Source organism: Corynebacterium sp. Marseille-Q4381 (assembly GCF_036881695.1).
In the GTDB taxonomy this organism is placed as follows: Bacteria; Actinomycetota; Actinomycetes; order Mycobacteriales; family Mycobacteriaceae; genus Corynebacterium.
This window is the reverse complement of sequence record NZ_JBAJNR010000002.1, coordinates 1-54,810: the sequence shown is the minus strand read 5'-3', so window position 1 is coordinate 54,810 and position 54,810 is coordinate 1. Positions and strand designations below refer to the sequence as shown.

The 54,810-nt window shown below is 63.9% G+C and carries 60 protein-coding genes, 1 tRNA gene, 1 other RNA gene and 1 pseudogene (1 of these 63 only partly in view); 36 read left to right on the top strand and 27 right to left on the bottom strand.

Going from position 1 to position 54,810, the window contains the following annotated elements; genetic code table 11:
* The 5 genes from V6D40_RS02055 to V6D40_RS02035 all read left to right on the top strand — a co-directional run.
* On the top strand, positions 1-1,020 hold the end of the coding sequence (locus V6D40_RS02055) for a UPF0182 family protein (RefSeq protein ID WP_442891876.1). It extends 1,971 nt beyond the left edge of the window; 1,020 of the gene's 2,991 nt are visible here — the last part of the coding sequence; its start codon lies beyond the left edge, outside the window; the stop codon is at positions 1,018-1,020.
* Positions 1,021-1,165: 145 nt separating this feature from the next.
* Positions 1,166-1,239: transfer RNA gene (locus V6D40_RS02050), tRNA-Met, on the top strand.
* A 465-nt stretch (positions 1,240-1,704) separates the two neighbouring features.
* A complete protein-coding gene (locus tag V6D40_RS02045) occupies positions 1,705-2,727 on the top strand; it encodes a DUF4192 domain-containing protein (protein WP_334288701.1) in 1,023 nt (340 codons plus the stop codon).
* Between the two features lie 159 nt (positions 2,728-2,886).
* Entirely contained in the window at positions 2,887-3,030 is a 144-nt protein-coding gene (locus V6D40_RS02040) for a hypothetical protein (RefSeq protein WP_016456431.1), read from the top strand.
* Between the two features lie 91 nt (positions 3,031-3,121).
* Positions 3,122-3,553: a single-stranded DNA-binding protein gene (locus tag V6D40_RS02035; protein ID WP_255996198.1), complete on the top strand. Its 432-nt coding sequence runs from the start codon at positions 3,122-3,124 to the stop codon at positions 3,551-3,553.
* On the opposite strand, the gene V6D40_RS02030 is transcribed toward V6D40_RS02035, so the two are convergent.
* The 7 genes and pseudogenes from V6D40_RS02030 to merA all read right to left on the bottom strand — a co-directional run bounded on the left by V6D40_RS02030 (position 3,550) and on the right by merA (position 8,841).
* On the bottom strand, positions 3,550-3,978 hold the full coding sequence (locus V6D40_RS02030; RefSeq protein WP_334288700.1) for a recombinase family protein: 429 nt from the start codon (positions 3,976-3,978) through the stop codon (positions 3,550-3,552). The two genes, V6D40_RS02035 and V6D40_RS02030, sit on opposite strands and share 4 nt — an antisense overlap.
* A gap of 327 nt (positions 3,979-4,305) precedes the next feature.
* Positions 4,306-4,456 (bottom strand): annotated as a pseudogene (locus V6D40_RS02025) (IS481 family transposase); the annotation flags it as partial.
* 375 nt (positions 4,457-4,831) lie between these two features.
* Positions 4,832-5,788, bottom strand: a complete 957-nt coding sequence (locus V6D40_RS02020) for a cytochrome c biogenesis CcdA family protein (protein WP_055122236.1) — start codon at positions 5,786-5,788, stop codon at positions 4,832-4,834.
* Entirely contained in the window at positions 5,785-6,267 is a 483-nt protein-coding gene (locus V6D40_RS02015; RefSeq protein WP_334288699.1) for a TlpA family protein disulfide reductase, read from the bottom strand. Before V6D40_RS02015 ends, V6D40_RS02020 begins: the two co-directional genes overlap by 4 nt.
* Positions 6,268-6,386: 119 nt before the next feature.
* Entirely contained in the window at positions 6,387-6,602 is a 216-nt protein-coding gene (locus tag V6D40_RS02010; protein ID WP_004601218.1) for a hypothetical protein, read from the bottom strand.
* Positions 6,603-6,728: 126 nt separating this feature from the next.
* Positions 6,729-7,382: an organomercurial lyase MerB gene (merB, locus tag V6D40_RS02005; protein WP_334288698.1), complete on the bottom strand. Its 654-nt coding sequence runs from the start codon at positions 7,380-7,382 to the stop codon at positions 6,729-6,731.
* Positions 7,383-7,416: 34 nt separating this feature from the next.
* Complete coding sequence (gene merA / locus V6D40_RS02000; protein ID WP_334288697.1) at positions 7,417-8,841, bottom strand: mercury(II) reductase; 1,425 nt, start codon at positions 8,839-8,841, stop codon at positions 7,417-7,419.
* Between the two features lie 108 nt (positions 8,842-8,949).
* Between merA and V6D40_RS01995 the strand changes: the two genes are divergently transcribed.
* From V6D40_RS01995 to V6D40_RS01980, 4 genes are all read left to right on the top strand, one after another.
* Positions 8,950-9,339, top strand: coding sequence for a heavy metal-responsive transcriptional regulator (locus V6D40_RS01995; protein WP_004601215.1), 390 nt, complete (start codon positions 8,950-8,952; stop codon positions 9,337-9,339).
* A gap of 87 nt (positions 9,340-9,426) precedes the next feature.
* On the top strand, positions 9,427-10,137 hold the full coding sequence (locus V6D40_RS01990; RefSeq protein WP_334288696.1) for an IS6 family transposase: 711 nt from the start codon (positions 9,427-9,429) through the stop codon (positions 10,135-10,137).
* Between the two features lie 97 nt (positions 10,138-10,234).
* Positions 10,235-10,651, top strand: a complete 417-nt coding sequence (locus tag V6D40_RS01985) for a hypothetical protein (RefSeq protein ID WP_334288695.1) — start codon at positions 10,235-10,237, stop codon at positions 10,649-10,651.
* 84 nt (positions 10,652-10,735) lie between these two features.
* Positions 10,736-12,172: a purine-cytosine permease family protein gene (locus V6D40_RS01980; protein WP_334288694.1), complete on the top strand. Its 1,437-nt coding sequence runs from the start codon at positions 10,736-10,738 to the stop codon at positions 12,170-12,172.
* Between the two features lie 55 nt (positions 12,173-12,227).
* Here the strand turns inward: V6D40_RS01980 and V6D40_RS01975 are convergent, their stop codons facing one another.
* The gene (locus tag V6D40_RS01975) at positions 12,228-13,361 is read right to left on the bottom strand and encodes a ThiF family adenylyltransferase (protein WP_334288693.1); all 1,134 of its coding nucleotides are present in this window, start codon (positions 13,359-13,361) and stop codon (positions 12,228-12,230) included.
* Between the two features lie 294 nt (positions 13,362-13,655).
* Here V6D40_RS01975 and V6D40_RS01970 point away from each other — a divergent pair, with 294 nt between their 5' ends.
* The 8 genes from V6D40_RS01970 to V6D40_RS01935 all read left to right on the top strand — a co-directional run bounded on the left by V6D40_RS01970 (position 13,656) and on the right by V6D40_RS01935 (position 20,027).
* Complete coding sequence (locus V6D40_RS01970) at positions 13,656-14,819, top strand: DMT family transporter (RefSeq protein WP_334288692.1); 1,164 nt, start codon at positions 13,656-13,658, stop codon at positions 14,817-14,819.
* 61 nt (positions 14,820-14,880) lie between these two features.
* Positions 14,881-15,183: an urease subunit gamma gene (locus V6D40_RS01965; RefSeq protein ID WP_334288691.1), complete on the top strand. Its 303-nt coding sequence runs from the start codon at positions 14,881-14,883 to the stop codon at positions 15,181-15,183.
* Between the two features lie 16 nt (positions 15,184-15,199).
* Positions 15,200-15,511: an urease subunit beta gene (locus V6D40_RS01960; protein ID WP_334288690.1), complete on the top strand. Its 312-nt coding sequence runs from the start codon at positions 15,200-15,202 to the stop codon at positions 15,509-15,511.
* A 32-nt stretch (positions 15,512-15,543) separates the two neighbouring features.
* Positions 15,544-17,256, top strand: coding sequence for an urease subunit alpha (ureC, locus tag V6D40_RS01955; RefSeq protein ID WP_334288689.1), 1,713 nt, complete (start codon positions 15,544-15,546; stop codon positions 17,254-17,256).
* Between the two features lie 99 nt (positions 17,257-17,355).
* Positions 17,356-17,823: an urease accessory protein UreE gene (locus tag V6D40_RS01950; RefSeq protein WP_334288688.1), complete on the top strand. Its 468-nt coding sequence runs from the start codon at positions 17,356-17,358 to the stop codon at positions 17,821-17,823.
* A complete protein-coding gene (locus tag V6D40_RS01945; protein WP_334288687.1) occupies positions 17,804-18,523 on the top strand; it encodes an urease accessory protein UreF in 720 nt (239 codons plus the stop codon). The genes V6D40_RS01950 and V6D40_RS01945 overlap by 20 nt, the downstream gene beginning before the upstream one ends.
* Before the next feature lie 21 nt (positions 18,524-18,544).
* Positions 18,545-19,159: an urease accessory protein UreG gene (gene ureG / locus V6D40_RS01940; protein WP_334288686.1), complete on the top strand. Its 615-nt coding sequence runs from the start codon at positions 18,545-18,547 to the stop codon at positions 19,157-19,159.
* 1 nt (position 19,160) lies between these two features.
* Entirely contained in the window at positions 19,161-20,027 is an 867-nt protein-coding gene (locus V6D40_RS01935) for an urease accessory protein UreD (protein ID WP_334288906.1), read from the top strand.
* A gap of 67 nt (positions 20,028-20,094) precedes the next feature.
* On the opposite strand, the gene V6D40_RS01930 is transcribed toward V6D40_RS01935, so the two are convergent.
* The 11 genes from V6D40_RS01930 to V6D40_RS01880 form a co-directional block, all read right to left on the bottom strand.
* A complete protein-coding gene (locus tag V6D40_RS01930) occupies positions 20,095-20,376 on the bottom strand; it encodes an ArsR/SmtB family transcription factor (protein ID WP_334288685.1) in 282 nt (93 codons plus the stop codon).
* Positions 20,377-20,387: 11 nt separating this feature from the next.
* Positions 20,388-21,155 (bottom strand): ABC transporter ATP-binding protein, encoded by a 768-nt coding sequence (locus V6D40_RS01925; protein WP_334288684.1) that lies wholly within the window; start codon positions 21,153-21,155, stop codon positions 20,388-20,390.
* Positions 21,152-22,114 (bottom strand): FecCD family ABC transporter permease, encoded by a 963-nt coding sequence (locus V6D40_RS01920; protein ID WP_334288683.1) that lies wholly within the window; start codon positions 22,112-22,114, stop codon positions 21,152-21,154. The genes V6D40_RS01925 and V6D40_RS01920 overlap by 4 nt, the downstream gene beginning before the upstream one ends.
* A gap of 3 nt (positions 22,115-22,117) precedes the next feature.
* Complete coding sequence (locus V6D40_RS01915) at positions 22,118-23,095, bottom strand: ABC transporter substrate-binding protein (RefSeq protein WP_334288682.1); 978 nt, start codon at positions 23,093-23,095, stop codon at positions 22,118-22,120.
* 72 nt (positions 23,096-23,167) lie between these two features.
* Complete coding sequence (locus V6D40_RS01910; RefSeq protein ID WP_334288681.1) at positions 23,168-23,731, bottom strand: hypothetical protein; 564 nt, start codon at positions 23,729-23,731, stop codon at positions 23,168-23,170.
* Between the two features lie 8 nt (positions 23,732-23,739).
* On the bottom strand, positions 23,740-24,522 hold the full coding sequence (locus tag V6D40_RS01905) for a thiazole synthase (RefSeq protein ID WP_334288680.1): 783 nt from the start codon (positions 24,520-24,522) through the stop codon (positions 23,740-23,742).
* A gap of 4 nt (positions 24,523-24,526) precedes the next feature.
* The gene (gene thiS, locus V6D40_RS01900; RefSeq protein WP_334288679.1) at positions 24,527-24,730 is read right to left on the bottom strand and encodes a sulfur carrier protein ThiS; all 204 of its coding nucleotides are present in this window, start codon (positions 24,728-24,730) and stop codon (positions 24,527-24,529) included.
* A 4-nt stretch (positions 24,731-24,734) separates the two neighbouring features.
* Entirely contained in the window at positions 24,735-25,820 is a 1,086-nt protein-coding gene (gene thiO / locus V6D40_RS01895; protein ID WP_334288678.1) for a glycine oxidase ThiO, read from the bottom strand.
* Positions 25,821-25,825: 5 nt separating this feature from the next.
* The gene (locus V6D40_RS01890; RefSeq protein ID WP_334288677.1) at positions 25,826-26,488 is read right to left on the bottom strand and encodes a thiamine phosphate synthase; all 663 of its coding nucleotides are present in this window, start codon (positions 26,486-26,488) and stop codon (positions 25,826-25,828) included.
* The gene (locus V6D40_RS01885) at positions 26,478-26,762 is read right to left on the bottom strand and encodes a DUF7218 family protein (RefSeq protein WP_334288676.1); all 285 of its coding nucleotides are present in this window, start codon (positions 26,760-26,762) and stop codon (positions 26,478-26,480) included. Before V6D40_RS01885 ends, V6D40_RS01890 begins: the two co-directional genes overlap by 11 nt.
* 35 nt (positions 26,763-26,797) lie before the next feature.
* Positions 26,798-27,667, bottom strand: a complete 870-nt coding sequence (locus V6D40_RS01880) for a cation diffusion facilitator family transporter (protein ID WP_334288905.1) — start codon at positions 27,665-27,667, stop codon at positions 26,798-26,800.
* 249 nt (positions 27,668-27,916) lie between these two features.
* Here V6D40_RS01880 and V6D40_RS01875 point away from each other — a divergent pair, with 249 nt between their 5' ends.
* Positions 27,917-28,081: a glycerol dehydrogenase gene (locus V6D40_RS01875; protein WP_334288675.1), complete on the top strand. Its 165-nt coding sequence runs from the start codon at positions 27,917-27,919 to the stop codon at positions 28,079-28,081.
* Here the strand turns inward: V6D40_RS01875 and V6D40_RS01870 are convergent.
* Complete coding sequence (locus V6D40_RS01870; RefSeq protein WP_334288674.1) at positions 28,078-28,545, bottom strand: GNAT family N-acetyltransferase; 468 nt, start codon at positions 28,543-28,545, stop codon at positions 28,078-28,080. The two genes, V6D40_RS01875 and V6D40_RS01870, sit on opposite strands and share 4 nt — an antisense overlap.
* Before the next feature lie 67 nt (positions 28,546-28,612).
* Between V6D40_RS01870 and V6D40_RS01865 the strand changes: the two genes are divergently transcribed.
* The gene (locus V6D40_RS01865) at positions 28,613-29,464 is read left to right on the top strand and encodes a S1 family peptidase (RefSeq protein WP_334288673.1); all 852 of its coding nucleotides are present in this window, start codon (positions 28,613-28,615) and stop codon (positions 29,462-29,464) included.
* Between the two features lie 28 nt (positions 29,465-29,492).
* Here V6D40_RS01865 and hisN read toward each other — a convergent pair whose 3' ends face one another.
* Genes hisN through thiC form a run of 3 tightly spaced genes read right to left on the bottom strand, consistent with a single transcriptional unit; the run spans position 29,493 to position 32,855 of the window.
* The gene (hisN, locus tag V6D40_RS01860; protein ID WP_334288672.1) at positions 29,493-30,275 is read right to left on the bottom strand and encodes a histidinol-phosphatase; all 783 of its coding nucleotides are present in this window, start codon (positions 30,273-30,275) and stop codon (positions 29,493-29,495) included.
* The gene (locus V6D40_RS01855; RefSeq protein WP_334288671.1) at positions 30,268-31,086 is read right to left on the bottom strand and encodes an inositol monophosphatase family protein; all 819 of its coding nucleotides are present in this window, start codon (positions 31,084-31,086) and stop codon (positions 30,268-30,270) included. The genes hisN and V6D40_RS01855 overlap by 8 nt, the downstream gene beginning before the upstream one ends.
* Before the next feature lie 8 nt (positions 31,087-31,094).
* A complete protein-coding gene (thiC, locus tag V6D40_RS01850; RefSeq protein WP_334288670.1) occupies positions 31,095-32,855 on the bottom strand; it encodes a phosphomethylpyrimidine synthase ThiC in 1,761 nt (586 codons plus the stop codon).
* Positions 32,856-33,067: 212 nt separating this feature from the next.
* Here thiC and prfB point away from each other — a divergent pair, with 212 nt between their 5' ends.
* A complete protein-coding gene (gene prfB / locus V6D40_RS01845; RefSeq protein WP_334288669.1) occupies positions 33,068-34,165 on the top strand; it encodes a peptide chain release factor 2 in 1,098 nt (365 codons plus the stop codon).
* A gap of 114 nt (positions 34,166-34,279) precedes the next feature.
* Here the strand turns inward: prfB and V6D40_RS01840 are convergent, their stop codons facing one another.
* Positions 34,280-35,584 carry an MFS transporter gene (locus V6D40_RS01840; RefSeq protein ID WP_334288904.1) on the bottom strand — a complete coding sequence of 435 codons (1,305 nt, stop codon included), beginning with the start codon at positions 35,582-35,584 and terminating at the stop codon, positions 34,280-34,282.
* Between the two features lie 401 nt (positions 35,585-35,985).
* Between V6D40_RS01840 and V6D40_RS01835 the strand changes: the two genes are divergently transcribed.
* The 4 genes from V6D40_RS01835 to V6D40_RS01820 are packed head-to-tail and all read left to right on the top strand — an operon-like array spanning position 35,986 to position 40,442.
* Positions 35,986-37,539, top strand: coding sequence for a pyruvate carboxylase subunit B (locus tag V6D40_RS01835; RefSeq protein WP_334288668.1), 1,554 nt, complete (start codon positions 35,986-35,988; stop codon positions 37,537-37,539).
* A 2-nt stretch (positions 37,540-37,541) separates the two neighbouring features.
* The gene (gene accB, locus V6D40_RS01830) at positions 37,542-38,108 is read left to right on the top strand and encodes an acetyl-CoA carboxylase biotin carboxyl carrier protein (protein ID WP_334288667.1); all 567 of its coding nucleotides are present in this window, start codon (positions 37,542-37,544) and stop codon (positions 38,106-38,108) included.
* 33 nt (positions 38,109-38,141) lie between these two features.
* Entirely contained in the window at positions 38,142-39,524 is a 1,383-nt protein-coding gene (gene accC / locus V6D40_RS01825; protein WP_334288666.1) for an acetyl-CoA carboxylase biotin carboxylase subunit, read from the top strand.
* Positions 39,525-39,527: 3 nt separating this feature from the next.
* On the top strand, positions 39,528-40,442 hold the full coding sequence (locus V6D40_RS01820; protein WP_334288665.1) for a DMT family transporter: 915 nt from the start codon (positions 39,528-39,530) through the stop codon (positions 40,440-40,442).
* Positions 40,443-40,450: 8 nt separating this feature from the next.
* Here V6D40_RS01820 and V6D40_RS01815 read toward each other — a convergent pair whose 3' ends face one another.
* Positions 40,451-41,458 carry a PDR/VanB family oxidoreductase gene (locus V6D40_RS01815; RefSeq protein ID WP_334288664.1) on the bottom strand — a complete coding sequence of 336 codons (1,008 nt, stop codon included), beginning with the start codon at positions 41,456-41,458 and terminating at the stop codon, positions 40,451-40,453.
* A 165-nt stretch (positions 41,459-41,623) separates the two neighbouring features.
* On the opposite strand from V6D40_RS01815, the gene V6D40_RS01810 reads away from it, so the two are divergent.
* The 8 genes from V6D40_RS01810 to ssrA all read left to right on the top strand — a co-directional run bounded on the left by V6D40_RS01810 (position 41,624) and on the right by ssrA (position 49,111).
* Positions 41,624-42,997 (top strand): oxygenase MpaB family protein, encoded by a 1,374-nt coding sequence (locus tag V6D40_RS01810; RefSeq protein WP_334288663.1) that lies wholly within the window; start codon positions 41,624-41,626, stop codon positions 42,995-42,997.
* 29 nt (positions 42,998-43,026) lie between these two features.
* A complete protein-coding gene (locus V6D40_RS01805; RefSeq protein ID WP_334288662.1) occupies positions 43,027-44,253 on the top strand; it encodes an oxygenase MpaB family protein in 1,227 nt (408 codons plus the stop codon).
* A gap of 50 nt (positions 44,254-44,303) precedes the next feature.
* Complete coding sequence (locus V6D40_RS01800) at positions 44,304-45,677, top strand: NAD-dependent succinate-semialdehyde dehydrogenase (RefSeq protein ID WP_334288661.1); 1,374 nt, start codon at positions 44,304-44,306, stop codon at positions 45,675-45,677.
* 126 nt (positions 45,678-45,803) lie between these two features.
* Entirely contained in the window at positions 45,804-46,490 is a 687-nt protein-coding gene (ftsE, locus tag V6D40_RS01795; RefSeq protein WP_334288660.1) for a cell division ATP-binding protein FtsE, read from the top strand.
* Entirely contained in the window at positions 46,491-47,393 is a 903-nt protein-coding gene (ftsX, locus tag V6D40_RS01790) for a permease-like cell division protein FtsX (RefSeq protein ID WP_334288659.1), read from the top strand.
* A gap of 72 nt (positions 47,394-47,465) precedes the next feature.
* A complete protein-coding gene (gene smpB, locus V6D40_RS01785; protein WP_334288658.1) occupies positions 47,466-47,957 on the top strand; it encodes an SsrA-binding protein SmpB in 492 nt (163 codons plus the stop codon).
* 36 nt (positions 47,958-47,993) lie between these two features.
* Positions 47,994-48,653, top strand: coding sequence for an SDR family oxidoreductase (locus tag V6D40_RS01780; RefSeq protein ID WP_334288657.1), 660 nt, complete (start codon positions 47,994-47,996; stop codon positions 48,651-48,653).
* 68 nt (positions 48,654-48,721) lie between these two features.
* Positions 48,722-49,111: a transfer-messenger RNA gene (gene ssrA / locus V6D40_RS01775) on the top strand.
* A 56-nt stretch (positions 49,112-49,167) separates the two neighbouring features.
* On the opposite strand, the gene V6D40_RS01770 is transcribed toward ssrA, so the two are convergent.
* Positions 49,168-50,235 (bottom strand): LLM class flavin-dependent oxidoreductase, encoded by a 1,068-nt coding sequence (locus V6D40_RS01770; RefSeq protein ID WP_334288656.1) that lies wholly within the window; start codon positions 50,233-50,235, stop codon positions 49,168-49,170.
* Positions 50,236-50,415: 180 nt separating this feature from the next.
* Between V6D40_RS01770 and V6D40_RS01765 the strand changes: the two genes are divergently transcribed.
* From V6D40_RS01765 to V6D40_RS01750, 4 genes are read left to right on the top strand one after another with little or no spacing between them, the layout of a single operon-like run.
* Positions 50,416-51,468: a siderophore ABC transporter substrate-binding protein gene (locus V6D40_RS01765; protein ID WP_334288655.1), complete on the top strand. Its 1,053-nt coding sequence runs from the start codon at positions 50,416-50,418 to the stop codon at positions 51,466-51,468.
* A 45-nt stretch (positions 51,469-51,513) separates the two neighbouring features.
* Positions 51,514-52,476, top strand: coding sequence for an ABC transporter permease (locus tag V6D40_RS01760; RefSeq protein ID WP_334288654.1), 963 nt, complete (start codon positions 51,514-51,516; stop codon positions 52,474-52,476).
* 49 nt (positions 52,477-52,525) lie between these two features.
* On the top strand, positions 52,526-53,476 hold the full coding sequence (locus V6D40_RS01755; protein ID WP_334288903.1) for an iron chelate uptake ABC transporter family permease subunit: 951 nt from the start codon (positions 52,526-52,528) through the stop codon (positions 53,474-53,476).
* Positions 53,473-54,228, top strand: a complete 756-nt coding sequence (locus V6D40_RS01750) for an iron ABC transporter ATP-binding protein (RefSeq protein ID WP_334288653.1) — start codon at positions 53,473-53,475, stop codon at positions 54,226-54,228. Before V6D40_RS01755 ends, V6D40_RS01750 begins: the two co-directional genes overlap by 4 nt.
* A gap of 378 nt (positions 54,229-54,606) precedes the next feature.
* On the opposite strand, the gene V6D40_RS01745 is transcribed toward V6D40_RS01750, so the two are convergent.
* The coding region (locus V6D40_RS01745; protein ID WP_334288652.1) for a hypothetical protein at positions 54,607-54,810 on the bottom strand (204 nt) is incomplete at its 5' end.

Sequence of the window (54,810 nt, the reverse complement as noted above, 5' to 3'; positions counted from 1 at the left end):
GTGGACGCGTACGACGGCACCGTGGAGCTCTACGCCTTCGACGAGTCGGACCCGGTGCTCAAGGCATGGATGGACATCTTCCCGGGCACGGTGAATCCTGAGAGCGAGATCTCCGACGCGCTGCGCGACCACCTGCGCTACCCGGAGGACCTGTTCAAGGTGCAGCGTGAGCTGCTCGCCCGCTACCACGTGGATGACCCGGGCGTCTTCTTCAACAACGACGCATTCTGGTCCGTGCCGAACGACCCAACTGCGCCGGAAGACCGCCGCGAGCTGTACCAGCCTCCGTACTACATCGTCGCCTCCGATCCGGAGACCGGCGAGGCCTCGTTCCAGCTCATTACGCCGTACCGCGGTCTGAACCGCGAGTTCCTGTCGGCGCACATGTCGGTCTCGTCTGACCCTGAGACCTACGGCCGCATCACGGTTCGCGTGCTGCCCACCACGACGCAGACCCAGGGCCCGAAGCAGGCGCAGGACGCGCTGATGTCCTCGGACCAGGTCGCCCGCGACCGGACGCTGTGGGAGGGCACCAATGACCTGAAGAACGGTAACCTTTTGACGCTGCCGGTTGGTGGCGGCGAGATCCTCTACGTCGAGCCGATTTACTCGCAGCGCAAGGACCAGGAATCCGCGTTCCCGAAGCTTTTGCGCGTGCTGGTGTTCTACCGCGGCCAGGTGGGTTACGCGCCGACGATCTCGCAGGCGTTGTCCCAGGTGGGTATCAACCCGTCTGCAGCCCAGGACATTGACGTGGTGGACGAGGAGTCCGCTGGCACCCGTACCGAGGCGGACATGGCGTCCCCGACGTCGCCGGACGTCAACGACGAGACGGGCGGTGCGGCCGACGAGGCACCTGCTCGTGTCCCGGGCGCGGCGAACGCCGAGGAAGCATTGAGCAACATTAACGACGCCCTCCGCCAGCTCGAGAGCGCCCGCGACGGCTCGTTTGAGGACTATGGCCGAGCACTCGACGCACTGGACAAGGCGGTGGCCGACTACCAGGGCCTGCAGAACTAACGCCTCGCGTCAAAACCTTGGTGGCCACCCACCATCCCCTGCGCCAGTAATCCATCTGGCCAGGGGATTTGGCGTCTTCTGCGTTGGTACGTATAGTGATCACCGTTGCCGATCAAGGCAGCAGGTGAAATTGAATATCACCCGGCGCGGGGTGGAGCAGCTCGGTAGCTCGCTGGGCTCATAACCCAGAGGTCGTTGGTTCGAATCCAGCCCCCGCTACTAAGATAAGGCCCCTACCAGTGGAAACGCTGGTATGGGCCTTCTTCATTTTGTGATCGGATCGCCATTTGGTGCACTAGCTGGTGCACTAGGGTCAAAATCCTGCACCAAACGGAACTGCGACGCTCCAACGACGCGGCGCAGGTTTTCGGTGCATTGCTTAGTGATTGCTAGGACGGCAGCAACGAAGGAACGCCACGGGAGCCGGCAGTTCGAGGAAAGCAACTGCGAACTGCTGTGCAAGTCTCACAACCGCGCCAAAGGTAACGCTTAACCAGCGGCGACGCGGGGATCTAACAATGCTGCGTCGCTAGCGCTCGCACCCAGCGAGCGAGCATCAGGCTGCGCTAGCGACGCTCAGCACGCTTCAGGTGCGGTGGTGCCGTGGCAGGGCGCGACCGGCAGAGCCGGACTGAATACGGGATTGCCCACGTACACCCCGTATTCGTGCAAAGGAGCACTGCCATGTCCACTCATTCCCACACGCTTGCATCCCACGGCGAGATCCTCGCGAACCTCCCCGGCATCCTCGGGTTCTACCCGAACAACTCGCTGATCCTCGCGTTCTTCGTCGACGACGAGGGCGTCGACACCGTCCGCCTCGGCCCGGTCGCGCGGTTCGACCTGGACGAAGCTGTTGCAAAGCTCACCGAAAGCCGCGAGCGGTTCGCAGCGTGGGTCCACCACCTCGAACTCGACGCTGTTATCGCGTACATGATCAGCGACGACATTGCACAGCCGATCTTCGACGAGACGGCCACGTACCTCACCAGCGGGGCAGTGCACCTACCGCCGCTGCTCGGGGTGGTGCAGGTGCCTGAGATCGTCACCGGGGCTGCGTGGTGGTCTGTGTACCAGCATCCGCTCATCGACGAGCCGCGCCACGGCGTTGTCGGCGAGGTCGCCGCATCGGCGGCGCTGCGGCAGATGCTAGAGCACACCGGAGAGCTGCCGGAGCCGAGCAAAGACGACATCGAAGCACGGTTGAACAGCACCGATCACGGCATCGACGCTGCCGAGCACGCCGACATCATCGAAGACGCGCTGGCGTATATCCCGCCCATGTTCTCCGACGTGCTGCAGCGTGAATACGAGCAGGCGGCGGCAGGAATAACCCAGCCGAGCACGCGCGCTGTTCGATCGGCGCTGAAATGCTTCACTACAAAGCGCTTGCGAGACACGCTGCTCGCAGCGCTGCTCGATGACCCGCAGGCGGGCCTTGCGTTCATAGAGCAGGTTATGCGCGCTGTCCCGACCAGCTGGCCGGGGATGCGGGCGCAGCTCACCGCCACTGTCGCAGTGCTCGCGCACGCCACCGGCCAGCCGGGACTAGCTGGCGTGGCTGCGCAGCGAGCCACCGAGATCGGGCCAGACGAGAACTTCCCGTCGCTGGTGGCGAAGCTGACCGATAACGGCCAGGGCGAGCGGATGGTCGAGCTTGTCCGCGAAGGCGCCGAGAAGACCCGCACGATCTTGTTTGCCGAGTAGCACCACACACCCCGTTGCAGCAATGCAATGGGGTTTCTTTTTCTCGTCGGCCGTGGCTTGCGACGACAGACACCTCAACGAGGTAGGGGAGCGACCCCTAGACAGCAGAGCTGTCTCCAACAGACGGATTGACCATCAATCCGAACAAGGAGGCACGTGATGCGCGACATCACCCACACCGACCTGGAACTGCTCTACCAGCTCGCCGACGGCATCGACGGCGAGGACGCCGATCCGGGCGCAGCGCAAGAACTGCGCGACCTAGAGGCGGCAGGCACACCGCTGCCCTGGGCAGTGCTGTAACGACAGCGCAACCACCCCGCAGCAGCAAAGCAGCTGCTTAAGTACCCAAATTGCACGGCAATTCACACCCACTCAGGTAAGGAGAACCAACATGTCCAACCCCTTCAACAACGGCACCATCGTCGGCAACGCAGCTCGCGCACCGAAGCTGTTCGAGCACGCAAACGGTGGCGCGACGGTGAAACTCAGCGTCTATGCGCGCAACACCTTCAAGAACAAGGCCACCGGCAAGGTGGAAAGCGAGATCGTGGAGCTGACCGGCTACGTCCAGGACGCTAAGAACCCCGGCGTGTTCGGCTGCGTCGGCTCCGGCGATCGCGTTGCGGTGAGCTACTCGCTGAAAACCGACGTCTACACCGACAAGGACGGTGTGAAGCACTACCCGCTGGTCGCCCGTATCGACACCGTGCAGCTGATCGACTCCAAGAAAGAGTCCGCTGCGCGCGCAGCCCGTCGCGGAGGCGAGGCGGCGAACGCCGCCCTGGCTGGCGCTGACGCCGACAACGACGAAGCACCGTTCTAACAACGACACCCCGCAGGGAAACCTGCGGGGTTATTTTTTTCAACTATTTCACGGTGTTGATCCAGCTCTTTCACGGCCATACCCAACTGAACAAAACCCAACAGCCCTAGCATCAGCTTGGCGATCGGGGTGGAGTCTTTTGAGTAGGTCTGTCCCTCCTTGAGGAACTTCACCGACACTCCTTTGCTGACTAGCTCGTCAACAATGGCGTACAGATCCGTCAGTGAACGCGCGCACCGATCCATCGACGTGACGACAAGCTGATCTCCTGCACGGACATATCGCATTGCTTCATCAAGTCCAGGGCGCTCACGCGATCCACCACTGGCCTTATCCGTGTAATAGGTGAAGACCTTCTCTGCCTTGAGTTGTTCAATCTGACGATCAAGGTTCTGATCTTTCGAACTCACCCGGGCATAGCCCACCTTTTGTCCTGAGATCGCCCCCAACTGTTCAGTGATCTCCAGAGGCAGTGACGGTTCTGTTCCGTTAGTCTTGGAACTAACCCTAGCGAACAGGAAGTTTTGTCATTCACAAATTGTTCGCTTGGGGTGTACCCCAAAAGCCTCATGTCTCGATTATGCCTCACAAACCCCTACCGAGCACCACCCTGCGACAACTTAGGGCGAGACGCTTTAGTGAGACGGGGAGGAGGCCAATTGCCCCATGAAACGGTCTCACATTCCAGTTCCTGCCGGGTGTCTCATAAAACTTTAGGTTTTCAGGACGCTCCGCGACCGCTAGTGGGCCATATAAGCGAGTCGGGTGTGGTCATCGACAGCGGCATGGACGTGGTCGAACCCGATCGGGTCTTCCGGTCGCGGATCGGTCGTGGACTCGCCAACCGCCGCTGTCGGGGATGCGGCTGAGTTTCTTCACATCGATATGGATGAGCTTGCCTGGCCACCAGCAACGCTCTCGCATGCGTGGTCAAGCGGGCGTTACCGTTGGGCGTAGAGGCCTCCTGGCAGTGAAGAACTAGACAGCTCCACTAAGCCAGGAGGCCTAGCTATTTCACAAGACCGAAAGTGCCACCAACGTCACGGTCGAGTACAACTAGTGGGTGTCACTGTGGCTTTCCGAAGTCCACCACACTGACGTTCCCGTCATTGCGGGGGCGGTACAGAGGGCTCCTGACGGATTGCCCGAAGCCCTCTGCACGAATTGACTTCCGGCCTGATGCCGCTGTACCAACCTGTCCTGATAGGCGGGCGCCTCGTTTGCCAGAAGATGGGCAAGGTTCCCTCTCCCCCTTGCTTTTTGGGAGTCCTCGGCCAGCTACGGGATCGTGCCTGGCCGGTCCTCGGTCGAGTTGTTGTCCGGAGTTGGTGTGCAGCAGTCGGGTTCCCCGCTTTGCCCGGGGCCCTCGCCTGTGGGCGGCGTTCCCTGTCTGATGCGCAGTCTCCTGCGCCGGTTGAGGACGGCCAATGCCGATGCGAGCACCACGGCTGCGGCGAGGGCTGCGATCAGGGTGCTGTTGTCGCTGATCCAGGCGCTGGCGGCGGCTGACCATACGGCGAGGCTGTTGGCCTGTGCGGTTCCGCCGGTGGCGGCGGGATACCAATACCAGCTGAGGTAGGCGCCGGTTATGGTGAGGATGAAGGCGGTGATGCGGTTGCTGTGCTTGGCCAGGCCGGTGATTCTTCGCCCGAGGGCGGCCCCGGCGATGGCCGTGCCTGCCGAAACGAGCATCAGGACAGTGGCCGAGCCTGCGGCGTAGGCGGCGAAGACCGCGAGCAGCCCGGCGTAGCTGGCGACGGCCTGGGCTTGGGCGATCACGGCCAGGAGCACCCCGAGGGTGCAGCCGAGGGATGCTGCGGCGTATCCGATCCCGAAGGCCACCATGCGCCCGGTTTTGTGACCTGCCCCTGCGGCTTCTTGTGTGCGGGGTTTCGTGGCCCAGGCCGGCAGACGGAGCCGTGGTGTGAGTCCGGTGAGCATGGCCAGGCCTAGCAGGAGAAGGATCACCCCGGTGGCCATTCCCAGCCAGGGCGCTGCGCTGATCAGGGTCCTGGCGCCCGCGCTGACGATCAGCCCGAAGGCTGCCAGGGTCCCGGCGAAGCCGAGGCTGAGCGCGAGCCCGGCCCGGAGCCCGTGGGCCAGACGCAGCGCGAGCGGGCGCGTCCGGGCGTCCCCGATGGTCTGGGCTATCCAGGCGGGCAGGAGGGCGAAACCGCAGGGATTGACCGGGGCAATCATTCCAGCGGCGAAGGCCAGGGCAAGCAGGGCTGTCATTGGGCACCGGCCTTGGTGAGTTCTTCTTGGATCTTTTCCGCAGACGGGTCGGTGGCCCGGAAGGTAACGTCGCCCTTCGCGTCGACCACCACCAGGGTGCTTATAGAGGTGACCTTGTACCGGGTGGTCAGTGTGGCCTCGGTGTCGATGACGGCAGGGAGCTCAGGGGCCTTGATGTAATCGCGGAATCCGTTGATGGTCTCCTTCGGTTCTCGGGGGTCCACGTCCACCAGGAGGTAGTCGGCCGAGCTTCCCAGGGCCGTGGAGGCCTTGTTCAGGGAATCGGCCCCTTCCACACACTCACCGCATCCGGCAGAGAAGAAGAACAGTGCTGCGGGCTTACCGTCCGGGATGGTCCGGGTAGTGCCGTCAATGTCGGAGACCGTAACAGCAACGGCACCGGCCGCGTCGGGCGACGAACCGCTTGGCGCGGCCGACGGGCCGCTCGGTGAGCTGGCGCAGGCGGTTGTCAGTGCCATGACCGCTGTCAGAAACAGGGCGGAGGCGAGGTGCCTGGGCCGGGGAACGGACAGAGAACGGCGGGATCTCGGGTATGTCATGGTGTCTGGTGGTTCCTTCCAGGAATGGGGATGGGGACTCAGGCGGTGCCGTGGTCGGTGCGGTGGTGCTCGGGGGATGCGGGAGGGCAGCAGTCGTCGGTCCTGCGGCGTTTTCGCTGCCTGGTGACGGCGATGATCCCGGCCAGGAGCACCGTGGCGGCCGCGAGTAACACGAGGGGATTTGAGAAGAATCCGGCGATCGCGCCGAGGGCTCCGGCGGCGATGAGGATGGGTCCTGCGCAGCACAGGATCATGGCCGCTGCTATGCCGATTCCTGCGGCCAGTGTGTGGTATCGCCCGGGGCGACCGGTCTGCCGGACGGGTTGATGGCCGGTGTCTGGCTGTTCTGGGTGCTGGGTCATGTCATGGCCTTTTAAAGCTCAGCAGCAGGAGTCCTGCGCCGCGGGGGCCCGCGTGGCGGCCGCGGCGAGGAGGGCGGCGGCCATGGCGGCACCGGCCCGGTGTGCCGCCTCGATGTCCAGGACTTCGCCGTCGGGATGGGAATCCAACCACGGCTGGGCGTCCTCGCGGGAGGCGAAGTAGTGGACCTGGTTGCAGAACGATGACCGCACCGGCCCCGTGCCCGGGTGGCTGATGATGGCCACGACGGCGGTGGCCGGCTGCACGGAGGTCACCGTGCCGTCCGCGTCCGTCATCACCCGGATGAGGGTCCCGCTACCCGGGGAGGTCGACTCAATGGTTGCGGCCTTCCCGATCAGGGCCGGGAAGAAGAGGGTGTCCAGGGCGCACCAGGTGTAGAGCTGTTCCCCGGCCAGGGTGAAGCGATGCGGGGTGGGCCGCATCGTCAGGGCCAGGCCGATGATGCGGCCCTCGTCGTCGTACTCGGTGTCCGGGACGGCGGCCAGTCCCTGCCGGACCGTGTCTTCGCTCCGGCCACTGGCGGTGGCCAGTTCGGCGACCGTGACGGGCTCGCCCTCGGCCAGGAGCCGCAGCAGCGGCACGAACAATTCCGGGTCTATTCCGGAGCGCGCGGGGGACAACAGATAGGTGAGGGCCTGGTCAGTGGCGGTCATGGCATTCCTTTGCTTCGGCAGTGGGGGCTGCAGCTCAGGCGCAGCAGGAGAGCTTGGAGACGTCGGTGTTGAAGGCCTTGGCGGCGATCCTGATGCCCTCGGACATCGTCAGGTAGGGGCTCCAGGCGGCGGCGACCTGCGCGGTGGTCATGCCCGCTTCGAGGATGTAGACGCCGGCGGCGGCGATTTCCCCGGCGTCCTTGGCCACCGCGGAGAGGCCCAGGATCCGTCCGGTGTCGCGGTCCGCGACAACCTTGATGAAGCCGCGGGTGTCGCGGTTGACCACGGCTCGCGGCACGTACTCCAGGGGGAGGACCCGGCACTTGCAGCTGATCCCGGCGGCGACAGCTTCCTTTTCCGTCATCCCGACCGCCCCGATGGCGGGACTGGTGAAGGTGACACGGGGCAGGTGCCGGTAGTCGACCTCGGCCAGGGCATCGGTGAACGCATTGTCCACGGCCAGGGCGCCGTGGGCCGCTGCGACGTAAACGAACTCCCGATGGCCGGTCGCGTCCCCGGCGGCCCAAACCCGCGGGTTGGACGTGGCCAGGCGGGAATCGACCACGATCTCGCCGGATGCGCCGGTCTTCACCCCGACGGCGTCAAGGTCCAGTCCCTCGGTCACCGGGCGGCGGCCCAGTGCCACGAGGATGTGGGAAGCGCGGAACACCTCCTCGTCCCCGGCCACGTTTGCCGTCACCGAGACCCCGTCCGGGCCGGAGGCCACGGAGTCGGCCATGGCCCGCCGGACCACCCGGATCCCCTCGTCGGCGAACACCCCCGCCAACGCCTTGGATGCCTCCGGTTCCTCCTGCGAGGCCAACCGGGAACGGACCAGCATGGTCACCCGGGAGCCCAGCCGGGAGAAAAGCTGTGCCATCTCCAGGGCAACATAGCCTCCGCCCAGGATCAGCATTGATTCGGGCACCTCGTCCAGTTCCATCGCCGTCGTCGAGGTCAGGTACCCGGCCTCGGCCAGTCCGGGAACGGGGGGCACGTAGGGTGCGGAGCCAGTGGCCACGAGGTAGTGCCCGGCCTCGATCGTTCTCACTGCACCATCCGGGGAGATCACCCGGAGCAGCGGTGCGTCCTGGGTTCCGGTGAACGACGCGTCCCCCGAGATCATCGTCCACCCGTAGTCCGCGGCCAGATCGACGTACTTCTCCGTGCGCATGCTTTCAACCAGCGCGGCCTTGCCCTGAATCAGGGCCGGCATGTCCACCGGGCCCGCCGAGGCCGCCACCCCAGGGAAGCGGGCCGAATCCAACGCCACGTGGCGGGCCTCCGCGGCAGCCAGGAGCGCCTTCGACGGGACGCAGCCCGTGTTCACGCATGTCCCGCCCACGGTGCCGCGCTCCACCATCACGACGCGCTTGCCCAGCCCGGTGGCCCGGATCGCGGCCGCAAACGCTCCGCCGCCGGAACCAATAATCGCCAGATCGAACTTTTCGTTTGTCATTCCAGATGTCTCTTCCCTGTGGTTCAAAAGTTCCTATGGAACCATTGTGAACCTTCCAGTACAATGGAAGGTCAAGTGTGGTGGCCATTGGAAGGGGAATCGGCGAACATGAGGATTGGACAGCTTGCGGAAGCAACCGGAACCACGACCAAGACCCTGCGGTTCTACGAGGAGTCGGGGCTGCTCCCTCCGGCCGAGCGATTGGCCTCCGGCTATCGGGACTACGCCGAGGATGCCGTGGGTCGGGTCGGGTTCATCCACCGGGGCCAGGCCGCCGGGCTGACCCTCGCCCAGATCCGCCAGATCCTCGACATCCGCGACGGCGGCCAGGCGCCCTGCGAGCACGTGCGCGACCTGCTTGACGTGCGCCTCGCTGAGATCGAGCAGCAGATCGCGCAGCTCTCCGTGCTGCGCGACACTATCGCGGACCTCAGACAGGACGCCGCACACCCGGACCCTGAAACGTGCAGCACCGATCAAGTGTGTAGGTACTTGTAATCCAATTGGGCACACCTCCTGGACCGCCAAAAGGGTGCTGTTGCAAAGTTCGGGCGACAGGAAGACCTGCGTGAAATAATCACAGCCATGGGCATCTTCTCCGGTCGTCATTTCCCCCGTGAAAACATCCTGTGGGCGGTCCGGTGGTACTGCCGCTACGGGCTCAGCTACCGCGATCTGGAAGAAATGACGACCGGACGCGGCGTACCGGTCGATCACAGCACCATCTACCGCTGGGTCCAGAAATATGCTCCTGAGCTGGACAAGCAGACCCGGTGGTACCGACAAGTCCCGGATTGGCAGGCCCGGTCCTGGCGGGTGGACGAGACCTATATCCGGGTCGGGGGAAAGTGGTGCTACCTCTATCGGGCCATCACCGCGGGTGGGCATACCCTGGATTTTTACCTGTCCCCAAAGCGTAATGTCGCCGCAGCGAAGCGTTTCCTGGCCAAGACCCTGAGGTCGAACACGATAACCGGGTTCCCGCGGGTGATCAACACCGATAAAGCACCCTCCCTGGCCAGGGCAATCGCCGAGTTGAAGTCAGAGGGAATCTGCCCGCAGACCGTGGAACACCGGCAGGTGAAATACCTCAATAACGTCATTGAAGGAGATCATGGGCGGCTGAAACGGATCCTCGGACCGAAGGGGGCGTTCAAAAACCGGACCTCGGCGTACCGGACGTTGAAAGGGATGGAAGCGATGCACTCATTACGGAAAGGCCAGGGCGCGATGTTTGCCTACGAGCAACCGAACCCGGATGCGGTGATCGTCAGCCGGGTGTTCGAGGCTGCCTGAGAACGCCGACCCGCAGCGAGCATCAGAGGATGAAGACTGGGTCGTCACGGCTCTCCGCCTGAAGTTTGCAACAGCACCCTACGTGTTGAACAAGCAGATGCGAAACGCAGAAACGGGCGAATGGTTCCCCTTTGAGGAGTACGAGGCAGGTGCGCTGCGGGAGGGCAACGGCGATCCTGAGGCAGATAACTACAATTCGTTGACGGGCTACGCTTGGTCCTCCGGCAAATTTAAGCTGGAGGTGCGCGTCCCGTGGTTGCTAATGAATTTTCGCGACCCGAGCCGGCGCGAGGTGACCGCGGACCTGTGGGATGACAAGTCCGTAAACGAAAGCAAGTTCGTCGACAACACTGGGCTAAGCTTCGTGTTCGCCGGCGGTGACGGCGACGACGTGGCGCAGCAGGCGACCACGCCGGTGCGCAACACCTGGGACATGTGGGACCGTTTCGAGACGGCCCATCGGCTGAAGGAGTCGTACTTCATCATGAAGTCGTTCTTCGCCTCGGTTCAATAACGACGCTGGGGGTGTTGGTGGGGCCGAAGGTGCCGGGCAAATATTATTTTCAGCAAGTCCCCAGCATCCAGTACGGTTAGCCCTGTGAAAGGCACGAACTCGCCGGTTGTGGAAACCCTCGGCATTGACATCGTCCCAGAGGCAGAGCGTACTGCGAAGCCCGCAGACCTCTTCTGGCCATGGTTCGCGGCAAACGTGTCCGTGTTCGGTATCTCCTACGGCTCATTCATCCTCTGGTTCGGCATCTCGTTCTGGCAGGCGGCGCTGGTCACCGCGTTCGGCGTGACGTTTTCGTTCTTCCTGTGCGGTCTGATCGCAGTGGCGGGCAAGCGTGGTTCTGCTCCCACCATGGTCCTTTCCCGAGCCGCGTTCGGCGTCAACGGGCAGAAAGTGCCCGGGATCGTCTCTTGGCTCACCTCAATCGGGTGGGAGACTTTTCTGTCCATCATGGCGGTGCTGGCCACTACCACAGTAATTCGCCAGCTCGGGGCTGAGCCGGGGACAGTGACGCAGGTTATTGCCACCCTCGTCGTGGCGGTGCTAATCGTCGGCGCGTCCGTGCTGGGCTATCACACCATCATGCGCCTTCAGTCGATCCTCACCTGGATTACCGGCGCCATCACCGCGCTCTATGCCATGCTCACCATCCCCCACATCGACTTTAACGCGGTGCGTTCCATCCCCGCCGGCTCTGCCGGTTCGGTCATCGGCGCGCTAGTGATGGTAATGACGGGCTTCGGCTTGGGCTGGATCAATATTGCCGCGGACTGGTCGCGCTACCAGCGCCGGGACACGCCTGACCGTTCAATCGTCTTCTGGAACACCTTCGGCGGCGCGATCGCCCCGGTGGTGCTGATCATCTTCGGCCTACTACTTGCCGGCTCTGACGCGGCGCTCGCGGACGCGATCGCAGCAGACCCCATTGGCGCGCTGGCTACCATACTGCCCACCTGGGTGCTCGTGCCTTTCCTCATCGCCGCGGTGCTGGCGCTTGTCTCCGGGGCGGTGCTGGGCATTTACTCTTCGGGGCTGACGCTCATCACCCTCGGCATCAATATCCCTCGGCCGGTCGCCGCGGCTGTCGACGGCGTGATCCTCACCGCCGGCACGATCTGGGTGGTGTTTTACGCCCAAGACTTCCTCGGGCCCTTCCAGTCTTTCCTCATCACCCTTGGCGTACCGCTCGCCAGCTGGGCCGGCATCCTCATCGCGGACATCTTTACGCGCACGCAGGACTACGACGAGGCCGCGCTCTTTTCCCCGTCGGGCCGCTACGGCTCGGTGGATTGGGCCTCCATTACCATCATGGCGGTCGCCTCCGTGCTTGGCTGGGGCCTCGTGGTCAACGCGTTTGCGGATGAGGCCGCCTGGAACAACTGGCAGGGCTACCTGCTACCGCTAGTGGGCGAGCAGTGGGCGGACGCAAATCTGGGCGTGTTGGTGTCGCTCGCGTTCTCGTTCGTGGCCGCGTGGTTCGTGCGGCGCGCTACGGTGCGCCGCCAAGAGGAGCTTGTTGCATAGCAACGCAACCCCACACGTGGGTCGTAGCCCCATAGCGTCGTAGCACCACGAGCTGTTAGAGCAGGTCAGTACCCCAGCGGTTCGCACCGCCGGGGAGGGTGTAAAGGGTAAGTCCGCGTGCCTCGGCGGCGTCGGCGAACTCCTCGACGAACCGGGCTGAACGCCTCCCTGAGGCGCAGTAGACCACGACGTCGCCAGCGGGGAGAGTATCGAGCACTTCGGCGGTGCGTTCAAGCTCGCTCATGGGGAGGTTTGCTCCGGGGTGCGCGATGTCCTTGAGCAGCTTCTCGTGGGGTTCCCGCACGTCCAAGGAGACGGCGTCGCCGCCCGCAAGAAGGTCGATGAGGTGCTGCCCTTCACTATCAGCCGCTTCGGTGCTAGCGCCTGGCACCGCGCAGACTCCTGCGTAGGTCCCTAGTTCCCGCACCAGCTCGCGACTTGGATCACGAGTGACGTTGAAGTGTCGAACGGTGGCGGTGAGCGCGTCGTACATGTGGAGGCGGCCAATGTGTGAGTCGCCGACTCCGGTGAGGAACTTCACTACCTCGGTGGCCATCAGGCCGCCGACGACGCTCGTGGTGACGCCGAGGACGCCGGCTGTGGCGCAGTCGGGAACAGAATCCGGGTCCGGCTGGGTGGGGTAGAGGTCGCGCATACCCACTCCGTCGCTGGGGGCGCCGGGGCCGGACCACCACAGGGCAACGTCGCCGCGGTAGCGCAAGACGGAGCCCCACACGAGGGGAGTACCGGTGATTTCGGCGGCGTCGGCGGCGAGGAATTTGGTTTGGAAGGTGTCGGAGCCGTCGATAAGCATGTCAATGCCCCGCAGCGACTCGACAATGTTGTCTTCCGTAAGCCTGCCGTCTACCGCATGCGCGGTGATGTCGGGCTGCAGCTCGCGTAACCGCTGCCCCGCAACCTCGACCTTCTTTCGGCCCACGTCGGAGGCGCCGAAGAGAATCTGGCGGTGGATGTTGGAGAGCGAGACGACGTCATCGTCGACCACGGTGATGGTGCCGACACCGGTAGCAGCGAGCGTTTGCATCACGGGGCATCCGAGGCCGCCTGCGCCGATGACAAGGACGTGGGCGCCTCGGAGTCGTTCCTGCTGTTCGATGCCGAATCCGGGCAAGTTGAGCTGTCGGGCTGTGCGCGCGAGCTCGGAGGTGGGTAGCGTCGATACATTCACGGCCCACAGTCTACTTCCCCTGCATAAAATCAACTGAGTGCTTGATTAAAATATACATGGTTGGAGTTTCAATTAAAGGGCACACCAAAATGCGATGAAAAATAACATCTGTACTGTTTCTGCACCATAAACGCCATTGCTACCCCCGTTATAGGGAAGTGTGACTTGTATACGGTGGGCTCGCATGCGGGATCAGCTCGGGAAACGCGGTGCATAAATTATGACCTAGTGTAAAAAATGCAGAAAATGCGTTTCGTATTGGTGTCACTACACAAGTTATCTACTGTGAACCCCATGACAACATCATCAGTAAACAGTGTGGCGGGTGTCCGGACGCCACCGCCGGTCAAACCGGTGTCTCACGGCAAAGCTCTGGCGGTGCTTGCTCTTGGTACCGCATTCCTCGCCTCAACTCCTCTGTTGGTGAAGGCTGCCAACATGGACCCGGCCAGCCAGGCCTTCCTCCGTGTGTCTCTTGGCTTCCTTATTCTCCTCCCGTTCGGTATTTGGGAGATGAAGAAGAAGGAAGGCCTGACTAAGAGGAGCATCATGTACTCCGTGATCTCCGGTCTCTTCCTGGGTGTCGACTTTACGTGTTGGAACTACTCCATCTTCTACATCGGCGCGGGTGTCGCAGCTATTCTGCTGAACCTCCAGGTGATCATCGTGCCGATGCTGACCGCGATCTTTGACAAGTACAAGATCCCGCCGGTCTTCCTCGTGCTTGTTCCGATCATGGCGGTCGGCGTGATGCTGACCGGTGGCGTGTTCGAGCAGACCGCAGAGGCAACCGGTCCTGAGACCATCTACGGCATCAAGACCGCAACCCTGGGTACTGCCTTCGGTCTGACCTCCGGTATCTGCTACTCGTTCTACCTCTACTTCTCGCGCAAGGCCGGTACCTCGGCTCGTAAGGATCTCTACATCCAGCCGATGATGTACACCGCTGCTGCGCAGATGGTTGCACCGACGATCATCGCTCACACCTTCTCCGCCCGCGGCGGCTTCGACTTCAAGAACGGTGTGCTTATCGACGGCGTGCTGCCGTCCGTCAACCCGGAGACCACGCTCGGCGACCCGCTGACCGCTGGTAACTGGATCGCCCTGATCTCGCTGGCAATCTTCGGCCAGGCACTGGCATGGACCTTCGTCCAGTACGGCACCGTCTGGCTCGACCCGACGTTGTCCGCCGGCATCCTGCTGCTGTCGCCTGTGACCTCCGTGATCATCGCGGCGCCGCTGTTCGGTGAGATCCCGTCGCTGCTGCAGATCATCGGTGTGCTGATGATTCTTGCAACGGTGGCATACCAGAACGGTTTGTTCGCAATCCTGTTTGGCAAGAAGAAGAAGTCAGGCGAGGAGAACCCCGACGCCAATCTGTCGGATCAGCTACAAAGGGAAGGACTGGCTCCTGGCCACTCGCCGGAGGAAGTTCCGAACAACCCGAACAAGCTGTAACTAGTTACCGATCCCCGGCGAGCAGTAGCTTGCTGGGGCCGTCGAAATATAAGGAGCAAAAATGAAACTGACCAAGCGTGAGCAGGAAAAGCTTCTCATCGTGGTTGCCGCAGACGTCGCACGTCGCCGTCAAGAGCGTGGCCTCAAGCTCAACCATCCAGAAGCCGTGGCTCTGATCTCCGACTTCATCCTCGAGGGTGCGCGCGACGGCAAGACCGTTGCGCAGCTGATGAGCGAGGGTGTCGAGGTGCTCAGCCGCGACGACGTCATGGAGGGTGTCCCGGAGATGATCTCCGACGTACAGGTAGAGGCAACCTTCCCCGACGGCACCAAACTGGTCACCGTTCACAACCCGATCCGCTAAGAAAAGAGAGTTTTCCATGATCCCTGGTGAGTACTTCATTTCTGATAACGGGCCACTGACCATGAACGAGGGCCGCGAGGCAACCACCCTCGAGGTGACGAACCGCGGCGACCGCCCCGTCCAGGTTGGCTCCCACTTCCACTTCGCTGAGGCAAACTCCGAGCTCGAGTTCGACCGCGAGGCAGCTCACGGCAAGCGTCTCGACATCCCGGCAGGCACCGCTGTGCGCCTGGAGCCGGGCGACAGCCGCACCGTCCAGCTCGTCGACTTCGGTGGTCGCCGTGAGGTTCACGGCTTCAACTCCAAGGTCAACGGCCCGGTCGACTAAACACAAGGCACCAAAGAGAAAGGTATTTAATCATGGCATTTGAGATGGAGCGTAAACAGTACGCCGAGCTCTACGGCCCGACTACCGGTGACGGCGTCCGCTTGGCGGATACCAACCTTGTGGCGCGCGTTGAGAAGTCCCTGACCCACTACGGTGAGGAAGTCACCTTCGGTGGCGGCAAGGTCATCCGCGACGGCATGGGCCAGAACAGCCGCTGGGTAGGCGACGAGCAGGTTCCCGATGTTGTCATCACCGGCCCGCTGATCATCGACTACACCGGCATCTACGTCGCTGACATCGCTATCAAGGACGGCAAGATCATCAAGATCGGTGCCGCCGGTAACCCGGACATCCAGGACGACATCGACATCGTCATCGGTGTCAGCACCGAGGTTATCTCTGGTGAGGGCAAGATCGTCACCGCTGGTGCGCTCGATACCCACATCCACTTCATTTCCCCGGAACAGGCCCGCGTCGCGCTCGACAACGGCACCACCACCATGATCGGTGGCGGCGTTGGCCCGGCCGAGTCCACCAACGCGACCACCGTTACCGCTGGTGCAGCAAACATCACGCGCATGATCCAGGCCACCCGCGACTTCCCGGTCAACGTTGGCTTCCTGGGCAAGGGCCACGCGTCCGACGCCAACCCGCTGCGTGAGCAGATCCGTGCTGGTGCGATTGGCCTGAAGATCCACGAGGACTGGGGCGCAACCGCCAACTCCATCGACACCGCGCTCTCCGTGGCGGACGAGATGGACATCCAGGTCGCGATCCACACCGATACCCTGAACGAGGGCGGCTTCGTGGACAACACCATCGAGGCAATCGGCGACCGCGTTATCCACACCTTCCACACCGAGGGCGCCGGCGGTGGCCACGCTCCGGACATTGTGAAGGCTGCAAGTCTGAGCAACGTGTTGCCGGCGTCGACCAACCCGACCCTGCCGTACACGGTGAATACGCTGGATGAGCACCTTGACATGATCATGGTGTGCCACCACCTCAACCCGGACCTGCCGGAGGACGTCGCATTCGCTGACTCCCGCATCCGCCGCGAGACCATCGCTGCTGAGGACGTGCTGCACGACATGGGTGCCATGTCGATTACCTCCTCTGACTCCCAGGCCATGGGCCGTGTCGGTGAGGTCGTCCTGCGCACCTGGCAGGTTGCTCACCGCATGAAGGAGCAGTTCGGTCCGCTCGAGGGCGACTCCGAGGGCAACGACAACAACCGCATCAAGCGCTACGTGGCGAAGTACACCATCAACCCGGCAATCGCCGCTGGTGTCTCCCACGCAGTTGGTTCCGTCGAGGAAGGCAAGATTGCCGACCTGGTTATCTGGGAGCCGGCGTACTTTGGTGTCAAGCCGAACACCGTGCTCAAGGGCGGCTTCATTGTTCGCTCCGTGATGGGTGACTCCAACGCTTCGATCCCGACCCCGCAGCCGCGCACCATGCGCGACATGTTTGGTGCCTACGGCCACGCTGCTGCCCGCACCTCGGTGACCTTCCTGTCCACAGCCGCATTCGAGGCGGGCGTTCCGGAGTCGCTGAACATCGGCCGCAAGTACGTCGAGGCGAAGAACATGCGCAACATCTCCAAGAAGGACATGAAGCACAACGACGCTACGCCGAACATCGAGGTCGATCCGGAGACCTACGAGCTGACCGTCGACGGCAAGAAGGTGACGTCTGAGCCGGCAGAGGTGCTGCCGATGGCACAGCGCTACTTCCTGTTCTAGTTAGACCTTGTGGCGAAAACCAGCTAGTCTGAACTAGAAACCCAGCGTGAGCGGAGAGGCTTCGGCCACTCCGCTTTCGTTTTTTCAAAGGAGTTGAACATGATTGTTACTGAACTTCGCGGTAACGTCCGCGACCTTGGCGCTAACGCGCACGTCGCCGACCGCGTGGTATTCGACAACGAGAGCCGGCTGAAGCGGATCCAGCGCGTCACCACCGAGGGCGGCACCGAGCTTGGGCTGAAGCTGGACAAGTCCGTGCGCGAACTCGAGGACGGCGACATCCTCGCCGAGACCGACCAGGGTGTCATCGTGGCATCGATGGCCCCGCTCGACGTGCTGGTGATTCAGCCGGCCTCGATCGAAGAGGCACTGAAGGTGGCTCACTCGCTGGGTAACCGCCACCTGCAGGCGCAGTTCTTCGGCGCCGACAGCGATTTTGGCGCCGAGGTCATGGTCGTGCGCTACGACCACACGGTGGAGCACCACCTGGACCACGTCGGCGTGAACTACCACCGTGGGGACTACGTAATGCCGAGGGCTTTCCGTCATGCAGAACATACCCACTGATGTGCGCGCCAGCCTGGTTGTCTGGCACATCACCGACTCGGCCCTGCCGACCGGTGCGTTTGCCCACTCCGCAGGCATGGAGACATTCATCCAGCGCGACGAAGTCAGCGATCCGGACAGCTACCTGAAGTGGCTGATCGGCTATTTGCACCAGGCCACGTACGGCGAGGCGCTGTCCGTGCTACTTGCAATTCGTCTGCAGGCGGCGAACTTGCCGCTCGAACAAGCGAAGGAAGAGCTTACGCTTCTCGACGAGCTGTGCCACGCTACCCAGACCCCGGTTGAGCTGCGAGCCTCGATGCAGGCGATGGGCAAGCGCATGGCGAAGGTTGCACGGATTATCGACGCCGCGGATTCACTCGTCGAAGAGTACGAACAGGGCCTGCGTGAACGCCGCTACTACGGCAACCCCGGCATTGCCGCGGGTCTCGTGCTCGGAGCGGCCGGCGTCGACGAGCTCACCGCAGTGCGCGCCTACCTGATGCAGATGGCCAACTCGATGACTCAGAACGCGATCCGCGCGATCCCACTCGGCCAGGACGCCGGTCAGAGGATTCTTGTGAGCGTCTACGAGTACCTCCCGGGCTTCGCCGAGGAGACGCTGACCCACGACGTGGCAGACCTCGGTGTCTCCTTCCCGCGCCTGGAAATCGCGCAGATGCAGCACCAATACATGCGTTCGCGCATGTTCATGTCTTAAAAGAAAGGAAGTAATTTCACTATGGCAACGATCAAGGTTGGAATTGGCGGCCCCGTCGGCTCGGGCAAGACTGCGCTGATCGAGCGCATTACCCGCGCGCTGGACGGCGAGGTGTCGATGGCCGCAATCACCAACGACATTTACACCACCGAGGACGCGAAGATCCTCGCCCGCGAAGGCATCCTGCCGAAGGACCGCATCGTCGGCGTCGAGACCGGCGGCTGCCCGCACACCGCGATCCGCGAGGACACCTCGATGAACGAGGCCGCCTACGAGGACCTGGTGGCTCGCCACCCGGATCTGGAGCTTGTCTTCGTCGAGTCCGGCGGCGACAACCTGTCCGCGACCTTCTCCCCGGAGTTGGTGGACTTCTCCATCTACATCATCGACGTCGCCCAGGGTGAGAAGATCCCGCGCAAGGCCGGTCAGGGCATGATCAAGTCCGACCTGTTCGTGATCAACAAGACCGACCTCGCTCCGCACGTTGGTGCCGATCTGCAGGTGATGGCCGACGATTCCAAGCAGTTCCGCGGCGACAAGCCGTTTGTGCTGACCAACCTGAAGACCGACGAGGGTCTTGACGAGGTCCTGAACTGGATCCGCCACGATGTGCTCATGCAGGACATCGATGGCTAGTATGTGGTCGATTCCCCCAGAGCGGTTTGGGCACGCTGCCGATCAACCTGCCACTGGCACTCTCGAGCTGGGGATTGCCATCAGTGGTGGGAAGTCGGTCGCGACGCGCCAGTACCACGCTGGAGCACTAAAGATCATCCGTCCGCACTACCTGGATGACAGCGGTCAGGTCTACTACATCACTGCGAACCCGGGCGGCGGCTACGTCGGTGGCGACTCGTACCGTATCGCGGTGGACGTCGCCGACGGTGCGTCGATCCTGTTCACGGACCAGTCCGCGACCAAGGTGTATCGCACGCCTGAGTCGTTCGTCTCTCAGAACATCGCCTTCAAGGTGGGCGCGGGTTCCGTCCTCGAGTACGTTCCCGATCAGCTCATCCTGTACCGGGACGCCGACTTCCGCCAGCACATGACGGTGGATCTTCACCCGGAGGCGAGCGCGTTCCTGTCGGACATTGTGACCCCGGGGTGGTCGCCGGACGGTAGTCAGTTCCGCTATCATCAGGCGCACCTGCGCTCAGAGGTTCGCGTTGGCGGAAAGCTCGCGTTGGTGGACAACATGCGCATCATGCCGACCCGCGACACCGAGACCTTGCACTCGCCGACGTTTTTGGGGTCGAACACGCACTTCGCTACCGCGTTGTGCTTCGACCCGAAGATTGACGAGGACCTGATTGAGAACGTTCGCGCGGCGCTGGCTGAGATCGACCAGATCGAGGCCTCCGTCACCGCCTGCGACGTTCCGGGCTTTGTCCTGCGCGCAGTGGGTACCCGCACCGAGCACCTGATGGAAGCGGTGCAAACCGCGGCGAACATCGCGCGCTCCACGTTGCGTGGCCAGGGCAAGCTGCACCTGCGCCAGTACTAGGAGCTCACAAGCCAAAGACCGCAGCCTCGGGTACCGAGGTTGCGGTCTTCGTCGTCCTTATGCCGGCCTACTCGTTGTAGGCGGCTACCCAGTGCAACAGTCCGTGGATCCGCTCGTCCGCGATGCCGTAAAAGATAGTGCGGCCTTCTCGCACGGACGTGACGGTGCCCATCTTCTCCATCGCTCGAAGCGCGGCCGATGCGGTTGCGACGCGCGTGCCGGTGGTCTCCGCCAGGTCTGTCACGGTGAGCTGGTTATCACCCGCGTCGTGGATTGCGTCGAGGAGCGAAAGCCGGGTGGTATCGCCCAACGTCTTGAACACTGCCGCCCAGCTCTCGTGATCACCCATAGCCGACTACCTTAGCGTGCCGTGACTGGGCCATGCACCACCAAGGAAGGCTCACCAGAGACGGCTGACAGCGTTGCGTCCACGCCGAAGGTGGCGCGCAGCAGCGCTGGCGTAAGCTCCTCTGAGGGGGCGCCGAGTGCTGCTACGTGGCCGTCGTCAAGCACAAGCACCGTCGTGCAGTACCGTGCGGCTAGCGCTAAATCGTGCAGCGCGACAATGACGGTGGTGCCGTGGTCGGTCACCACATGCTCGAGCATGTCCATCAGGCGGTACTGGTGGTGTAGGTCGAGGTGGTTCGTCGGCTCGTCCAGTAGCAGATACTCGGAGTCCTGCGCGAGTGCACGCGCCGTCATCGCCCGCTGCACTTGGCCGCCGGAAAGGGTCCGCAACGGCCGGTCAGCAAGCTCGACGAGGTCGGAGTGGATGAGGGCTTCCTCGATCACATCGGCATCAGCGTGAGACTCGTTCCAGAAGATCCCGTGGCCCGCGGTCTGTCCCAGCTCCACCAGTTCGCGCACCGTGAGGTCCGGGAGCGTGCCGTGGCTCTGCGCGACGTAAGCGAGCGTGCGCACGCGTTGTTTGCGGGGGAGGGAGGTAAGCGACGTGCCGTCGAAAAGAATGCTCCCGGTGAAATCGTGGACCCCCGCCATGGAACGAAGCAGCGTCGATTTACCGGAGCCGTTGGGGCCGACGATGCCGACGATGCCGGAAGAGGGGAGTGTGGTGTCGACATGGAGTTCGAACCCGCGGACCTTGGTAGACACGTCGATTTCGATCATCGCGCGATCCTTTTCAAGATGACGAAGAAGACTGGCACACCGATCAGCGCCGTGATGACACCGACGGGCAGTTCCTGCGGTGCGAAGGCGACGCGAGCAATGGCGTCCGCGATGACGAGGAAGAGTGCGCCGACAATGGCCGAGATCGGGATCAGTCGCTTGTGCAGCGGACCGATGACCATACGAACGGCGTGTGGCACGATCAGGCCGACGAAGCCGATGGCGCCGACCGATGCCACCGTCGCTGCGGTGAGAAGTGAGACCACGACCAGGACGGTGTAGCGGACGGCGACCACTGGTACGCCCATGGTGTGGGCGGTGGCGTCGCCAAGCGTCAGCGCATCGAGGTGGCGCGAAAGCGCCCACAAGATGGCGATACCGATTGCTCCGGCGATTGCGACCACGACGAGCGTTCCCCACCGCGCGGCGGAGAGCACCCCCAGCAGCCAGAACATGATGCCGCGGGTTGATTCCGCGTTGCCCGACGCGGTGACCACGAGCGAGGTGATTGATTGAAAGAGGTAGCCGACAAGCACACCTGTGAGCACGACGCGGGTCGCGTCCGCTCTGGTGTGGCGCAACAGCGTCATCAGGAGCAGGAACGAAACCAGGCCGCCGATTGCGGCGCCGACGATGATGCCGAACTGCCACGTGGAGAACATAATCGCGATGACTGCGCCCGTGGACGCGCCGGAGGAGATACCGAGCAGGTAGGGCTCGGCGAGATCGTTGTGGGTGATCGCCTGCATGGCAACACCGCACACGGCCAAGATGGCGCCCACGCACGCGGCCATCAGCACGCGGGGCAGGCGCAGCTCGGTGATGATGGAGCGCTGCAGGGGCGAGAGATTATCCAGATCCCGGAGCGAAATGCCGCTGGAGCCCAGGGGCAGCGAGATGACAATGGCGAGCGCTAGGGCCACAAGCGAGAGCAGCCCGAACACTAAGGAACGCTTCAACTTCTAGCCTGCGATTCCGTTGCCGATGGCGTCCGAAATTTGCTGCAGGCCCTGGTAGGAGCGCGCAGACGGGGACGTGGTGACGCCGTTGATGATGATGTAGCGCTCGTCTTGGACCGCCTTGAGGTTCTTGGTGCCCGGCGTAGTCTTCAGCGTCTCGGCCTTTTCCTGCCAGGTGTCGCCCGGCTCGCCGCGGATCGGGAGATCGGCCAGGATGATCACATCCGGGTCGGCCTCAGCCACGGCCTCCCACGACACCTGCGGCCACTCTTCCTTGACCTCCCCAAACGCGTTGGTCATGTTCACCGCGCTGCCCATCTCGGTCACGATCGACGGGCCGCCAGCGACGTAGGGGGCACCGCCGATAGCGGAGTAGATGAGGACAAAGGTGGTGCCGTCCGGCGCCTGGTTGGCGCTTGTGACCGTGTCGCGCAGCTTCGCCTTCAGGTCGGTCGCCTCGGACTCGCGGCCGAAGATCTCGCCCAGTTCGGTGATGTCCTTTTCGATCAGGTCGAACGATGACTTGCCCGTGTTGTCGCCGTAATCGTGGCACTCGGTGTTGGACTGGTAGGTGCGGACACCGAGGCGGTCCCACTCCTCGCGGGTGCCGGCGGAATCCGCCGTCCAGACCAGCGCGAACGGCGAATAGACGAAGTCGGCGTCCACCGCGCGGATCTGCTCGGCGGTGGGAATCGCCGGCGCGATGATCTCCGGGGTGTCGTAGCCGTCCGGCGGGTTGTCCTTCTGATGGCCCACGCCCGCAATCTGGTCGCCAGCGCCGAGCATCAGCAACGTGTCTGACGAGCCCTGCTCGAGAGCGACAGCGCGCTCCACCGGCGGCTCGACCGAGATTTCGATGCCACAGTTGTCGATGGTTGCCCCCGACGCCGCGGTGTTGGAGGTGTTGGCGGTGTCAGCGGTATCGGCGCAGCCTGCCAAGAGGAGTGCGGCAGCGAGGGGTAGGGGAAGTATGCGGCGCATGGGGACCTTCTTTCAAACAATCAATATATTGTTTGAATATAGCGCACGCGCACGAGTGCGGGACGAAAGGGGTTAGAACGAAGAGCCAGCCGGGATCGAGGACCCACGAAGCGGCGAGTTGAACGCCTGGATGTGGCCGCGATCGAGATAGATGTCGTTGATCTCGCCGACGCGCACCGCACGGGTGAGGTTGGCGTAGCCGACGATGAAGTTATTGCGAGCGTCGCTGTAGACCACGATGTCGCCGAAGCGGCGAACCTGCAGCGGGCCAATCGGCGGCGCGCCCGCGAAATCGCTCGGGTTCGCGCAGTCCCACGCGTCGCCAGTGCCCAGCAGCATGGCGTTCACCTGGCCTCGCTGGGAGCACATGTGCCCCGGCATCGAATCAACGGTGGATAGGCACTTCACAAACGACTGGCCGTCCACGTTGTACACGCCGCAGCGCGCGGTGCCCGCGCCGTTCGAGAACGTTGCCACGGGCGCCTGCGCCGGCAGCTTGGCGTAGTCGGCCGGCCAGTCAACACCGCGCGGGTTGAACGGGGAGGACGAGACCTGTGTGACGGCCTGTGCTGCGGGCGCGGCGAGGCAGGACAGTGCGGTGGTGGCGGCCGCAGCGAGGAAGGCTGTGCGTTTCATGCACCCGTTTATAGTACGGAATCCGCCCAGCTCGCAAGGCCCTCAAACGAGGAAGACGCAACGGCGTGCTCGCGCTTCGGGATGCGCCCAGCCTGCCGGGAGAGGCGACCCGCCTCGACAGCGTGCTTCATCGACTGCGCCATGGCCACCGGGTCCTGGCAGCGGTTCACGGCGCTGGCCAGCAGGACGCCGGAGCAGCCGAGTTCCATCGCGAGCGCCGCGTCGGATGCGGTGCCGACGCCGGCATCGATCAGCACGGGTACCTCGGCGCGGGAGCAGATGAGCTCGATGTTGTGCGGGTTCAAGATGCCCAGCCCGGTGCCGATTGGGGAGCCCAGCGGCATGACCGCCGCGGCACCGAGATCCTCGAGGCGTTTGGCGGCCACCGGGTCGTCGGAGGTGTAGGCCAGCACCGTGAAGCCTTCGGCGATCAGCAGTTCGCACGCGTCGATGGTTTCGACGATGTCGGGCAACAGCGTGCGGTCGTCCGCGATGACCTCCAGTTTCACCCAGTTCGTGCCGAGCGCCTCGCGCGCGAGCTTCGCGGTGATCACGGCGTCGCGCGCCGTGCGGCACCCCGCGGTGTTGGGCAACGGGTCGATGCCGAGGCGGTTGAGCAAGTCGAACACGCTCTCGCCGGTTGCGGGGGCTTGTGCGTGACGACGCATCGCCACCGTCGTCAGCTCCGTCCCCGAGGCAACCAGCGCTTTTTCCAGCATGTCCTGGGAGCTGGAACCGCCGGTGCCCATGATCAGGTGGGAGTTAAAGGTCTTTCCGCCGATCTCGAGCATGGCGTTAACCTCCCTGGACTGCGGTGAGGATGTCGACCACGGCGCCGTCGGCAAGCTGCTGCTCACCCCACGCCGAGCGGGGCACGACGTCTCCACCGAGTGCGACCGCAACCCCGGCCTCCGGCACTTCGCCGAGGGTCTCGAGGACGAGGGCCTCGACCGTCGCGGCGTCGGTGACGCGTGGCTCATCGTTAACTGTGATGTTCATCTTGTTACCTCCTATGGCGCCAAGGGTCGCAGGCTTCCAACGATATCGGCGGGGTGGTTTGTTCCACCAGATCCGCGCCGCAGCGCGCTGCCATGCCCGCGAGCAGGATGCCGTGGCGGAAATACCCCGTGGACACAGTCACGCGCTCGGAGACTCGGCCCAGATACGGCAGGTCGTCGGGGGAGCCGGGGCGCGCACCTGCGTCGGCCTCGAGGAAGTCGCACTCCTCGATTGCCGGGCAAACCTCGATGGCGTCGCGCAGTAGCTGGTAAACACCTTGAGCCTGCGGTTCGGCGCGCCCGTCCTCCCGGGTGGTAGCGCCGATGGTCAGTGTGCGGTCCTCGCGGGGGATGAGGTAGACGGGGCGGTCCTCCACGAACCCGCGCACCACCCTGTTAAGCAGGGGGTACTGGTGGTCCGGGACGCGCAGGTGGATGATGTCGCCGTAGACGGGCCGAAGATCCAGCGGGTTAACGCCCTCGAACCAGCCTGCGATACCTGCTGCGCCAAGGCCTGCGGCGACGACCACTTGGTCTGCGTCAATGTCGTTGGTGTTGGTGACGCGGGTCTGGTCGAATGCCACACCGGCAGCTTCGCACGCCTTGATCAGCGCGCGGGTGAACAGGCGCGGCTGCACTTGGTGGTCACCGGTGATCTCTACCGCTCCCGCCAGCGCGGGAGACAGCGCCGGCTCGAGTGCTCGGGCTTGGCGGGTGGGCAGCCGGTCGACCTCCATGCCGTGGAGATGCTGGTAGGCGGCGAGCTCCTCCAAGTGGGTGTTGTCGGCGCGGTCGCGCGCAACCACTAAGGTGCCGTCGGTGCGGTAGCCGGTGGGGGAGTCGGTGTACTTGGCCACCAGCTCGATCAGCTCCGGGTACCAGGCAGCGGCCGCGTTCATCAGGGGAAACAGCGGATCCTGCTTGTACACCACCTCTGCTGTCGGCGCGAGCATGCCCCCGGCATGCCAGGAGGCGCCGCTGGCGGGTGCCGGGTCGTAGACCGTGACTGAACGGCCGCGGTCCGCCAAGGTGAGGGCGGTGGTCAGGCCGATGATGCCGCCGCCGATAACGCCGACGCGTAAGTGACTCATGCGTTTCACCGTACGCCCCGGTTGGCGCGGCCCCGATCCACCTCAGCGACGACTTGCTCACAGTAGGAACGCGGGTTGTCGGCGTGCATGATGCCGCGCACGATGGCTACGCCGTCCACGCCGGCGCGGGCGAGGTCGCATGCGTCGTCGGCGGTGACGTCCCCGATCGCCACCATCGGCAGATCGGACGCTGCGACAAGCGCGGGGTAGCCGTCCAGCCCGATGGGCATGCGCCCGGAGTTCTTTGTCGGGGTGTCGCGGAACGGCCCGCAGCCGATGTAGTCCAGCACGTCCGCGTAGGCGTTGGCGGCCTGCACGAGTTCCGCGGTGCCGGTGGTTAGCCCGATCACGGCATCAGGTCCCAGGAGCTCGCGGGCGATCCGCGGGTCGAGGTCGTCTTGGCCGAGGTGGACACCGCTGATACCGGCGGGTTGGAGGGCGAGGGCGATGTCGACGCGGTCGTCGATAAGCACATGCGTCGTCGGGCTTACCTCACGCACCGCGGAAACCACTGCGAGCCCGAGTGAGTACAGCTCGCGCGCGGAGATCGGCTTGGAGCGCACCTGGATAACCCCGGCGCCGCCGAGTGCCGCCTGGCGGGCGCGCTCGACCACGTCAGGGCCTTGCCCGGTAACGAAGTAGCAGCGCAGGTCCAGGTTAGTGCTCACGCAGCGCCTCAATCAGCTCGTCCTTGCTCATGGTTGAGCGGCCCTCGATCTCGAGCTCCTGGGCGCGCTCGTACAGCTCGCCTTTGGTCCAGTCCTCGTAGGAGCCGGATTCGCCGCCGCGCTTGCCCACCTTCGACCGGCCCTCACTGGCCGCGGCGTTGGCGATCGCCGCAGCCTTCGACTTCGAGTTGCCTTCCTCGCGCAGCTTTTCGTAGAGCTCGCCGTCTTTCACGCTCGGGCCGCCGGGGGTGTTCTCTGGATGCTTATCAGCCATGCACCCGAGCCTACTGAGTGGCAGGACTTCCGTTGCTAGACCTCGATGGGACCGGTGAGGGTGACCACCCCGAGCGGCTCGATGTGGACGATGGTTTCCGCCCCGCCAAGCGTGGCGGCGAGCCCCTCCTCGATGCGGTCGGCGTGCGTGTGGGCGTGGTCGACGCTCCACTCGCCGGGCACTTGCATGACCACGTTGATCAGGCGTTGGCGGCCGAACGCGGTGGTGCGAAGGGAGGTGAACGCCACGCCGTTGTCGTTTGCGTAGCGGTCGAGGAAGGCCTCCGTTTCGGCGACCTCTTGCGCCGGCAGCGTCTCCGACAACAGCCCCTCGATGGCCTCGCGCAGCAGCTTGTAGCCGGTGTAGAGGATGTTCAGGCCCACCAGGATGGCCACGATCGGGTCCAGAATCTGCCAGCCGGTGACCCAGACCAGCGCCATGCCGACGATGACGCCGACGGTGGTCCACACGTCGGTAAGCAAGTGCTTGCCGTCGGCTTCCAGCGTGCTCGAGCGGTGGGCGCGGCCGGCGCGTACCAGCATCACGCCCACGCCGAGGTTGATAACGGTGGCGAAGATCGAAAACAGCAGGCCGATGCCGAGCTGCTCGACCGGTTCCGGGGTGATGATGCGCTGCACGGAGGTGACGATGATGGCCACCGAGGCGACCAAGATGAGCGAGCCTTCGACCTGGGCAGCGAAGTACTCGGCCTTGGCGTGGCCGAAGTTGTGGTTGTCGTCTGCGGGCTTAGCGGAGAGTTTCAACGCCCACAGGCCGACGCCCGCCGCCGCGACGTTGGCCAGCGATTCCAGCGCGTCGGAGAAAAAACCCACGGAGCCGGTAACGAACGCGGCGTAGATCTTCAGGGCGATGACGAAGATGGAGGCCGCGAGCGAGATCTTCATGAATCGCTCGAGGAGCTGCTGCTCTTCGCGCGGGTTGCCGGGGGCGGTTGTGTTTAACGCAGTTGTGTTCGGCACGGGGTTTCCTTTCGGTGCGTCGATAATACGAACCGAAGGTCTCGCTCGCCCGAAGTGCGGTGCTGGGCCGGCGCTCCGGGCGCGGGGTCGCGCCAGTGTGTCGAAGTCGCCGTTGGTGAGCTACTCCCCTTCAACGCCAGCTGACTTTAGCAGCGTGCTGGTAGCGTGGCGAGCATGCGTTGGGTTGTTGCGATTGCAGGCGCCGTCATCGGCGCGCTGTTCTTCGGCTGGCTGCTGCAGATGGTCGGCGTGACTGGGATGCTCTACACCGTGCTGGTGCTGGTCGGCTCCGCCGTGACGTCGTCTGCCGCTAGCGCGCTGTTCCGCCCCCGCCGCTAGCTCCGCCGCTTCCGCATCAGCACGTGGGGGATCGACCCGTCGAGGAACTCTTCTCCCTCCTCGACCAAACCGAAGCGGTTGTAGTAGCCGACGAGCCCGGTCTGCGCTTCGATGACCAGGTCGCCCGGCCACCGGCGGGTGAACTCAAGGCCCGCACGGACGATTTCGGGCCCAACGCCGGTGCCGCGGGCATACGGTGCGACCACAAAGCGGCCGAAGCGGGCGTGGGGAACACCGTCGCGTACTTCGGGAAAAACGCGGGCGCAGCCGGCCAGCCTGCCCGACGCGTCGCGGGCGAGGATGTGGAACGTGTCGCTTGCCGCGTCCACCTCGTCAAGTTCGTTGAACGGGCAGTCCTGCTCGGCCACGAACACGTCGACTCGGAGCTTGAACAACTCGTAGGCCTCGCGCGCGGTCATGTCGTCGAGGGTCTTGAACTCAGTGTTGAACTCGGGGTGTGTCACGGGGTTTAGCCTAGCCCGCGTGTGACGTATGGTGTCTATGTTGCTCGAGATACCAAAAGGGGTTGTGATGGGCCGTCGTTTCCTTCGCCAGGTAGCTGCCGCGGTTGCGGCGTGCGCGATCGCTGTGGCGGGTGCCGCGGGTTCCCCAACGGCTGCGGCGCAGGAGCTCACCGCCAAGGACCTGAACTACGTTTGGCGCACGGACGCCGTGGCGAAGACGCTGGCCGGCAAGCCGTTTGCGGACAAGGTGCTGCGCCGCGTTCCGGGCTCGCTTCACGACGCCCCCCGCATCCCCGCCGAAGCCCAGCAGGCCGTAGAACGCGGCAACGCACTCTACGGCCCCGGCACCCCGGTCTACGTCGGGGCGGGCCAGGACCAGCTCATTTGCACTATCGCGGTGGCGGGCTACGACAACACCGGCCGCAAGATCGCCATTACCGCTGGGCACTGCGCCAAGGTGGGCGACCCGGTGGTAAACGCGGACGCGCAGTCTTTGGGCCAGACCGGCCGCGTCACCCACGTCGACCGCAACTTGGACTACGCGGTAATCGCGCTCGCGCCGAACACCGAGGTCACGCGCACCTATGACGGCGTGACCATCAACAACCTGGGATCGGCGCCGCTGGCCCCCGGCGCCACCGTGTGCAAGAAGGGTGTCGCCTCCGGGGTGACCTGCGGCATCACCTGGTACGACTACCAGGCGATGAACGTCAACCAGGTGTGCGCGATGCAGGGCGACTCCGGCGCGCCGCTCTTTGTGGGCGACCGGCTTGTGGGGCTGGTCAACGGCGGCATGTTCCCGCCGCCGTTCGCGCTTGCCTGCCACACGCCGCTGCAGGGCCCGGTGCACGCCCCGACCGGCTCGGCGCGCGCCGACGCGGTGCTGGCGCAGGTGCCGGGCGACTTCCGCCTGCCATGACGCCGAAAGGCACGAACGCCGGCGGGCGTTAACGCAGCCGGTCCAGCACCGCGTCGTGCAGCAGCCCGTTCGTCGCCACTGCGTCCCCGCCGTGCGGGCCGTCCTCGCCGGCAAGTGAGGTAAACCGCCCGCCGGCCTCGGTGACCAGGACTGATAAGGGGGCGAGATCCCACAGCGACACCTCCGGCTCAGCTGCGATGTCGACCGCTCCCTCGGCGACGAGACAGTAGGAGAAGAAGTCGCCGAAACCGCGCAGGCGCCAGGTCTCATCTGTCATCCCGATGAAGTTCTCCCGCAAATCCCGGGCGTGCCAGCCCTCAAGCGAGGACATCGACACCGACGCGTCTGCGATGTCGGACACTCGCGAGACCTGCAGCCGCTTCACGTCCTTGCCGCCGAACGTGCGCCACGCGCCCGCGCCTTCAGACGCCCACCAGCGGCGGGCGAGCGCTGGGGCGGAGACGGCACCGACGGTGGGGTGGCCGTCGACAAGCAGCGCGATCAGCGTCGCCCACACCGGCACACCCCGGACGAAGTTCTTCGTGCCGTCGATCGGGTCGATGACCCACTGGCGGCCGGAGAAGGTGACGTCGCCGCCGAACTCCTCGCCGAGCACCGCGTCTGCGGGGCGAGATTGCGCCAGCCGCTCGCGCAGCGCCCGCTCCACAGCCAGGTCCGCGTCGGAGACAGGCGTCATGTCTGGCTTCGATTCGATGGCCAAGTCCGCGGCCTCAAAGCGGGAGAGGGTAATCGTGTCGGCCAGGTCGCTCAGCTCGAGCGCGAGCGCGAGGTCGTCCGCGTAGTTAGTCATGGCCTAGCAGTCTAGCTTCGAGCTCCGAGGCGATTTGCGGGTTTCCGGCAACGCACCAAGTCACTCCGCCCGCGTCGACTTTCACAGCGCGGCCGCCCGCGGCCTCGATCAACGCCTTGCCGGGCAGCCAATCCCAATCTGCCACGGAGTGCTGCAGCCAGCCGCCCATCTGCCCGCTGGCGATGTTGGCCAAGTCCACGCTGCCGGCGCCCATCATGCGCACCGTCGCCGCGCCGCTCACCGCGCGCAGCCAGGTATTCAGGATGTCCGGGTCCGACATGTGCGCAGGGTGCAGGTAGGTGACCAGGGCTTGGTTGCTTATCGACGCCCCCTCCAACACCCCCAGCGCCACCCCGTCACGCCGCGCCACCCCGCCGTCCGCCACCCACGTTGTGCCCGTCGCCGGGCGGTGCACCGCGCCGATAAGCGCGTTGCCGTCTGCCGGGTCGCCCTCCGCCAGCGCGATCGCGGAGCAGAAGTAGTCGGAGCCCTGGGAGAAGTTGTAGGTGCCGTCCACGGGGTCAATGACCCACGTGCGGCCCGTGGCGGAGGCGTGGGCGGCGCCCTCTTCGCCCAGGAGCCCGTCGTCGGGGCGAAGCGCGGCGAGGGCCTCGGCGACGAAGGTCTCGGCGGCGCGGTCCGCCTCCGTCACCACGTCGGAGACCGAGGTCTTTGTGTCGGTGGTGAGGCCGGCCGCGCGCATCGTCAGCGCGAGCTGGCCGGCGTGCTCAACCAGCGAGGCGGCCAACTGCGCGTCGGCCGCCTCGCGGTGGGTGTCAATGAATTCGGCGGTAGTTACGTGAGCGTTCACTCACGCCATTATTCCGGAAGATAAACGTTTGATCCGTGCTCGCGGAATTCCTGCGCCATGGCGGCCTCGCCAACCTTCGCCTCCGGGGCCGGAGTTTCGGCGCCGACGGTGGGCATACCCAGATCCGCCAGCTTGTCGCCGAACTCGTCGCGGATGTCCTGGCTGATTCGCATGGAGCAGAACTTCGGCCCGCACATGGAGCAGAAGTGCGCCGTCTTCGCGGGCTCCGCCGGCAGCGTCTCGTCGTGGTAGGCCTGCGCGGTGTCCGGGTCGAGCGACAGCGCGAACTGGTCGTGCCAGCGGAACTCGAAGCGGGCCTTGCTCATCGCGTCGTCCCACTCGCGCGCGCCCGGGTGGCCCTTGGCCACGTCGGCTGCGTGCGCCGCGATCTTGTAGGTGATCACGCCGGTCTTCACGTCGTCCTTATTGGGCAGGCCGAGGTGTTCCTTCGGCGTGACGTAGCACAGCATCGCGGTGCCGCCGGCGGCGATGTTGGTGGCGCCGATGGCGGAGGTGATGTGGTCGTAGCCGGGGGCGATGTCGGTGACCAGCGGGCCGAGTGTGTAGAAGGGTGCGCCGCCGCACCACTCTTCCTCGTGCTCGTTGTTGATCTGGATCATGTTCAGCGGCACGTGGCCCGGACCCTCGATCATCACCTGCACGTCGTGGTCCCAGGCGACCTTGCGCAGCTCACCGATAGTCTTCAGCTCGGCGAACTGGGCAGCGTCGTTCGCGTCGGCGACAGAGCCGGGACGTAGGCCGTCGCCAAGCGAAAAAGCGATGTCGTACTGCGCGAAGATCTCGCACAGCTCCTCGAAGTTCTCGTAGAGGAAGCTCTCCTTGTGGTGCGCGAGGCACCAGCCGGCCATGATCGATCCGCCGCGGGAGACGATGCCGGTGACGCGGTTGGCGGTCATCGGCACGAACGGCAGGCGCACGCCGGCGTGGACGGTCATGTAGTCCACGCCCTGCTCCGCCTGCTCGATGACTGTGTCGCGGAAGATCTCCCAGGTCAGCTCCTCGGCCACGCCGTTGACCTTCTCCAGCGCTTGGTAGATCGGCACAGTGCCGATCGGCACCGGCGAGTTGCGCAGGATCCACTCGCGGGTGGTGTGGATGTCGTTGCCGGTGGACAGGTCCATCACGGTGTCCGCGCCCCAGCGGGTCGCCCAGCGCAGCTTGTCCACCTCCTCGCGAATGGTGGAGGTGACCGCGGAGTTGCCAATGTTGGCGTTGATCTTGGTCAAAAACGCGTTGCCGATGATCATCGGCTCGCTCTCCGGGTGGTTGATGTTGTTCGGGATGATCGCGCGCCCGCTGGCCACGGCCTCGCGGACCTTCTCGGCCTCGCAGTGCTCGCGCAGCGCCACGAAGCGCATCTCCTCGGTGATCACGCCCTGGCGGGCGTAGTGCATCTGGGTGACGCGTTTGCCTTCCTTCGCGCGCAGCACTGGGCGCGTTGCACCGCGCCACTCCTCGGACGCGGCGCCGCGCTTGGCAGCCCGGGTGCCGTCGTCAAGCAAATTGCGCTTGCGCCCCTGGATCTCCTCCACGTCGCCGCGGCCGCGGATCCACTCGCCGCGCAGATCGGGCAAGCCCTCCTCCGGCTCGGCGTAGGGGCCGCGCGTGCGGTAAATGTGCACCGGCTCGTTCGGGCCGGTGGGGGAGTCGTCCAGCTGGATCGCGGTCTCCGGGACCTCGAGCCCGTCTTGGCGAATCGGGGCGTAGCTGTGCTTGGGGTGGATTTCTTGCGCGTAAATGTCGGCCATAGCCGCTCCTTTGACTTCCTTCGCTGGTTCTAACCAAACAGGTTCCGACGGTGCTCGCGCGGCTGTTCAAGGTAAACCTCAGCGCGATCTCAGCCCGCTGCCGCGGGCGCCCGTGTAGGTGCAAGTTTCAAGTGTAGCGGTTGGCCCCACACGGCGAGGCCGGGAGGGGAGCCGCGCCGGCGCTGTTTGACGGCCAACTAGACTTAGGGGCTATGCAATCGGACACTCAAGCGCGCATCGCGGATTTGGACGCCACCCTCGGCACCATCGAGCAGGTGATGGACTTAGGCCAGCTGCGCGAACGCGTCCGCGAACTGGAGCAGCAGGCGGGCGACCCGAGTCTGTGGGACGACCCGGCGCACGCGCAGCAGGTCACCTCCGACCTGTCCAACGTGCAAGCGAAGCTGAAAAAGGTGACTTCCCTGCGCGAAAGGCTGACGGATCTGCCGGTGATGTACGAGCTCGCCGAGGAGGAGGGTGACACCTCCATCGCCGAGGACGAGCTTGCTGATATCGCGGCGCAGATCGATTCCCTCGAGGTGCAGACCATGCTCTCCGGCGAGTACGACGAGCGGGAAGCGGTGGTCAACATCCGCTCAGGTGCGGGCGGCGTCGACGCGGCCGACTGGGCCGAGATGCTGATGCGCATGTACGTGCGCTGGGCGGAGAAGAATGGCCACAAGGTCGACGTTTACGACATCTCCTACGCCGAGGAGGCGGGGATTAAGTCCGCAACCTTCGTCGTCCACGGCGATTACATGTACGGCCAGCTGTCGGTGGAGCAGGGCGCGCACCGCCTCGTGCGCATTTCGCCCTTCGACAACCAGGCGCGCCGCCAGACCTCGTTTGCCGAGGTGGAGGTGCTGCCGGTGGTGGAGCAGACCGACCACATCGACATCCCGGATGCGGACATCCGCGTCGATGTCTACCGTTCTTCCGGGCCCGGCGGTCAGAGCGTCAACACGACGGACTCGGCGGTGCGGATTACCCACCTGCCCACAGGGATCGTGGTGACCTGCCAGAACGAGAAGTCTCAGATTCAAAACCGAGCGAGCGCGCTGAACGTGCTGCAGTCCCGCCTGCTGGAGCGCAAACGCCAGGAGGAGAAGGCCGAGATGGACGCGCTCGGCGCAGGCGGCAACGCGAGCTGGGGCAACCAGATGCGCTCGTATGTGCTGCACCCGTACCAGATGGTCAAGGACCTGCGCACCGAGTTCGAGGTGGGGGATCCCCAGAAGGTGCTCGACGGCGATATCGACGGATTCTTGGAGGCCGGCATCCGCTGGCGCATGGCCCAGGCGGAGGCGTAAGGAGCCCCTGCTTATCCGCGTTCCCGTCACACACAATAAAGCCCGCCCACACCATTCGGTGCGAGCGGGCTGATGTCTAGGTTCTCGGCGTTGCCGGTTCTCTAGGCGTCTACTCTAGGCGTCGCGCAGGTCGATGCCCTTCGTCTCCGGGAGGAACTTCATGGAGATGAGGGTCAGGATGCACAGTACCACCACGTAGATGCCCGAGATGTGGGTCATGTCGTGGGCCGTGAACCACTGGAAGATGTACGGTGCGGTACCGCCGAAGACAGCGACCGACAGCGAGTAGGCGAAGCCGATGCTCGAGGTGCGCTGGGAGGTGGGGAAGACCTCGGCCATAACCGGCGCCAGCAGCGCGCCGCCGGCCGCGACCGCGATCACGGCGATGGTGGACGAGACCAAAAGCGTCCACGGGCGCGAGTCAATGAAGCCCATGAGCGGGATTTGCAGCAGCGCGATCGAAATGGCGAAGGTGTACATGACCGGTTTACGGCCGATACGGTCAGACAGCGAACCCCACAGCGGCAGGGCGATCAAGCCGCAGGCCTGAGCGAACACGGAAACCCAGTAAGCGCCCTGGGTGGACATGCCCTCGTGGGTGATCGCGTAGGTGGAGACGTAGGACGTCCAGGTGTAGTGCGCTGACGTCACACCCGAGACCATGCCGATGACCAGCAGGATGTTGACCCAGTTCGGACGCTTCGGGGTCTGCGGGCGGGTCGGGGAGAGGTGGTCGTAGTCGGCTGCGCCGCCTTCCTGCAACTCCTCGAAGTGCTCGGACTCCTTCATGTGGCGGCGCAGGTAGAGCGCGACCACAGCTGCGCCAGCACCGAGCCAGAACGGGATGCGCCAGCCCCACGCTGCGATCTGATCGTCCGTCAGCACCAGCGAGATGATGCCGCCGAGGGTGAACGCGATGACGGAGCCACCGAAGATGGACATGTAGACCATGGAGCCCCACTTGCCGCGGTGCGCGGCGGGTGCGATCTCCGGGATGTAGCTGTTCGCGGTGGCGGACTCACCGCCGTGCGCGAAGCCTTGCAGGACGCGGATGACCAGCAGCATGACTGAGGCCCAGATACCGATCTGCTCATAGGTCGGCATAATGCCGATGACCACGGCGGACAGCGCCATGATGATGATGGTGATCATCAGGACGTTCTTGCGGCCAACGCGGTCAGCGATGCGGCCAAAGACGATGCCGCCGAGCGGGCGGACGAGGAAGCCGATCGCGAACACGCCAAAGGTTGCCAGCAACGCCGAGGTGGGGTCCGACTTGTCAAAGAAGGCCTTGGCGATAAATGGGGCAAAGACGGCGTAGGAGCTCCACTCAAACCACTCCAGAAGCTGGCCGATCAGGCTGGCGCCGAGCGATTTGCGGTCTGCGGGGCGTTCCGCCTCGATGTGGGTGCTACCCATCTGGCGCCGAGATGGGGCTGGTGGCGGTACTGCTGCTTGGGTCACGGGTTCCTCCTTTAGACGTGTTGGGGATGTTGAGCGAAAACTATAACGCCGATCACATTTCATGAGGTGAAGTTAGTTAACTCACCGGATATTGGCTTCCGGTTGCGGAAGTTGCTGGCGTTTTGACGTCAAAGCGTTCGCTGAACGAACGGCCGTGCACCCTGCGCACCCCAATTTGGGGGCAAGTGATAGGCCGGCTACGACGTAGAACACATTCACGGCGGTTTTGTGACGTGAATTCGCTCCCCCGCGCAATGGGTCTGCGATTACATTTGGGCCAACGGTCGTAGGCGATGTCGAGTCGGACAGTCTGCTCGGCGCTTGCACCGCGTCAAGCGTTGTATAAGGAGGTAACTATGGCTGCTCTAAGTCCTGAGGAACTGAGCACTGAAACCCTCGCTGAAATTCTCGCCGCAGGTGGACGACCTGCGGATAGCGAGCGGGAGATCAAGATCATCGACACCACGCTGCGTGACGCGCACCAGTCCATCTGGGCAACGCGCATGCGCACCGAGCACATCCTCGACCTGCTCGACGACGTGACAAACGCCGGCTTCGAGCACGTCGACCTCGTCGCCCCGATCGAGTTCGACGTTCCGGTCCGCTACCTACGCGAGGACCCGTGGGAGCGCGTACGCCTGGTGCACCAGGCGGCGCCGGATACCAAGTTCCGGGCGATGATCCGTTCCCGCAACCTCGCGTCCTTCGACTTCCTGCCGGATGACGTGCTGCACACCTGGGTGGAGCGGCTCTACGAGAACGGCTTCCGTGTCATTGGCGCGTTCGATGGTCTCAACGACATCGACAACATCGCCGACACGCTGATCCTGGCGAAGGAACTCGGCGCCGAAACCTACGGCTGCCTGTCGTACTGCTTGAGCCCCGTGCACACCGACCAGCTCTACATTGACAAGGCGAAGGAGCTGGTTGACCGCACCGACGTTGACCGCATCATGCTCAAGGACGCCGGTGGCCTGCTCACCCCGGACCGCATGAAGACGCTGATCCCGGCAATTCGCAGCGCGATCGGCGATGAGCTGCCGCTCGAGGTCCACACCCACTCCCTGACCGGCCTGAGCCCGCTGACCTACATCTACGGCGCCGAGCTCGGTGTGGATTCGATCCATACCTCCATCGCTCCGCTCGCGAACGGCCAGGGCCAGCCAGCGACCCAGGCTCTGGCGCGCGACCTGCGTGCGCTGGGCTACACCGTCAACATCGATGACGAGCGGGTGGACGCGGCGAGCAAGAAGATCCAGCAGATCGCCGACCGGGAGCAGAAGCCCGTTGGCAAGCCTCGCGCATACGACGGCGTCCACTACATGCACCAGCTGCCTGGCGGCATGCTCACCAACTTCGAGTCCCAGCTCGCAACCGCGGGCCTGTCCGACCGCTTCGACGACTTGCTGTACGAGACGGCTCGTGTGCGCGAAGAGCTTGCGTACCCGATCATGATCACCCCGTTTGCCCAGTTTGTGGGCACGCAGGCCGTGATGAACGTCATCTCCGGCGAGCGCTACTCCGTGGTGCCGAACGAGATCAAGAAGTACGCGCTCGGCTACTACGGCGAGCCGCTTGCCCCGATCGACCCGGAGGTGCTGGAGAAGATTATCGCCAACGGTTCCTCGGAGATTAAGGAAGAGCGCCCCGAGCTCAAGCCGGCGCTGCCGGCGCTGAAGGAGCAGTACCCCGACGACGATATTGACACGCTTTTGCTGCGCGCGAACATTCCGGGCAACAACGTCGACGAGATGAAGCGCTTTGTCGCCGAGGGCCGCGCGGGCCAAGGCGAAGGCGTGCCGGGCGGCTCGCTGACCGGCCTTGTGCAGAAGCTGTACGACACCACCACCGGCCAAATCCACCTCAAGACCGACGACCTCGAGGTCAACCTCACCAAAGGAGAGAAGTAGCAATGTCTGACACCACCAACTTCAACGAGCTGAAGAACCTCCTCGACTGGGTCAACCAGTCCAAGGACATCGAGGAGCTGAGCATCAAGTTCGGCGACATCGAACTCGCCATGTCGAAGACCCCGGGCGGTCTGGACCACCTGAAGGCCGCACCGGCACCGGCAGCTCCGGCTCCGGAGGCTGCTCCGGCCGCGCCGGCCGCTCCGGCACCGGCTCCCGCTACCGAGGAAGCTCCTGCTCCGGCACCGGCTACAGAGGCGCCGCAAGCTGAGGCTCCCGCTCCGGCTCCGGCTGAGGAAAAGCCGGCCGCACCGGCGGCTAGCGGCAACGGTGTCGAGGTCAAGGCGCCGATGGTCGGCACCTTCTACGCCGCCCCGAAGCCGGGCGCACCCGCCTTCGTCAATGTCGGCGACACCGTCGAGGTGGGCCAGGTGCTCTGCATCGTCGAGGTTATGAAGCTCATGAACAACATCGAGGCCAAGGTCGCCGGCACCGTGAAGGAAATCCTCGTGGAGAACGAGGATGCGGTCGAGCACGGCCAGCCCCTCATGGTCATCGAGCCGAACTAAGCCTTTTTCGAAGCCTGACCAAAAGGAGTACCCATGGCTGAACAAGAGCTGCTGGACAGCGTGCTCATCGCTAACCGCGGCGAGATCGCGCTGCGAATCATCCGGGCGTGCAAGGAGCTCGGGATCAAGAGCGTGCTCGCATACTCGGAGGGCGACCGCGACTCTCTGCCCGTCAAGCTGGCGGACAAGGCGGTGTGCATTGGCCCGGCAAACGCTGCGAAAAGCTACAACAGCCCGGAGCTGATCATCTCCGCGGCGATGGCGTTCAAGGTCGACGCAATCCACCCGGGCTACGGCTTCCTCTCGGAGAAATCTGACTTTGTGAAGATGGTCGAAGACGAGGGCATCGGCTTTGTTGGCCCGTCGTCCGAGCACATCCGCCTCATGGGCGACAAGATCGAAGCCAAGAAGATTGCCCAGCGCGCGGGTGTGCCAACTGTCCCCGGTTCCGACGGTGTGGTGACCGAGTTCGACGAGGCACTGGCTGTTGCCAAGGAAACTGGTTTCCCGCTGCTGATCAAGGCCGCTGCCGGCGGCGGCGGTCGTGGCATGCGCGTCGTGGAGAGTGAGGACACCCTCGAGCGCGACCTGAACGAGATCATGAACGAGGCGCAGTCCGCGTTCAACGACTCCTCGGTCTACATCGAACGCTACCTCACCGACATCCGCCACATTGAGATCCAGGTGCTCGCGGATGGGGAGAACGCTATCGCGCTCGGCGAGCGCGACTGCACCTCGCAGCGCCGTAACCAGAAGCTCATCGAGGAGGCGCCGTCGCCGGCGATCGACGAGGAGCTGCGAGCGGGCCTGCAGGAGGCCGCGATCAACCTCTGCAAGGAGGTGGGCTACAAGAACGCCGGCACCGTGGAGTTCGTGTTCGACAACATCGAGCGCAAGTACTACTTCATCGAGATGAACACCCGTATCCAGGTGGAGCACCCGGTGACCGAGATGATCACGGGCGTCGACCTGATTCAGGAGCAGCTGCGCATCGCCTCCGGCCAGAAGCTACGCCTGACCCAGGAGGACGTGACGATTCGCGGCCACGCCATCGAGTGCCGCATCAACGCCGAGGACCCGAACGAGAACTTCGCTCCGCGCCCCGGCAAGATCGAGCACTACCGCGCGCCGGGCGGGTTCGGTGTCCGCATGGACACCCACATCGAGACCGGCTACACTATCCCGCCGTTCTACGACTCGATGGTGGGCAAGCTGATCTGCTGGGCCGAGACCCGCGACGAGTGCATCGACCGCACCCTTCGCGCACTCGATGAGCTGACCGTCGACGGCGTCGTCACCACCGGCCCGTTCCAGGCGATGCTGCTGAACTCGGAGCCGTTCCGCACGGGCGACATCAACACCGGCTACGTGGCGAAGATGATGGAGACGATCGACACGATTCCGACCGACGAGTAGCCAATGCTCGTCATCCTGGCAATGCTGGTCGGGGCGATTGTCCCGGTCCAGACAGCCATCAACACCCGGTTGCGGGTGAGTGTGGGGTCGCCGCTTGCGGCGACCTTTTACTCGTTTGTCATTGCGGTGGTCGTCGCATCGGGCATGAGTTGCTTGACGACGTCCACGCTCATCCCCAACCTCGCCGTCCCCGCTTCCGAACCGTGGTGGATCTGGCTCGGCGGGTTCATGGGTGTGATGTTCATCGCGGGCAACATCGTGCTCTTCCCGCAGCTCGGACCGATCCAGACCGTGATCTTGCCGATCCTCGGCCAAGTGTTGATGGGCCTTGTTATCGACCAGTTCGGCCTCTTCGCCTCGCCGCGCGTCCCCGTTGGAGCGCTGCGCCTTTTCGGCGCCGCGATCGTGGTGGCCGGGATCGCCATCGTGCTGGACATCCGCAACGCGGGACCCGCAAAGGCGAGCGGCGCCAAGCAGTGGTTGCTCCGCGCATTCGGCGTGGTGATGGGGATGGGGTCGTCCACCCAGACCGCGGTCAACGGCCACCTCGGCCGCGTGCTGGGCAGCCCGCTGCAGGCCGGCCAGATTTCGCTCGCGGTGGGGCTGCTTCTGCTTGCGGTGCTCGTCGCTGTGCTGCCGCAGCCGCGCCGGGCGGCGGCCACGGGTGTGGAGCCTGGGCCGTGGTGGATGTGGCTCGGTGGAGCGCTGGGTGCGCTCTTCGTTTTTGGCGGGGCGACCCTGGCGCCGATGCTCGGCACAGGCACCACCGTGATCGGTTCCCTCACCGGAACCATCATCTGCGGCCAGGTGCTGGAATCGATGGGGGTCGGGGGAGCGCGCCGCGGCGCGCCTGCCCCGGCGCGCATCGTGGGGTTGGCGATGGTGCTCGCCGGTGTGGCGATGGTGCGCCTTTTGTAGCCGGCGCGTTAGATCGCGTTGCGCCAGCGCTCGAGTGTGAGGTTGTCGCTGAGCGCGCGCGACACGCAGGTGGCGAACGCGCCCGACTCGTGCTGCTCCTCGGTGAACACGCTGTCGCGGTGGTCTGGCGTGCCGTCGACAACCCGCATGACGCAGGTGCCGCACGTGCCTTCCGCGCACTGAGACATGATCGGGAAGTCCTCGTCTTCGAACACGTCGAGGACGCTCTTGTCTGCGGGGATGGCGAACGTTTCGTCGCGGAAGGTGACGGTGAAGGGGGCGTCGGCAAGCGCCGTGCCCTGAAGCTTTCCTTCCTCCGGGCGAAACGCCTCCCAGTGGATGTTTTCGGACGGCAGGTACTCGCTGGCGACTTCGCGCACCGTTTCCATGAAGCCTTGTGGACCGCAGACGTAGAGGTGGCTTGCGCCAGCGACGGAGGTTAGCGGGTGCAGCGCCTCGCGCACGATGCGTCCCTGCTGCTCGCGGGCACCGGTAGCGAACACGTTGCGCGTTTTGTAGGCGCAGTACTCGTCGAACAGGTGGGAGAGCACGGCGCGCTCGGCACTGCTGGCGAAGTAAATCACCGAGAAATCCGCGGCCTGGCGGGAAAGTCCGCGGGCCAGAGAGTAAATCGGTGCGATACCGACGCCGGCGCCGATGAGGATCGAGTGCTGCGCGTTGTCGGCGAGCCCGAAATTGTTCCGCGGCGTGGAGATATCGATCGTGTCGCCCACCTCAAGGTTGTAGAGCGCTTCCGACCCGCCGCGGGAGTCCGGCTCGACTTTGACCGTGATGCCGTAGCGACCCTCATCCGAGGTGTTGGGCGTCATGGGGAACAGTGAGTACTGGCGGACGAGCTCCTCACCGGACTTTGCGGTGAGGTGGAAATCAGCGTGGCAGCCTGGCTCGTAACCGGGCAGTGGCGCGCCATCGGCGGTGGTCAGAGTGATCACGGCGATGTCTGCGGTGCCGCGGTCCACATCCACGACTGTCAGGGGGATCAGGGCGTTGTCCATGTCTCGTTTCCTCGCGAAATTGGTCGGCAAAACTGGTTGCCGGGCGTTGGTGTAACAGTTACCATCAAACCACGCGAGAAGTGACCGGCAACACATAATACCAATAATGTTAGCTGGAAAACATTTCCGTGTGTCCCCGCCCCCCCTTGACGGGAAAGGATGACGATGACGTCACGAATAGACTCCGAACCGCAGCGCGATACGGGCTCGCAGCCCGAAATCCTGCCGATGTCGGAGAACCCTTACGAGGATTTCCGCTACTTCTACCGCGACGGCATGCCGCTACGTCCGGCGCCGGAGCGCCGCACCAAAACCCCGTCGTGGTCGACACTGCGCCACAACATCTTCGACAGGTGGCACACGGTCGCCGACAGCTGGGACGGCTACGGCAGCCTGCAGACCAAGCTGCTCGACGACCACATGTGGCAAACCGACGAGACTGGTGCAAAGCTCGCCGAGGCGTTTAAGCGCGACGGCGCGAAGAAGTCCCGCGAAGACTTCGAGACCGCGCTGAATAAGGGCATTGGCGCCGTTGCCGACCCGTCTCCCGAGTTGGTCGAGTTCTTCGCCGAGGTGGACAACATCCCAGAGTGGATCGACCTTGAGGCGGCGGAACGTGGCCGCATCGCGTACTACAACGTCACGCCGTCGGCGGAGCTTTTGTCCATCGCGTTCGCATACTGGGCCACCACGATGGAGGACCGCACCTCGGCGGCCACTGGTGAGACCGGCATGTTCGAGTTCCAGGCGATGACGCGCACGCTGGAGACCGTCAAGTTCTTCGTCGACTTGGGTAAGCAGGGAGTGTTTGACCGCTACAGTGACGGGCTGAAAGCCGCCGTGCGTGTGCGTCTGCTGCACGCGCAGGCCAACCGCGGTCTGGAAAAGCTGTGGGGCAAGGAGCACTACAACACGTTTGGTCGCCCGATCGGATCCTCCTTCCTGGTTTCCGGCGAGGGCTGGTTCGCATTGATGCCGATCGCGGTGGACGAATTCTTCGGCCGCCCCCACTCTGGCAAGGAGTGGGACGACGTCGCGATGTACTGGGCGTGGGTGCTCCACCTCATGGGCGCCGAGGAGCGTCTGATTCCCAAGACCGGCGACGAGATGCGCAAGATGACCGACTTCATCTACGCCAACGGCGGGTACTCCTCGACCTATCACGAGCGTGTGGCGACTGCGCTGATGAGCATCTTGGAAAAGCTGGACCCGCAGATGCCGGGCCAGGTGCTCGGCGCGCTGTCGACCGTGATCGGCGATGCCGATACCAAGTTCATGGTCAAGGGCTCTCGCTTCGAGGACGCCCCGTACCTGCACTGGAAGGCCGCGTTCACCGCCAAGGCGAAGGCCGAGGCTGCGGTGTATCGCTTGCGTGACAAGCTGCCGGGCGCTGCCGAGGCGAAGCGGAAGAAGGCTGCCGACGGCAAGCCGCCGTGGAGCGACGTGCTGAACCAGATCGAGACCTACATCAAGGAAAACGAGCCGGGCGTGAAAGCGAACTACAGCTTGCACGACGACTCGAAGGAAGCCAGGCGCTAATCCGCGCCCCACGAAAAAAGGAGAGAACAATGACGCAAACTTTCGCAGAGAACCCGTTGGCCGCCGATCACTACGACCGCTCCGACTGGCCGAGCGCGCGCGGCGACCGCGACGCGTTTGTTGAGCAGTTCGGTGAGGAGCGCGCGAAGCGCTTTGAGCAGGCGTTCTGGGCGACCGACAAGGTTGCGGACGCGCTCTACACCAGCGGCACCCCCAGCAAGGAGGTCATGCCGAACCTGCGCGGCGCGCTGGCCCGCGGCGCGGCTGACGAGAACACCCTGCCGGAGGTTGCCGCGCTCATCAACGACATGAACGCCTCCCTCGAGGACGTCGACTGGGACCGCCTTGAGCGCGGTCAGCGCGTCGCGCTATCCATCCCGGTGCTGGCACAGAACCTCTCGCTCGGCCCGGGAGCACTGATCCACACCTACTCCGCACCGTCGATCGCCGACGTGCTGGTGAACACCGGCGAGCTGACCAAGGGTGCAGTGCACCGCCTGGCGTACACCACGAACTGGATCTACTCCGTCTACCTCAAGGACGGCCTCAAGCCCGGCAACGTCAGCTACATCCACACCGGCATGGTGCGCGCGATGCACGCGCACGTCCGCCGCGTGCAGTCCAAGCTCGGCCTGGACTACAGCGAGTGGGGCGCGCCGATCAACGACTTCGACATGCTGCGCACGTGGTTCGACTTCACGTACATCGCGTTCACCTACCTGCGCAACCTCGGGTACAAGCTCACCGTCGAAGAAGAGCAGGACCTGTTCTACCTTTGGCGGATCGTCGGTCACATGCTCGGCATTCCGAGCGACCTGCTCGAGCACGAGACGGACATCGACGCCTCCCAGGAGACCATCGACGCGATCCACACGGTGGACGGCGACCCGAACGACGCCTCCCACGCGCTGGTGGATGCGCTGTTCAGCGGCTTCCGCACCAACGTCAAGGGCCTGCTGCCGTTCCCGGATGAGTCCATCGACGACTGGATGTACGCCGCAACCCGCCTGATGCACGGCGACGACGTCGCGGACATCTACAACGTGCCCCACGCTGCGTCCCGCCCGTTCACCGAGCTGGGCCTGCCGATGGTGCAGGAGCGTTTCGATCTGCTGCGCGCCAACCCCGAGGCGCTCGAGCGCGAGGTTGCGCAGAACCACCAGGTGCTTCTCGACGCCCTGACACAGGAGACCTCCTACATGGGCCAGGACGAGGGCATCAAAATGAGCGACGGGTCTTACAACCCGGGCGCGTAGTGATATAGTTCACAACACTAAAGAAGCATTCCCGAAAGGAAATAAACCGCATGAGCAACCAGTACCGAGTTCAGAACCCCGTGACCAACGAGATCGTCGAAACCTTCGATTTCGCCGCCGACGAGGAGATTCAGGAGATCCTGGCCAAGTCCGCGGAGGCGTTTAAGACGTGGCGCACCACCTCGTACGAGGAGCGCGCCGAGATTGTTGGCAAAGCCGCACAGCTGCTGAAGGACCGCGCAAACGAGCTCGCGCAGATCGCCGCCGAGGAAATGGGCAAGCCCATCCCGGAGGGCGAGTGGGAGATGAACTTCTCTGGCGACATCATGCAGTTCTATGCGGACAACGCCGCTGAGCACAGCGCCGACAAGAAGGTCGACGTGCCGGGTGGCAAGGCCGTCGTTCGCCGCCAGGCCCTTGGCACCATCCTCGGCATCATGCCGTGGAACTACCCGATCTACCAGATCGCGCGTTTCGCCGGCCCGAACCTGATGAACGGCAACTGCATCATTTTGAAGCACGCCGAGATCACCCCGAAGTCGGCTGCCGCGTTCGAGCAGATCCTGAAGGACGCTGGTCTGCCCGACGGCGTATACATCAACGTCTACGCCACCCACGACCAGATCGAGACCATCATCGCGGACCCGCGCGTCCAGGGTGTCTCCCTTACCGGCTCCGAGCGTGCCGGTGCGAAGGTGGCGGAGACCGCGGGCCGCAACCTGAAGAAGGTTGTGCTCGAGCTCGGCGGTACCGATCCCTACGTCATCCTCGACTCCTCGGACGTGCGCGCCGCTGCACAGGAGGCGTGGGACAAGCGCGTGCACAACGCTGGCCAGGCCTGCACCTCCAACAAGCGCATCATCGTCATGGAGGACATCTACGACCAGTTCGTCGACGAGATGGTCGCCATCGCCGAGTCCTACAAGAAGGGTGACCCGTCCAACCCGGGCGAGAACGAGTACTTCCCGATGTCCTCGCGCCGCGCGGCAGAGATCCTGGACGATCAGGTGAAGCGTTCCGTGGCAGCGGGTGCGAACCTTCGCACCGGCGGCGAGATGGACGAGACCTCTGCTTACTTCTCCCCGGCTGTGCTGACTGACCTGCCGGTCGGTTCGGAGCCCTACTACGAGGAGTTCTTCGGCCCGGTCGCGGAGATCTACAAGGTTTCCTCCGAGGAGGAGGCTATTGAGCTGGCGAACAACTCCTACCAGGGTCTCGGCGGCGCTGTCTTCTCCGACGACGTCGACCGCGCCATCAAGGTCGCGGACCAGATCGAGACGGGCATGATCCACGTGAACCTTGGCCAGTACTTCTCTGCAGTGCTGCCGTTCGGTGGCGTGAAGCGCTCCGGCTTCGGCCGCGAGCTGTCCGTGTTCGCGCTCGACGAGTTTGTGAACAAGCAGTACCTCTACGTCAACGACTAATCGCGCCGGCCGCGTAAGCGGTGAGCGTGAAGCAAAAAAGGGCTTGACCCCCTCGCGGGGCCAAGCTCTTTCGTATTTGCACAGAACACTTCTCCTGTCACACCAGTAACAGGTAATGTGTGGCCCGTGATTCGATTCGACCACGTAAGCAAGGTTTATCCGACATCGACGCGTCCCGCGCTCGATGACGTGACCTTCGACATCGCAGACGACGAGTTCGTGTTCCTCATCGGGCCGTCCGGGTCGGGCAAGTCGACGTTTCTGCAGCTGATGATCCGGGAAGAGAACGTCACGTCGGGCGACATCTGGTTCAACGACTTCCACGTCAACGCCCTGAAAGGCAAGGACGTGAACAAACTGCGCCAGTCCATCGGGTACGTGTTCCAGGACTTCCGGCTGCTGCCGCGGCTCAACGTGTACGACAACGTTGCCTTTGCGCTGCAGGTGATCGGCAAGTCGCAGCAGCGAATCGACAAGCTTGTGCCGGAGGCGCTGGAATTGGTGGGGTTGGCGTCGAAAAGCAAAAGAATGCCCCACGAGCTCTCCGGAGGTGAGCAGCAGCGTGTCGCTATCGCCCGAGCATTCGTGAACAAACCGCCACTGGTGCTGGCCGACGAGCCGACGGGCAACCTGGATCCCTCGACCGCGGACGAGATTATGGGTCTGCTTTCGCGCATTAACCGCCTTGGTGCGACCGTGGTCATGTCCACGCACAACGCGCGCGCCGTGAACGACATGCGTCGCCGCGTGATGGAGCTGGACCTGGGCAAACTGGTGCGCGACGAGCAAAACGGCGTGTACGGGAGGAGCTAGATGAACTGGGGATTTATCTTCCGCGAGGGCCTGCGAGGCCTCGGGCGCAACATTACGATGACGATTGCGCTGATCATCACCACCGCGCTGACGCTGACCCTGCTGGGTGCCGGCATCCTGATCTCAAAAGCAACCGCGGAGACAAAGTCGTTGTACTTAGATCGCGTCGAAGTGATGGTGGAGCTCGACGAGGAGATCTCGGCGAATGACACCGATTGCTCGTCGGAGGCCTGCCGGGAGGTGCGGGACACCCTCCAAGCCGACGATCGCGTGGAGCAGGTGACGTTTAGATCCCGCCAGCAATCCTACGAACGGTTTGTGGAGCTCTTCGAAGATTCCGAGCCGGACCTTGTCCGCGAGACCAGCCCGGAGGCACTGCCGGCCGCGTTGCACGTGAGGCTGAAGGATCCGTCCGACCCGGCGCCGATCAGTGAGATCGCCACGCTGCCGCAGGTGACTGTAATTACTGATCAGGCGGATACCGTGCGCGAGGCCGCGAACACCATGGACACGTTCCGCAACGTCACCTGGATTGTTGCCGGCGCGCAGGGCTTGGCGGCGATTTTCCTTATCGTCAACATGGTGCAGCTGGCCGCCTTCAACCGCCGAGAGCAGATCGGCATCATGCGCATGGTCGGTGCGTCGCGCTGGTACACGCAAGCGCCGTTCGTGATCGAGGCCGTGATTTCGGTGGCACTTGGCGCGCTGCTGGGCATGGTGCTGCTGCTGGTGGGCAAACGCTCGGTGGTGGATTCGATGCTGGGTGACCTTTACGCGTCCCAGCTGATCGCGCACGTTCCGGATTCGGCGGTGTGGTCAGTCATGCCGCTGGTCGGGCTCGCGGCTGTCATTGTCGGCGGGCTTGCAGCCCAAGTCGCGCTGCGATCCTACGTACGGAAGTAGGCGGTACACGCCGGCGTCACCTCGCTGCGGAACTGGTGCTGGTGTGGGGCGCGTAGTACAGTTAGCTCCCCTATGGCCAAGAAGAAGAGACAGACGAGCAACTCCGGCGTCCTCGCGACGAACCGGAAGGCTCGCCATGACTACACCATCTTGGATAGCTGGGAGACCGGCATTGTGCTGCAGGGCACCGAAATTAAGGCCCTACGCGAGGGCAAGGTTTCCCTCGTCGAAGCGTTCGCGACCATCGACAACGGCGAAGTGTGGCTGCGCAACATGCACATCCCCGAGTACTCGAAGGGGCACTGGACGAACCACCCGCCGCGTCGTACCCGCAAGCTTTTGATGCACCGCCGCGAGATCGACACGCTCGAGGGCAAGCTTCGCGCCGGCAACCGCACCCTCGTGCCGCTGTCGCTCTACCTGAAAGACGGCCGCGCCAAGGTGGAGCTGGGACTCGCCCAAGGTAAGCAGGATTACGACAAGCGTCGCGACATCAAGCGACGCACCGAAGACCGAGAGATCACCCGCGATCTCGGTCGCAAGCTCAAGGGCATCAAGGCGTAGCTACCCGCGCCGCGTTGCGCACGTACGGTGGGTGGCATGACGAAGCCACAGCAAACCGCACTTGTCACCGGAGCTTCCCGCGGCATCGGACGCGCTATCGCTGAGGAGTTGGGCAAGGATCACCACATTTACGCTGGTGCCTCGTCCGACGCCTCCGAGGTGGTGGCCGCGCTGCCGAGCGCCGAGCCGTTCGAGGTCGACTTGACCGACACCGCGGCGCTGACCGCGGCCGCGCGCAAGGTCGAGCAGCTCGATGTCCTCGTCCTCGCCGCTGGCGTGCTGCACAAGGGCCCGCTCGAGGAACTCACCGAGGAGCAGTGGCGGGAGACTTTCGAGGTAAACGTCGCAGCCCCAGTCACCCTGGTCAAGGAGCTGCTTCCTGCTTTACGACGCTCCCACGGCCTCATCATCACCATCAACTCCGGTGCCGGCTTCCACGGGATCGAGGCCAACTCCGCGTACTGCGCCTCAAAATTCGCCCTCCGCGGGTTCACCGAGTCACTCCAGCTTGAGGAGGCGGGCAAGGTCCGCGTCACCTCGCTCCATCCGGGACGCACCGACACCGACATGCTTGCTGGCGACGACGACCGCCCGAAGATGGATGCGGTGAACGTGGCAAAGGCTGCTCGCTTGGCCGTTGATGCGGGGCCAGACGCTGTCGTGGAGTTCCTGCGCGTGCGCCCGAGCGGTATTTAAGTGGAGGCCTTGTGTAAAACGCGGGGGTGCATTAAGGTTTTCACTCCTACGTTTTCTTCGTAGTTGACGGGGTCGATTTGGTTTCGACTTCATCTACTCAGCCAGGGGAAGCGTGCCGGTGCAGGCAGGAGACCACCGTAAGCGTCGCTGCAATCAATAAACGCAGAGAAGAACTCTCAGCGTGACTACGCCCTCGCTGCCTAAGAAATAGAGCAAGCGACCTGCGTGTCCGTCAGGCCGGGGATGTCCCCGCTCCGGTACCTGGCGTCGACTTAGGGGACTCGCCTTCCGGCCCTGTCAGTGGGGTCTTGGAAGGGACACTTTTCACTGACTGGGCCCGTCATCCGGACATGTTTGCCTGATCCGGAGGGCCGAGCAGAGACGTTGTGCGAACTGCGCACGGAGAAGCCCTGGCGCGGTGGTGAAGGACCCGGGTTCAATTCCCGGCGGCTCCACTGAGAGGAAAACCCGCTGGTCGTTACGGCCGGCGGGTTTCCTGCTTTGTGCATGGGTGTTAATCGATGGTGTACCCGGTGACCGGTCCTGCAGTGTTCGGCTGCCACCCAAGCTCGGGCGCCACGTGCGTGGCAAAGTTCTCCAAAATCTTGACGTTGACGTCCACACCCATCCCAGTGGGGATGGTGATGAGCAAGGTGTCGGCGGCCATGACGGCCGGGTCAGCCTTGAGCTGCTCGATCAATGCGTCGGGCTCGGCGGCGTAGGTGCGACCGAAGGTGGATGCGCCGACGTCGGGAAGCATGCCCACGTGGTCGGAGCCGGAAGCGTGCATGCCGAACATTTGCGCGTCGGTGCCGTCCACGATGGGGAAGATGGAGCGCGAGACCGACACGCGCGGGGTCCAGTCGTGGCCCGCATCCTTCCACGCGGCGCGGTAGCGGCTGATCTGGTCCGCTTGGATCTCGCCCAAGGTTTGGGCGGTGGTTTCGGAGACCAAGGTGGAGGACATCAGGTTGAGGCCGTCTTTGGCGGTCTGCTCGGCGGACGAGTGCGTGCCGGAGCCGTAGAAGATGTGTTGACGCAGCTCGGGCGCGAGCGGGAAGACCGGGAGCCTAGAGCCGGGCTGGAACATGTTGGGGTACTGGCGCTCTAAGGGGGCGGCGGTGGCAAAGCCGCGGCCGTCGACTGCCGCCATGAACGCCTCGAGATGGCTGCGCGCCACGTCGGCACCGTTTGCGGCCTCGCCTTTGTACCCGAATGCCTCCCAGCCGCGCTCTGCCACTTCCGGGGCGCCCCGCGACACGCCGAGGGCCACGCGACCGCCGGCAAGCTGGTAGAGCGAGGCGGCTTCCTCTGCGAGGTAGAGCGGGTTTTCGTAGCGCATATCGATCACGCCGGTGCCCACCTCGATGCGTTGTGTCGTGGCGGCGACGGCGCCCAACAGCGGCATCGGGGCGGAGGCCTGCGGCACGAAGTGGTGGACTCGGAATGACGCGTTGTTCACCCCGATCTCATCAGCTGCTTTGGCGATGTCGAGGTGGATCGCAGCCATCTCCGTTGCGGACGGGCCACGCTGGCCACCGAAGGTGTAGTGGCCGAAACTCAAGAACCCGAAAGCTTTCATGTGGGATCACTCCAGACAGTTGGTGATATGTCAACAACAATCGTACCGCGTTTCAGCCTTATCGGGCACCCCCTTCTAAGCACCCTCTAACAAAGCGAAGGTTTGCCTTACTTAAGATGGGTGCAATACGTTGATGAACGTATTCGACCAACGTCAGGCCATATTAGGAGAGGAACCAACATGTTCCGTGTTTCGCGCACTGCGCTTATCGCCCTCGCGGCAGCTTCGTCACTCACTATCGCGTCCTGCTCGAACGCTGAGCCGGCACTCGATTCCAACACGCCGTCGAGCGAGACTGCTGCGACTTCGGCCGCTACCAGCGCAGGCAGCGCCGCTACGAGCGCAGACAGCGCCGTTGACACCGTGACGGTGACCGACAACTACGGCGAGAAGACCGTGCCGACCCCGCCGAAGCGCGTCGTTGCCCTGGATAACCGCTCCTTTGAGCTGCTCGACGCGTGGGGCGTTAAGCCAGTCGCAGCTGCCCGCGCGCTGGTTCCCACCACGATCCCGGGTATTTCGGATGATGACTCCATCGTTGACATCGGCAACCACCGCGAGCCGAACCTGGAGGCCATCGTCGCCGTCGACCCGGACGTGATCGTCTCGGGGCAGCGCTTCGAGAAGTACGACGAGGACATCCAGAAACTGGTGCCGGACGCTGTCTTGCTCGACTTCGAGCCGCGCGAGAACGAAGACTTTGACAAGGAACTGATCCGCCAGACGCTCGAGCTGGGCGAGGTCTTTGGCAAGCAGGCCGAGGCTGAGCAGGTCGTCGGCGACTTCACCAAGGCTGTGCAGCGCGCGCGAAACGCGTACAACCCCGAGCAGACCGTCATGGCGACCATTGTCTCCGGCGGCGAGATCGGCTACGTCGCGCCGGGCAAGGGCCGCACGTGGGGCCCGCTGTTCGACCTCATCGGCTTCACGCCGGCGCTTGAGGTGCAAGACGCGTCCGACGACCACCAGGGCGACGACATCTCCGTCGAGGCGATTGCCGCGGCAAACCCGAACTGGCTGCTCGTGCTCGACCGCGACGCGGGCACCAAGTCTGACGAGGGCTCGCCGGAGGCGCTGTCGGTCATCAGCGATTCCGCCGCGCTAAAGAACGTCGACGCGGTGAAGGAGAACCACATCTACATCGCGCCGAAAGATACCTACACCAACGAGTCCATCCTCACCTACACGGAGATCCTCAACCAGCTCGCCGACATGTTTGAGGCCGCAAAGTAACCGCACCTCGCGGTGCGCTAACGTAAGACCACGATGCCGGAAACGATGACGACCACCCGCCCCCCGCTTCTGAGTTGGAAGTTCGGGCTTGCCGTGGTCGTCGTTTTTGCACTGCTAGCTCTCTCGCTCGCCGTCGGCCAGTACGACATCTTGGGCTCCGACGACGGCTGGGAGATGTTCGCAACCACCCGAGTGCCGCGCACCATCGCGCTGGTGCTCGCGGGCGCCGCAATGGCAATGTGCGGACTGATCATGCAGATGTTGACGCAGAACCGCTTCGTCGAGCCGACCACCACGGGCACCACCGAGTGGGCGGGGCTTGGGCTCTTGATGTCGTACGTGCTGTTTCCCAACGGCACGATCATGACGCGCATGCTCATGGCGGTCGCGTTCGCCTTCGTCGGCACGATGATCTTCTTCGCGTTCCTGCGCCGGGTAACGCTGCGCTCCAGCTTGATCGTGCCGATTGTGGGCATCATGCTCGGGGCGGTGGTCAGCTCGGTATCCACGTTTTTGGCGTTGCAGTTCGACATGCTGCAGTCGCTCGGCATCTGGTTTGCCGGCTCGTTCACCTCGGTTATCAAGGGGCAGTACGAGGTGCTGTGGGTGGTCGCGGTCGTCGCCGTCATCGTGTTCGTGTACGCGGACCGGTTGACCGCTGCCGGGCTGGGCGAAGACATCGCCACCACGATCGGGCTGAATTACGACCGCATCGTGCTGGTCGGCACGGCGCTCGTGGCGGTGGCAGCGGGTGTCGTGACCGTGGTCGTCGGCAACCTGCCCTTCCTGGGGCTGATCGTGCCGAACATTGTGAGCATGCTGCGCGGCGACGACCTGCGGTCGAACCTGCCGTGGGTCTGCCTGCTCGGCGTCATGATTGTCACCGTGTGCGACATCCTCGGGCGTACCATCATCGCGCCCTTCGAGATGCCGGTCTCCGTCATCCTCGGCGTGGTTGGCGCCGTCGTGTTTGTTGCGCTGATTGTGAGGCAGACGCGACGTGGCTAACAGGGCAGTAGGGGCGTTCGAGTCCGCGACGAGCAGGCGGCGGTACTGGATGGTGCTGGCGTTGCTGGCTCTTGTTGCAGCCGGCGCCACGTTCGGGTTGCTGGCGTACAAGAACCCGGTGGAGTTTGGGACTCGGGCGTACTGGCTGATTGCGCAGCGTCGATTAGCATCTGTGCTTGCGATGGCCATTGTGGCAGTGAGCCAAGCCTTTGCGACGGTCGCCTTCCAAACCGTCACCAACAACCGCATCCTCACGCCGTCGATCATGGGCTTCGAGTCCCTCTACATCACCATTCACACCGCGACGGTGTTCTTCTTCGGGGCGTCGGGGCTGATCAACGCTCGCTCGCTGGAAATGTTCCTCTTCCAGATCGCGGTCATGGTGGGGCTCAGCCTGCTGCTGTACTCGTGGCTTCTAACCGACAACCAAGCCAACATGCACGCGATGCTGCTGGTCGGCATCGTGATCGGCGGGGGGCTGGCCAGCGTGTCCACCTTCATGCAACGGATGCTCACACCGAGCGAGTTCGACGTGCTCACCGCGCGCCTGTTCGGCTCGGTGAATAACGCTAACCCGGATTACTACCCGGTGGCGATCCCGCTTGTCGCGGTCGCTGTCGTGCTGCTCAGTCTGAACGCGCAGCGGCTTAACGTGATGGGGCTCGGGCGCGACGCCGCAGTCAACCTCGGGGTGAACTTCCGCTGGCACTCGATCTACACCCTTGTGCTGGTCGCGGTGCTCATGGCCATCTCGACCGCGCTGGTTGGCCCGATGACGTTCCTCGGGTTCCTCGTCGCAACGTTGGCGTACCAGTTCACTGACACCTACGACCACCGCTTCATCTTCCCGATGGCGGCGCTTCTGGGGTACTGCGTGTTGACGGCCGCGTACTTCGTCATGAACCACATCTTCTACGCGCAGGGCGTGGTCTCCATCATCATCGAACTCGTCGGCGGGATCACGTTCCTCGTGGTCATCTTAAGGAAGGGGCGCTTGTGATTACGCTTAAAGACGTCCGCAAGGACTACAGCAGCGACGTTGCCATCGGACCCGTCAATCTCGAGATTCCCACCGGGGGTATCACTGCCCTCGTTGGGCCGAACGGGGCCGGTAAGTCAACGTTGCTCACCATGATCGGCCGACTGCTCGCGGTAGATTCCGGCACGGTGTCGATCGGCGGCACCGACGTGACGCAGGCGAAGAACAAGGACCTAGCCAAGGTCATCTCCATCCTGCGCCAGGAGAACCACTTCGTGACCAGGTTGACGGTGCGCCAGCTCGTCGGTTTCGGGCGGTTCCCGTACTCGGGCGGGCGCCTCACGGATGAGGACGAGGAGATCATTTCCAAGTACATCGACTTTCTGGGTCTGAACGCGCTGGAAGGCCGGTTCCTCGACCAGCTCTCCGGCGGGCAGCGCCAACGCGCTTACGTCGCGATGGTGCTGTGCCAGGAAACGGAGCATGTGCTTCTCGACGAGCCGTTGAACAACCTCGACATCGCCCACAGTGTGGAGATGATGCAGCACTTGCGCTCAGCGGCGACGGAACTGGGGCGAACCATCGTCATCGTCCTGCACGACATCAACTTTGCGGCGCGCTACGCCGACTACATCTGCGCGGCGAAAGACGGCGCCATCGCCGCCTTCGGCACCCCGGCGCAGATCATGCGAGACGACTTGCTCACCGAGATCTTCAATACGCCGGTGCAAGTGATCGACGGGCCGCACGGGCCGATCGCGACCTACCACTAGGCGGCGTGAGCTGGTGATTTGCTGACATTCTCATTGCATGGTTATATCTTCTCCCGTTGCTTCCGAACAGGGAGGAACGAAAATAAGAGCATAGAGGTTACGGGGACATGAACTCCGAGAAACCGGGCAATGAACGCCGGGTTGACAGGAAAAAACATTCCCAGTAACGTGATGCGAGCTACCGCAGCCGAGGGGCTTAGAAAGTTCCGAAGCGGGTGTGCGTGTGTTGTTTGAGAACTCGATAGTGTGCCAATACTTTTTTGTTTGGTGTGATTGTTGTGCGTGTGCGCCATGATTTTTTGTTGTGGTGTGTGCCGGTGGCAGTGCTGCTTTTTCTTTGGGTGGTGCTGTTGGACGGTGGGACGTGTGATGGTTTCACTATTTTTTGTTGGTTGTGGTTTTTCCTCGTCGGATACATGGCCAACGTTTTTTCAAAGGATTGCCAGTCCAACGTTTTTTGTTGGGTGGTTTTGTTTTGGTTGGGTTTGGGCTTTTCACGGCTCGGTTTCTTTTACTGAAATGTTTTTGTGGAGAGTTTGATCCTGGCTCAGGATGAACGCTGGCGGCGTGCTTAACACATGC

What these genes read in the sequence shown, in the direction of transcription:
- V6D40_RS02045 (WP_334288701.1), top strand. Translation starts at nt 1,705, where the DNA reads ATGTCCACTCATTCCCACACGCTTGCATCCCACGGCGAGATCCTCGCG.
- V6D40_RS02040 (WP_016456431.1), top strand. Translation starts at nt 2,887, where the DNA reads ATGCGCGACATCACCCACACCGACCTGGAACTGCTCTACCAGCTCGCC.
- V6D40_RS02035 (WP_255996198.1), top strand. Translation starts at nt 3,122, where the DNA reads ATGTCCAACCCCTTCAACAACGGCACCATCGTCGGCAACGCAGCTCGC.
- V6D40_RS02020 (WP_055122236.1), bottom strand. Translation starts at nt 5,788, where the DNA reads ATGACAGCCCTGCTTGCCCTGGCCTTCGCCGCTGGAATGATTGCCCCG.
- V6D40_RS02015 (WP_334288699.1), bottom strand. Translation starts at nt 6,267, where the DNA reads ATGGCACTGACAACCGCCTGCGCCAGCTCACCGAGCGGCCCGTCGGCC.
- V6D40_RS02010 (WP_004601218.1), bottom strand. Translation starts at nt 6,602, where the DNA reads ATGATCCTGTGCTGCGCAGGACCCATCCTCATCGCCGCCGGAGCCCTC.
- merB (WP_334288698.1), bottom strand. Translation starts at nt 7,382, where the DNA reads ATGACCGCCACTGACCAGGCCCTCACCTATCTGTTGTCCCCCGCGCGC.
- merA (WP_334288697.1), bottom strand. Translation starts at nt 8,841, where the DNA reads ATGACAAACGAAAAGTTCGATCTGGCGATTATTGGTTCCGGCGGCGGA.
- V6D40_RS01995 (WP_004601215.1), top strand. Translation starts at nt 8,950, where the DNA reads ATGAGGATTGGACAGCTTGCGGAAGCAACCGGAACCACGACCAAGACC.
- V6D40_RS01990 (WP_334288696.1), top strand. Translation starts at nt 9,427, where the DNA reads ATGGGCATCTTCTCCGGTCGTCATTTCCCCCGTGAAAACATCCTGTGG.
- V6D40_RS01985 (WP_334288695.1), top strand. Translation starts at nt 10,235, where the DNA reads ATGCGAAACGCAGAAACGGGCGAATGGTTCCCCTTTGAGGAGTACGAG.
- V6D40_RS01970 (WP_334288692.1), top strand. Translation starts at nt 13,656, where the DNA reads ATGACAACATCATCAGTAAACAGTGTGGCGGGTGTCCGGACGCCACCG.
- V6D40_RS01965 (WP_334288691.1), top strand. Translation starts at nt 14,881, where the DNA reads ATGAAACTGACCAAGCGTGAGCAGGAAAAGCTTCTCATCGTGGTTGCC.
- V6D40_RS01960 (WP_334288690.1), top strand. Translation starts at nt 15,200, where the DNA reads ATGATCCCTGGTGAGTACTTCATTTCTGATAACGGGCCACTGACCATG.
- ureC (WP_334288689.1), top strand. Translation starts at nt 15,544, where the DNA reads ATGGCATTTGAGATGGAGCGTAAACAGTACGCCGAGCTCTACGGCCCG.
- V6D40_RS01950 (WP_334288688.1), top strand. Translation starts at nt 17,356, where the DNA reads ATGATTGTTACTGAACTTCGCGGTAACGTCCGCGACCTTGGCGCTAAC.
- V6D40_RS01945 (WP_334288687.1), top strand. Translation starts at nt 17,804, where the DNA reads ATGCAGAACATACCCACTGATGTGCGCGCCAGCCTGGTTGTCTGGCAC.
- ureG (WP_334288686.1), top strand. Translation starts at nt 18,545, where the DNA reads ATGGCAACGATCAAGGTTGGAATTGGCGGCCCCGTCGGCTCGGGCAAG.
- V6D40_RS01935 (WP_334288906.1), top strand. Translation starts at nt 19,161, where the DNA reads ATGTGGTCGATTCCCCCAGAGCGGTTTGGGCACGCTGCCGATCAACCT.
- V6D40_RS01930 (WP_334288685.1), bottom strand. Translation starts at nt 20,376, where the DNA reads ATGGGTGATCACGAGAGCTGGGCGGCAGTGTTCAAGACGTTGGGCGAT.
- V6D40_RS01925 (WP_334288684.1), bottom strand. Translation starts at nt 21,155, where the DNA reads ATGATCGAAATCGACGTGTCTACCAAGGTCCGCGGGTTCGAACTCCAT.
- V6D40_RS01915 (WP_334288682.1), bottom strand. Translation starts at nt 23,095, where the DNA reads ATGCGCCGCATACTTCCCCTACCCCTCGCTGCCGCACTCCTCTTGGCA.
- V6D40_RS01910 (WP_334288681.1), bottom strand. Translation starts at nt 23,731, where the DNA reads ATGAAACGCACAGCCTTCCTCGCTGCGGCCGCCACCACCGCACTGTCC.
- V6D40_RS01905 (WP_334288680.1), bottom strand. Translation starts at nt 24,522, where the DNA reads ATGCTCGAGATCGGCGGAAAGACCTTTAACTCCCACCTGATCATGGGC.
- thiS (WP_334288679.1), bottom strand. Translation starts at nt 24,730, where the DNA reads ATGAACATCACAGTTAACGATGAGCCACGCGTCACCGACGCCGCGACG.
- thiO (WP_334288678.1), bottom strand. Translation starts at nt 25,820, where the DNA reads ATGAGTCACTTACGCGTCGGCGTTATCGGCGGCGGCATCATCGGCCTG.
- V6D40_RS01885 (WP_334288676.1), bottom strand. Translation starts at nt 26,762, where the DNA reads ATGGCTGATAAGCATCCAGAGAACACCCCCGGCGGCCCGAGCGTGAAA.
- V6D40_RS01880 (WP_334288905.1), bottom strand. Translation starts at nt 27,667, where the DNA reads ATGAAGATCTCGCTCGCGGCCTCCATCTTCGTCATCGCCCTGAAGATC.
- V6D40_RS01875 (WP_334288675.1), top strand. Translation starts at nt 27,917, where the DNA reads ATGCGTTGGGTTGTTGCGATTGCAGGCGCCGTCATCGGCGCGCTGTTC.
- V6D40_RS01865 (WP_334288673.1), top strand. Translation starts at nt 28,613, where the DNA reads ATGGGCCGTCGTTTCCTTCGCCAGGTAGCTGCCGCGGTTGCGGCGTGC.
- hisN (WP_334288672.1), bottom strand. Translation starts at nt 30,275, where the DNA reads ATGACTAACTACGCGGACGACCTCGCGCTCGCGCTCGAGCTGAGCGAC.
- thiC (WP_334288670.1), bottom strand. Translation starts at nt 32,855, where the DNA reads ATGGCCGACATTTACGCGCAAGAAATCCACCCCAAGCACAGCTACGCC.
- prfB (WP_334288669.1), top strand. Translation starts at nt 33,068, where the DNA reads ATGCAATCGGACACTCAAGCGCGCATCGCGGATTTGGACGCCACCCTC.
- V6D40_RS01840 (WP_334288904.1), bottom strand. Translation starts at nt 35,584, where the DNA reads ATGGGTAGCACCCACATCGAGGCGGAACGCCCCGCAGACCGCAAATCG.
- V6D40_RS01835 (WP_334288668.1), top strand. Translation starts at nt 35,986, where the DNA reads ATGGCTGCTCTAAGTCCTGAGGAACTGAGCACTGAAACCCTCGCTGAA.
- accB (WP_334288667.1), top strand. Translation starts at nt 37,542, where the DNA reads ATGTCTGACACCACCAACTTCAACGAGCTGAAGAACCTCCTCGACTGG.
- accC (WP_334288666.1), top strand. Translation starts at nt 38,142, where the DNA reads ATGGCTGAACAAGAGCTGCTGGACAGCGTGCTCATCGCTAACCGCGGC.
- V6D40_RS01820 (WP_334288665.1), top strand. Translation starts at nt 39,528, where the DNA reads ATGCTCGTCATCCTGGCAATGCTGGTCGGGGCGATTGTCCCGGTCCAG.
- V6D40_RS01815 (WP_334288664.1), bottom strand. Translation starts at nt 41,458, where the DNA reads ATGGACAACGCCCTGATCCCCCTGACAGTCGTGGATGTGGACCGCGGC.
- V6D40_RS01810 (WP_334288663.1), top strand. Translation starts at nt 41,624, where the DNA reads ATGACGTCACGAATAGACTCCGAACCGCAGCGCGATACGGGCTCGCAG.
- V6D40_RS01805 (WP_334288662.1), top strand. Translation starts at nt 43,027, where the DNA reads ATGACGCAAACTTTCGCAGAGAACCCGTTGGCCGCCGATCACTACGAC.
- V6D40_RS01800 (WP_334288661.1), top strand. Translation starts at nt 44,304, where the DNA reads ATGAGCAACCAGTACCGAGTTCAGAACCCCGTGACCAACGAGATCGTC.
- ftsX (WP_334288659.1), top strand. Translation starts at nt 46,491, where the DNA reads ATGAACTGGGGATTTATCTTCCGCGAGGGCCTGCGAGGCCTCGGGCGC.
- smpB (WP_334288658.1), top strand. Translation starts at nt 47,466, where the DNA reads ATGGCCAAGAAGAAGAGACAGACGAGCAACTCCGGCGTCCTCGCGACG.
- V6D40_RS01780 (WP_334288657.1), top strand. Translation starts at nt 47,994, where the DNA reads ATGACGAAGCCACAGCAAACCGCACTTGTCACCGGAGCTTCCCGCGGC.
- V6D40_RS01770 (WP_334288656.1), bottom strand. Translation starts at nt 50,235, where the DNA reads ATGAAAGCTTTCGGGTTCTTGAGTTTCGGCCACTACACCTTCGGTGGC.
- V6D40_RS01765 (WP_334288655.1), top strand. Translation starts at nt 50,416, where the DNA reads ATGTTCCGTGTTTCGCGCACTGCGCTTATCGCCCTCGCGGCAGCTTCG.
- V6D40_RS01760 (WP_334288654.1), top strand. Translation starts at nt 51,514, where the DNA reads ATGACGACCACCCGCCCCCCGCTTCTGAGTTGGAAGTTCGGGCTTGCC.
- V6D40_RS01755 (WP_334288903.1), top strand. Translation starts at nt 52,526, where the DNA reads ATGGTGCTGGCGTTGCTGGCTCTTGTTGCAGCCGGCGCCACGTTCGGG.